This is a genomic window from Streptomyces sp. NPDC058534 (assembly GCF_042717365.1).
Taxonomy (GTDB): domain Bacteria; phylum Actinomycetota; class Actinomycetes; order Streptomycetales; family Streptomycetaceae; genus Streptomyces.
The window spans coordinates 139,254-183,387 of the sequence record NZ_JBHXNW010000006.1; the positions used below are offsets into that span (position 1 = coordinate 139,254).

The following is a 44,134-nucleotide window of genomic DNA, read 5'->3' on the forward strand; positions in this document are numbered from 1 at the left end:
AGCCCGGCGGGCGCCCCCGGGGGGGGGGGGCGGGCCCCGGGGGCGGCCCCCCCTGCTCTGCCAAAACTGCGGGGCGCGGCCCCGCGCGGGGGGGGCGCCCCGCCGCTCACACGTTCGCCGCCCGTGACCGCGCTCCGCGCCCCCTACGACCGTCCCGGCGCCCCCGCCTCGGGCAGCAGCGGCACCATGCGGTCCCAGCGGGAGATCTCGCAGCCGTCGCGCCGGTCGTACGTCACGTCGACGGGGCGTCCGGCCCAGACGCCGGTGACGTGCGCGGTGGCCCGGCCGCCGTACTGCATGGTGCAGACGCTGCCCTCCGGGACCGGGGCGAAGGTGTCCTGGCCCCAGCGGGTGTCGCGCTCGACGACGGCGCAGGCGCCCTCCGGGTCGGGGTGGTTGCCGCCGCTCGGGTTGCAGTACAGCTCGAACGTCCCGTCGGCGCCCGGGCCGGCGCCCCGGACGGTGACGGTGAGGTGATCAGCGGCCGGGACACCGGTGCCGGCACCGGTGCCGAAGGCCGCGGCCGGGTGGGCGGCGGAGAGGGAGGCGAGGGTCGCGACGGACAGGGCGGCGGCGCCGAGGAGGCGGGCGGCGGGGATACGGGTGACCTGGAACATGACCTGACCAACGCGCGGGCGCGCCGGACGTTGCGCGGCGTTCCGCCGTCCGCGCCGTAAGGGTTTTGCCCCGCGGCCCGCCCGCCTAGTACCGTGGGGCTCGATTGGTGACAGCGCGCTCAACTGTGTCATCATCGGCACGCGCCACTCGCGCTCGCCCGCGAGATGGTGATGTTGTCTGGAGGCGTCGCCTAGTCCGGTCTATGGCGCCGCACTGCTAATGCGGTTTGGGTCTTAAAGCCCATCGAGGGTTCAAATCCCTCCGCCTCCGCACCGATCACCGAAGCCCCGGCCCACCCGGCCGGGGCTTCGCTGTCGCCCAGGGTTGCGCACACCCGTCTGAAGGCCGTTTTCGCAGCTCACAAGGGGTGCGGTTAACGGATTTCACATGGCGGCGGCAGTCATGTAATGTTCTTCCTGTCGCCGCGAGCGGGCCGGAAGGGCCGGGAGCGGCGGTAAAACTGAAGAAGACAAGCACTCGTAGCTTAACGGATAGAGCATCTGACTACGGATCAGAAGGTTGCAGGTTCGAATCCTGCCGAGTGCACAGCTGTCGGAGGCCCGTCGAATTTATCGGCGGGCCTTCGGTGTTTTCCGGTCGGCGTGATCGTCTTTCGCGAGTATGTCTAGGGTGTGCGCATGTTGCGAGGACGCATCTTCTTCATATCCGACCGGCCGAGCCTCGACGGAGGCCCCCGGTGAACAAGCCGCTGAGGGCCGTGGCGATCTTCTGCGGGCTGCTGGTGCTCGGCCTGCTGATCCGGGCGAACTGGCTGCAGTACGTCCGTGCCCCGGAGCTCGCCTCCGACGACAAGAACCGACGGGTCCAGATCGAGCAGTTCGCCACCGCGCGCGGCGACATCGTCGTCGGCGGCCGGGCCATCACCGGCTCCGCCGAGGTCAAGGGCACCGACCTCAAGTTCAAGCGCACCTACACCGACGGTCCGATGTACGCGCCGGTGACCGGATACGCGTCGCAGGCCCAGGGCATGACGCTGCTGGAGAAGACCTACGACTCCATCCTCACCGGCAAGGACGACCGGCTGGCCTTCCAGCGGTTCGCCGACGTCGTCAGCGGTGAGGGACGGCGGGCCGGGTCGGTGGTCACCACCATCGACCCGAAGGCGCAGAAGGCCGCCTGGGACGGGCTGACCGACCTGAAGGGCGCCCGCGGTGCCGTGGTCGCGCTGGACCCGCAGACCGGGAAGGTGCTGGCGCTGGTCTCGGCGCCCTCCTACGATCCGTCGACGTTCGCGGGCAACACCTTCAAGGAGTCCGACCGCTTCGTGGCGCTGGACAAGCAGAAGAACAAGCCGCTGGCCAACCGCGCGCTGCGCGAGACCTACCCGCCGGGCTCGACCTTCAAGATCCTCACCGCGGCCGCCGCCCTGGAGCACGGGGCCGTCACGGACGTCGACGCCCGCACGGACGCCGCCTCCCCCTACCAGCTGCCGCAGGCCAGCAACAAGATCGGCAGTGAGGCCGGCGACGCGGTCTGCAACAAGGCCTCGATGAAGACCGCCATGCAGTACTCGTGCAACAACGTCTTCCTGGACGCCGCCTCCAAGCTGGGGCAGGACAAGATGCGCGAGACGGCGCAGAAGTTCGGGTTCAACGAGGACGTCTACTCCGAGGACTTCGGCGACCTGCTCGCCTCCAAGAGCCTCTACCCGGAGGACCTCGACGCGCCGGGCACCGCGCTCACCGGCATGGGCCAGGGCAGCTTGACCAGTACGCCGATGCAGATGGCCATGGTCACCGCCGGACTGGCCAACGACGGCAAGGTCATGCAGCCCTACATCGTCGACGAGGTCAAGGGACCGGACCTCGGCACCCTGGAGAAGACCGAGCCCGCGGTGATGAGCGAGGCCGTCTCCGCCGAGACCGCGCAGAAGGTCCAGGAGATGATGGAGTTCACCGCCAAGGAGGGCAGCGCCCGCCGCGCCCAGATCGAAGGCGTCACGGTCGGCGGCAAGACCGGTACCGCGCAGCGCGGTGTCGACGTGAACGACGAGGTGCCCTACGGCTGGTTCGTCTCCTACGGCAAGAATCAGGACGGGTCCTCCGTCGCCGTGGCCGTCTTCATCGACCCGACCGACATGGACATCTCCCGTGAGGACATCTCCGGTGGCGGTCTCGGCGCGCCGATCGCCAAGAGCGTCATGAAGGCGGTCCTGAAGCAGTGACGCCGGAGGCGGTGGTGGTTCGGGCTCCCGCGGCGTCGTACGCCTCGCGGGCCCGCTCGACCGCCGCCATCCGCCGCTCCGTCCACAGCGCCAGGTCCCTGACCTGCTCGGCGGCCTCGCGGCCGAGGCCGGTCAGGGAGTAGTCGACGCGGGGCGGGATCACCGGCTTGGCGTCCCGGTGGACCAGGCCGTCGCGCTCCAGCGTGCGCAGGGTCTGGGCCAGCATCTTCTCGCTGACCCTGCCGATCTCACGGCGCAGCTCGCTGAAGCGGTAGGGGCGCTCCAGCAGCGCGATCAGGGCCAGGGTGCCCCAGCGGCTGGTGACGTGCTCCATGACCAGGCGCTCGGGGCACATCGGCTCACTCTCTGCCATGTCCATACGGTACTTCCGCCGTTGTCAGTGGCTGCCTCTAGTCTCGACGGTGATGGCACAGGCATGGAAGTGCGCGGGGCTGCGCTGGACGGCCGAGGGTCCCGTGCTGACGTGGGTCGGGGGGCGGAGCAGTGCCCTGGACCGGGGGAGACGGGTGGCCTTCGCGGTCGCCGAAGGGGGTGTGCGGACATGCGTGGGAGCACGGGGGAACGCGTGCCCGGTGCGGGCCGGTGTGCCGGGGCGGAGCACGGGGGCGAGGTGCGAGGAGTGCGCGCGGCTGGACCGGGCGCACTCCGTGGCCGCCGACACCATCGCGGACGATCCGCGGCCGTACCGCGTCTATCTGGCCTGGTTCGGGCCCGGACTGGTCAAGGTGGGGATCACCGCGCAGGCGCGGGGCGCGGCCCGGCTGCTGGAGCAGGGCGCCGTCTGCTTCAGCTGGCTGGGCTGCGGGCCCCTGATGGCCGCGCGCCGGACCGAGGAGCTGCTGCGGGCCGCGCTGGGCGTCCCGGACCGGATTCCGTACGCCCACAAGCGGGCGGTGCGCGCCGCGCTGCCCGGGGCGCGGGCGGAGCGGTCGGCCGAGATCGCGGAGCTGCACGCGCGGGCGGTGGCGCTCGGCGGCTGGCCGGAGTCGCTGACGCCGGAGCGGTTTTGGGGTGTGGACCACGCGGGCGTCTTCGGGATCGAGGGTCCGGACCGGTGCCCGGCAGCCGTGGGAGAGGTGGCCGAGCTGGTGGCCGGCGGGGCGATCGGGGGCGAGCTGGTGGCGGCCGCCGGGCCGGATCTGCATCTGGCGACGGAGCGCGGGGTCGTCGTCCTCGACACCCGGCTGATGACGGGGTGGGAGCTGGTGTCCGCCGACGGGGAGCCCTGCGCCGTGCCGGTGCGCGAGTTCAGGGAAGCGGCCGGGGTGCAGGACGAGCTGTTCTGAGCTGTTCTGAGACCTGCTCCCTTGTCCGGGGGCGGGCCGGGCGCGATCGTGGCCCCATGAGTGATCACGAGGCCGGGCAGATCCGGCGGTTCTGGGAAGGGCTCGGGCTGCCCGGGCTGGTCGACGTGCACACGCACTTCATGCCCGAGCGCGTACTGGCCAAGGTCTGGGCCTACTTCGACGGCCTCGGCCCGCTGACCGGCGGGTTCGAGTGGCCGATCACCTACCGGCAGGAGGAGGGCGAACGCGCGGCGCTGCTGCGGGAGTTCGGCGTGCGAGCCTTCACGGCCATGCTGTATCCGCACAAGGCCGGGATGGCCGAGTGGCTGAACGGCTGGGCGGTGGACTTCGCCCGCCGCACGCCCGACTGCCTGCACACCTCCACCCTCTTCCCGGAGCCGGGCGTCGAGACGTACGTCCGCCGGGCCGTCGAGTCGGGGGCGCGGGTCTTCAAGGCGCACGTGCAGGTGGGGGCGTACGACCCGGCCGACGAACTGCTCGACGCCGCCTGGGGCGTGCTCGCCGAGGCGGGGATACCCGTCGTCATCCACTGCGGGTCCGGGCCCGCGCCCGGCAAGCACACCGGGCCCGAGCCGATAGCCCGGGTGCTGGCCCGGCACCCCCGGCTGCGGCTGGTCGTCGCGCACCTCGGGATGCCCGAGTACGAGGACTTCCTCGACCTCGCCGAGCGGTACGGCGAGGTGCGGCTGGACACCACCATGGCGTTCACCGACTTCAGCGAGCGCCTCGCGCCCTTTCCACGCCGGGCGCTGCCCAGGCTGGCGGACCTCGGCGACCGGGTCCTGCTCGGGTCGGACTTTCCCAACATCCCGTACCCGTACCTGCACCAGCTGCACGCCCTGGAGCGGCTGGACCTGGGGGACGCGTGGCTGCGGGGGGTGTGCCACGACAACGGGGCGCGGCTGTTCGGGCTGGCGGAGGGCTGAGACGCCGGGGCAGGCCGAACAGCCGGGCCGCGTGCGGTAGGGGGATCGTGCTTGGGCGGGGCTGGGTGCCTGGAGTTCGCCTGGAGACCTTCGACCGGCTGTGGACGGCGAGCGAGAGGGCCCGCCGCTGGTCGACGTACCGCAACCCCGACCCCCGGACCTGAGCACCCCCGGACCTGAGACCCCGGACCTGAGACCCCCTGTGGTTCTCAGAGAAATCACAGGTTGGGGAAAGGGCGTTCTCAGAGCGCCCCGACATCGTGTCCGGTATGACCACGACCTCGCCCCAGGGGCGCACCGAAGTGCTGAGGCCGGACGGGAGCCCCGTCCGGGTGCTTGTGGTGGACGACGAGCAGTCCATCACCGAACTGCTCTCCATGGCCCTGCGCTACGAGGGCTGGCAGATCCGCAGCGCCGGTGACGGCCACGGCGCCGTCCAGACCGCGCGGGACTTCCGGCCCGACGCCGTCGTGCTGGACATGATGCTGCCCGACATGGACGGCCTGAGCGTGCTGGGGCGGCTGCGCCGCGACCTGCCGGACGTGCCGGTGCTGTTCCTGACCGCCAAGGACGCGGTCGAGGACCGTATCGCCGGGCTGACCGCGGGCGGGGACGACTACGTCACCAAGCCGTTCAGCCTGGAGGAGGTCGTCGCCCGGCTGCGCGGCCTGATCCGGCGCTCGGGCGCCGCCAACCGGCGTTCCGAGTCCGTCCTGGTCGTCGGCGACCTCACGCTGGACGAGGACAGCCACGAGGTCACCCGGGGCGGCGACGGCATCCACCTCACCGCCACCGAGTTCGAGCTGCTGCGGTTCCTGATGCGCAATCCGCGGCGGGTGCTGAGCAAGGCGCAGATCCTGGACCGCGTGTGGTCGTACGACTTCGGCGGTCAGGCCAACGTCGTCGAGCTGTACATCTCGTACCTGCGGCGGAAGATCGACGCCGGACGCGAGCCGATGATCCACACCCGGCGCGGAGCCGGTTACCTGATCAAGCCCGCCGCCGCATGAGCCGACCGCGACGAACGCGGCCGCGGACCCTGCGGACCCGGCTCGTCGTCGCGTCGGTGGCGCTGATCGCCGTGGTCTGCGCGGTGATCGGGACGGTGACGACGGTGGCGCTGCGGTCGCACTTGTACGAACAGCTGGACAAGCAGCTGCGCGAGGTCGCCATACGGGTGTCCGGCTTCGGGCCGCCCGGCGACCCCGGGCCCGGCGGCAGCGGCCCGCAGCGGATGGACCTCGACGAGTTCGTCACCCGCGGACCGCAGCCTCGCGGCACGATCGTCGCCGAGGTCCGGGACGGTGTCGTCGTCGACGCCAAGTACGGCAAGAAGGACGACGCCAGCACCAACTTCAGCGGCACCAGCCCGGTCGCCCTCACCGAGGCGGAGCGCGCCGCGCTGGCGTCCGTTCCCCGGGACGGCGACCGGCGCACCGTCGCGATCGGCGACCTCGGCGACTACCGCGTGGAGTACAAGGACGGCTACTACGCCGCCGTCCCGACCTCCGAGGTCACCGGCACCATCAACACCCTGATCCTCGTCGAGGCCGGCGTCACCGCCGCCGGTCTCATCGCCGCCTCCCTCGCCGGGACCGTCATCGTCGGCGTCGCCACCCGCCCCCTGCGCCGGGTCGCCGCCACCGCCACCCGGGACTCCGAACTCCCCCTGCACAAGGGCGAGGTGAACCTCGACGAACGCGTCCCGGAGTCCGAGTGCGACCCGCACACCGAGGTCGGACGGGTCGGGTCCGCGCTCAACCGGATGCTCAACCACGTGCACGGGGCGCTGCACGCACGGCAGGAGAGCGAGACGCGGGTACGGCAGTTCGTCGCGGACGCCGGCCACGAGCTGCGCACCCCACTGTCCTCCATCCGCGGGTACGCCGAACTCACCCGCAGGGGACGCGAACAGGTCGGCTCCGACACCCGGCACGCGCTGGGCCGCATCGAGTCCGAGGCCGGGCGGATGACCCTGCTGGTCGAGGACCTGCTGCTGCTCGCCCGCCTCGACGCCGGGCGGCCGTTGCGGTCCGAGCGGACCGACCTCGTACCGCTGGTCGTGGACTCCGTCAGCGACGTCCGCGCGGCCGGCCTCGGCCACAACTGGCGGCTCGACCTGCCCGAGGAACCGGCACCGGTCTCGGCGGACGCCGCCCGGCTCCAGCAGGTGCTGGTCAACCTGCTGGGCAACGCCCGCAACCACACCCCGCCCGGCACCACCGTCACGGCGCGCGTGCGCGCGAGCGGCGGGTGGCTGTGCGTGGATATCGAGGACAACGGGCCGGGGGTCCCGGCTGAGTTGCTGCCGCACGTCTTCGAACGGTTCGCGCGGGGCGACTCCGCGCGCTCCCGGGCCACCGGCTCGACGGGGCTCGGGCTCGCCATCGTGCACGCGGTGACGACCGCGCACGGCGGCGGTGTGACGGTCGCGAGCGTGCCGGGGCGGACGGTCTTCACCGTGCGGCTGCCCGCGCCGCCTGACCCGGTCGGTGACCGGGCGCACTCACAGGCACGGCACAGCCTCACCACACGGGTGCGACAGGGGACTTGAGAAGAGTCGGTCCCATGCGAACCGACTCTCCTCCCGACCCTTCTCCCGGCTCCCTGCCGGCGCCTCCGGCTACGCCAACTCCTTCTACTCGGCGGCCGTGCAGGTGGGCAGCCAGTCATGGAAGGCGTTCTTCTTCGGTTCGCTCGACGCGGGCAACGCCATCACCGTCGACAAGCCCCCGGCCGCCCTGTGGCCGATGGCGCTGGCGGTGCGGATCTTCGGGCTCTCCTCCTGGTCGATCCTCGTCCCCGAGGTGCTGATGGGCGTCGCGACGGTCGCTGTCGTGTACGCGGCCGTGCGCCGCCGGTTCAGCCCCGCGGCCGGCCTGATCGCCGGTACGGTGCTGGCGCTCACGCCCGTCGCCGCCCTGATGTTCCGCTTCAACAACCCGGACGCGCTGCTGGCGCTGCTGATGTCGGTCGCCTGCTACCTCGTCGTACGGGCGCTGGAGGACGGCCGGACCAAGTGGCTGGTGTGGGCGGGCGTCGCGATCGGCTTCGCCTTCCTGGCGAAGACTCTCCAGGCCTTCCTGATCCTGCCCGCGCTCGCCCTCGTCTACGGCGTCTGCGCGCCGGTGCGGCTGCGCAGGCGGCTCGGGCAGCTCGCGCTGGCGACCCTCGCCATCGTCGTCTCCGGCGGCTGGTGGGTCGCGGTGGTGGAGCTGTGGCCGGCGTCGTCCCGCCCGTACGTCGGCGGCTCGCAGAACAACAGCTTCCTGGAGCTGACCTTCGGCTACAACGGCCTCGGCCGGCTGGGCGGCGAGGAGACCGGCAGCGTCGGCGGCGGTGGTGGCCCCGGTGGCGCGGGCGGCGGCATGTGGGGCGAGACCGGCTGGGACCGGATGTTCGACTCCGAGATCGGCGGCCAGATCTCCTGGCTGCTGCCGGCCGCCCTGATCCTGCTCGTCGCGGGCCTGGTCGCCACGCGCCGCGCGGGCCGAACGGACACCGCACGCGGGTCCTTCCTGGTCTGGGGCGGTTCGCTGCTGATGACCGCGGCCGTCTTCAGCTACATGGCCGGCATCTTCCACCAGTACTACACGGTGGCCCTCGCGCCCTACCTGGCGGCCGTGGTCGGCATGGGCGCCGCGGCGCTGTGGGAACGGCGGGAGCTGATCTGGGCCTCGCTCGCCCTCGCGGCGGCCGTCACGGCGACCGCGGCGTGGGGATACGTCCTGCTCAACCGCACGCCCGACTACCTGCCGTGGCTGAAGTGGCTGGTCCTGGCCGGCGGCCTGGTCGCCGCGCTGGGGCTGGTGTTCGCCGGGCGGCTGGGGCGCCGGACCGTCCTCGCGGTGGCCGGGCTGGGCCTCGTGGCGTCGCTGGCGGCGCCGACCGCGTACACGCTGAGCACCGTGCGGGAGGGGCACAGTGGCTCCATCGTCACGGCCGGTCCGTCCGGCGCGAGCATGGGCGGCCCGGGCGGTGGCGGCGGCCGGGGCGGTGGCGGTTTCCCCGGCGGCGGGAACGCACCCGGGCAGGGACAGGGGCAGGGCCAAGGCGGCCCCGGCGGCGGATTTCCTGGCGGCACCCCCGGCACCGGCACGACCCCCAACGGCCAGGCAGGCGAAGGCGGGCGCACGGGCGCCGGCGGCATGGGCGGCGGCGCGGGCGGTCTGCTCAACGGCGCCCAGGTCGACTCCGAGGCCAAGAAGCTCCTGGAGACGGACGCCGCCGACTACACCTGGGCGGCCGCCGCGATCGGCGCCCAGAACGCCGCGAGCTACCAGCTCAGCACCGGCGACCCGGTGATGGCGATCGGCGGCTTCAACGGCACGGACCCGTCACCGACCCTGGCCCAGTTCAAGAAGTACGTGGCGGACGGCAGGATCCACTACTTCATCGGCGGCGGCGGCATGGGCGGGGGCATGGGCGGCGACTCCGGCACCGCGTCCCAGATCACCTCCTGGGTCGAGGCCAACTTCAAGGAGGTCACGGCAGGCTCGGCCACCTTCTACGACCTCACCCGGCAGACGAGCTGACACCGTCGTGTTGTACAGCGTATGGGAGTTCCTATACGCTGTACAATATGACGACGTCCTCCCAGGAACAGAAGACCGCCCCCACGGTCCAGGGCCACCCGCAGCGCTGGCTGATCCTCGGTGTCATCAGCCTCGCCCAGCTCACGGTGGTCCTGGACAACACCGTGCTCAACGTGGCCATCCCCTCGCTCACCGACGAGCTGGGCGCGGCCACGTCCGACATCCAGTGGATGATCAACGCCTACTCGCTGGTGCAGTCCGGCCTGCTGCTCACCGCGGGCAGCGCCGCCGACCGGTACGGCCGCAGGAAGATGCTCGCGACCGGCCTCGCCCTGTTCGGCCTGGGCTCGCTGGCCGCGGGTCTCGCGGAGACCACCGGCCAGCTCATCGCGGCACGGGCCGGGATGGGCGTCGGCGGCGCCCTGCTGCTGACCACCACACTCGCCGTGGTCATGCAGATCTTCGCACCCGCCGAGCACGCGAAGGCCATCGGCATCTGGAGCGCGGTCAGCGCGCTCGGTTTCGCCTGCGGTCCGCTGATCGGCGGGTTCGTGCTGGACCACTTCTGGTGGGGGGCGATCTTCCTGATCAACCTGCCGGTCGTGGCCCTCGGCCTGATCGCGGTCGTGACCCTGGTCCCCGAGTCGAAGGACCGGCGGGGCGACCGCCCCGATCTGCTCGGCGCCGTCCTCTCCACGATCGGCATGGCCGCGCTCGTCTACGCGATCATCTCCGGCCCCGAGCACGGCTGGGCGTCCGGCAGGGTCCTGGCCACGGCCGCCGTCGCGGTGGGGGTGCTCGCCCTCTTCGCGTACTGGGAGAGCCGGATCCCGTATCCGATGCTCGACCTCCAGTTCTTCCGCGACCAGCGGTTCACGGGCGCGGTTGCCGGGCTGGTGCTGATCACCTTCGGGATGGGCGGCGCGCTGTTCCTGCTGACCCAGCACCTCCAGTTCGTGCTCGGCTACGGCCCGTTGGAGGCGGGGCTGCGGACGGCGCCGCTGGCCCTGACGGTGGTGCTGCTGAACTTCTCCGGGGTGGCGGCGAAGTGGCTGGCCAGGCTGGGTACGCCGGTGGCGGTGCTGCTGAGCATGGTGCTGATGTCGGCGGGCCTGGTGGCCATCGCCACGCTGACCGGGCAGGGCTACGCCGGCACGCTGCTGGGGCTGTTGCTGATCGGCGTGGGGTGCGCGCTCGGCAACCCGGCCATGGCACACGCCCTGATGAGCGCGATACCGCCGGCCAGGGCCGGGGTCGGCGCGGGGGTCAACGGCACGTTGGCGGAGTTCGGCAACGGGCTGGGAGTGGCCGTGCTGGGGGCGGTGCTGAACTCGCGGTTCGCGGCGCTGGTGCCCGTCGCGGCGACGTCGTTGCCGGGTGCTCTGGCCGCGGTGGAGGGAGAGGCGGAGCGGGAGCGGGTGATCGACGCGTTCTCTTCCGGTCTTGAGAGCAGTCAGTTGGTGGGGGCGGTGGCCGTGCTGCTCGGTGGGGTGGTGGCGGCGGTGTTGCTGCGGCGGGCGGAGAAGGTGGCCGCCTGAGGGGTGGGGTGGCAGGGTAGTCGTGCGGCTGCCGGCCCGTCGTGGCTGGTCGCGCCGTTCCCCGCGCCCCTTACGGGGCGTCCGGCTGACCGGCGTTCGATGAGTCGAGGAGAAGACGCGCATGGCGAAGGCAGGGCGGCAGGGCCCCCGGGCCAGTGTCTGGATGGCGGACGCGGGGCGGCGCGGCGGGCGCCGTGGCGGGCAGCCGTCGGGGCTGGACCGGGAGCGGATCACCGAGGCCACGGTCCGGCTGCTGGACGCCGAGGGGCTGGCAGGGTTCTCCATGCGCCGGCTGGCCGCCGAGCTGAACGTCACCGCGATGTCCGTCTACTGGTACGTCGACACCAAGGACGAGCTGCTCGAACTCGCCCTGGACGCGGTCTTCGGCGAGCTGCGGCACCCCGACCCCGAGGCCGGCCAGGACTGGCGCGCGCAGTTGCGCACGCTGGCCAGGGAGAACCGCACGCTGCTCGTGCGCCACCCGTGGCTGGCCCCGCTGCTCGGCACGTATCTCAACATCGGGCCCCACTCGCTGGCCTTCTCCCGGGCGGTGCAGGCCGTCATGCGCGGCAGCGGCCTGCCCGAGCACCGGCTGACCGGGGCCATGTCCGCCGTGTTCCAGTTCGTCCACGGCTACGGCACCGTCGAGGGCCGCTTCCTCGCCCGGGCGGCGGACACCGGCCGGAGCCCGGACGAGTACTTCCAGGACTCGATGGACGCGGCGACCGAGGTGCCGGACACCGCGGGCGTCATCGGGGAGGCCCAGGAGATCATGGCGGCCCGCGGCGGCGGCACCGTCGCGGAGATGCTCGACCGGGACTTCGAGTTCGCCCTTGACCTGCTGGTCGCGGGCATCGAGGCGATGGTCGAACGAGGCTGACCGCGGGTCAGCCGTCAGCCGTCAGCCGGCAGCCCCTCAGCGATCAGCCGTCGGCCCCCGGCCCTCCGGCCCCCGGCCCTCCGGCCCCGCTCCTCAGTCGTCCGTCGCCAGCCGCGCCGGGAAGCCGCCGGTCGCCACCGGCCCCCACCTCTCCGGCGTCACCCGGACGATCGACTTGCCCTGCCGGATCATGGCCTCCCGGTACTCGTCCCAGTCGGGGTGCTCGCCGGAGATGTTGCGGAAGTACTCCACGAGCGGCTCCACGGAGTCGGGCGAGTCGATGACCTCCGCCGTGCCGTCGATCTGGACCCAGGGGCCGTTCCACTCGTCGCTGAGCACGAGGAGGCTGACCCGCGGGTCACGGCGCGCGTTGCGGGTCTTGGCCCGCTCCGGGTAGGTGGAGACGACGATCCGGCCAAAGTCGTCGACCCCGCAGGTCAGCGGCGACGCCTGCGGGCTGCCGTCGCCCCGCCGGGTGAGCAGGATCGCCCGGTGCCGGGGGCGGACGAAGTCCAGCAACTCGGCGAGGGAGACACGGGTGTTCGTCGCGATGTTCGGTGCCATGCGGCCAGCCTAGGCCGCCACGCACCGGCGAGGGGGTCCGCCGTCCCGCCGGGCGGGGACTCGACCCGCGGCCGCGGGGCACGGCTCCTCGCCGGGCGGTGCCCCGTCGCGTCGGCCCCCTCCTCCGCCTTGCCCACGGCCGCACCGGCCCCTGCTCACCGCGCCCGCCGGGGCACGCCGCCTCTGCCGCCGGCCGGACCCTAGGCCCCCGTGCCACTTCCCGTGCGCACCGCCTCCGCGAGGTTGTCGTACACCGGGACGTCCCGGCGCAGGCCGGAGAGTTCCAGGACGCGGCTCGGCACGCCCTTCGGGGCGGCCACCACCCGCAGCCGGGCGTCGGCGGGCAGGCGGCGGCGTACCGCGGTGAGGAGGCGGACGCCCTGGGAGTCCATGAAGCGGGTCGCGGACAGGTCCAGGACGAGCAGACGGAAGCCGGCGGGCCGCTGGTCCACGGCGGCCATGATCAGGGGCAGCAGCCCCGAGGCGTTGCAGAAGTCGATCTCGCTGGGCATGGCGAGCACGGCGCCGTCGGGTGGATCACTCGGCTCGCGCGGCCCGCAGGGTTGGGGGAGGAAGGTCACAGCACTCACCTGACAGATGTCCGTCCGGCTTCCGGCCGGGCCGCTTCCTGACCCGCTCCCCATTCCACCACGTGGTCGGGCGGTACGGAAGGCGGCCACCCGCTCCTTCGGCCGGGCGTCACCGGCACGCAACCAAGCAGCTAAAGTGCTGTTCGTCCTGTGCTCGCAGTCGGGAATGTGCTGCGGAGCTCTCCTGCGCACGGCCGTTTGGCCGGGCATGCCGAAGAGGTTCGTGGTGACTGCGTCCGATATTCCTGATTTGCCGCGTTTTCCGGTGGGCTTCGAGCTGGCCGAGTCCCTGACGGCGGCGGCACGCCACCTGCACGGGACGGGCACCCCCGACGACACCATGACCGCCGCCGTCGAGCTGGCGGTGCGTCTGTTGCCCGACGCCGAGCACGCGGGCATCGCGGAGATCCAGCGCAGCGGCCGGCTGCGCACCCTCGCCTGGAGCGACGAGACCGTACGGTTCGCCGCCGAGCCCCGGCACGGGGGCCACACCCCGGGCCACACCCCGCACCCGGACTGGGAGCGCCTGTGGACCACGCCCGTGGTGCGGACGGACGACAGCGAGGCCGACGGCGGCGGCAACGCGCTGTCCGGCCTCGGCCTGCGCTCGGCACTGTCGCTGCGGCTGCGCGCCGACCGGCGCCGCCTGACCGTGCTGACGGCGTACGCGCGTAAACCGCAGGCCTTCGACGAGGAGGCCACCCGCATCGGACGGCTGTTCACCGCCCATGTCTCGCTCGCCCTGGACTCGGCGACCGTGCGCGAGCAGCTCACCGAGGCGATGCGCACCCGGGACCTGATCGGCCAGGCCACCGGCATCCTCATGGAGCGCCTGGACATCGACGCGGCCGGCGCCTTCGAGTCCCTGGTCAAGGCATCCCAGCGGGAGAACGTGAAGCTGCGCGACCTGGCCCGGCGCATCGTCGACGCGAACACGGGTTCGGGCGGCCGAGGCGTCAACGAGCGGTGACGGGACAGACGCAGGAGCATGACCTCGGAGATCCCCGACACCCTCGACCGGGCGATGGCACGCAGCCAGGGGCTCGACACCCTGCTGCGTGACGCCGGCGGGCAGCACCGGCCTGCCCAGCGGCCTGGACCTGCGCCAGGGGGAGACGGGCGCCGCGCTCAGCCTCTACGGCCTCGAACCGGACTCCCTCGCCCGACGGCCGGGACGCCGCCCGCGTCTTCGCCGAGCGGGCGGCAGAGGCCGTGAACGAGGCCCTGCGCATCGAACGGCAGCAGGCCTCGGCGGCCGACGTGCGCACCGCCCTGCTCTCCCGCGGCGTCATCGACCAGGCGGTCGGCATGCTCATGGCCCGGGAGCGCATCGACGCCCACCGGGCCCTGGAGCGGCTGCGCCGGGCCTCGCAGCACCGGAACGTCAAGCTCCGGGATCTCTGCGGCGAGCTGGTGGCCCGGGCGTCCGGCGCCGCGTCAGACGGCCGGCAGTGACTCCCCCTGGACCGCCTGGATGTCCAGCTCGACCCTGAGCGTCGTCCCGATGGCGGCGATACCGGCCTGGACGACCTGGTTGTAGTTCATGGCGAAGTCCTCGCGGCGCAGCTCGGTCGTCGCGCGGAACGCCGCCCGGACGCCGCCCCACGGGTCGGCGCCGGTGCCGAGGTAGGCCAGGTCCAGGTCGACCGGGCGGACGACGCCGTGCAGCCCCAGCTCGCCGTGGACCGTCCAGCGGTCGGGACCGGCCTCGGACACCCCGGTGGAGCGGTAGGTGATCTCCGGGAACCGCTCGACGTCCAGGAAGTCCGGCGAGCGCAGGTGGGTGTCGCGCATGCCGTTGCCGGTGTCGATGGAGGCGGCCCGGATCACCGCCTCCACCCGGGACTTGGCGACGTCGTCCGGGGCGATCTCGACGAGGGCGGCGAAGTCGGTGAACCGGCCCCGCACGCTGGAGATGCCGAGGTGCTGCGCGACGGCGGAGACGGCGGAGTGCGCCGGGTCGACCGTCCACGGTCCGGGCGGCGGCAGTTCGGTGCCGCCGTGCCGGGCCAGCGTCACCGTGCCTACCTCGGCCCGGCCGCTCGCGGTGACGATCGCGCTGGAGGCGGCGGGCGCGTACCCGACCGCCGTGACGATGACGGTGTACGCCCCGGGCGCGAGCGGCGTGCCGTCCCGCACGGTGCCCTCGGTGTCCGCCTCGGCGCGCAGCACCTGCGTGCCGGTCATGTCGGTCACCGTGACGACCGCGTGCGACACGGCCCATCCGTCCCGCGTTCGGATCCTCGCGGTCAGTCCCATCCCGTTTTCTCCCTGCAAAGGCTCAGAAAGTGGTCGTGAAGAAAGTCGTAAAGAAACCGGCCCGTGGTGGGCGGGCGCACCTCCGCTCAGAGCGCGCACGCCACCACGGGCCGGGGTCTCGCTACTCGCCGGGGTGGGCGAGCTCGATGTCGTGGCCGTCGGCACCCGGCCCTGCGACCGTCAGGGCCGTCGCCACCGGCGGGTAGCCGGTCGCGATGACGGTGTACTCACCGGCGTCCAGGTCGGTGAAGGCGTACGCCCCGTCCGCGCCGGTGGTGGCCGTGCCGGCCACGTTGCCCGCCGCGTCGACCAGGGTGACGCGGGCGTCGGCCAGCGGGCCGTGCGGCGCCCGGACGACGCCCTGGACCTGGGCCCCGGCCTGGAGGTCGACCTCGACCCGGGTGACCCCGGTGCCGCCGACCTCGACCGGCAGGGCGCGCGGCCGGTAGCCGGCCGCGTTGACCGCGACGGTCACCGTGCCCGGCACCAGTTCGGCGAAGGAGAACTCGCCCTGCTCCCCGGTGGCGGCGCTGGCCAGCAGGTCGCCGCGCACATCGGTCACGATCACCATGGCGTCCTTGACCGGCAGCCCGTTCTCCAGCGCCCGGACCAGGCCGGTCAGTCCGCTGGTGCCGCTGAGCAGGATGTCGTAGGCGACCGGCTCGTCGTTCACGACGATCGTGGAGGCCTGCGGCTGGAAGCCGTCGGCGGAGGCGATCAGCACGTACGATCCCGCGCTCGGCGCGTCCAGCACGTAGGAGCCGTCGGCCTGGGCGACCGACCGGCCCAGCTGCCGGCCCGCCAGCGAGATCAGCGTGACGGCGGCCTGCGGGACCGGGGCGGACTCGGCGCCGCGGACGAAGCCGCGGACCGCGATGCCACCGGCGACGGGCGCCATCGGCTCACCGGAGCCGGTCGCCGTGGCTACGGCGGCGAGCCGCTGGGTGGCCATGGGGGCGGCGACCCGGGTGTCCGAGACGGCCGACGCGGCGGAAGGCGCCGCCACGGCCGCCATCGCACCGGCCGGGACCGGCTCGTCGATGGTCCGGGCGGCCTCGGCGGGGGTCCCCGCCACCGGCGGGGCGGACCCGGCCGCGGCCTCCGCGGCCTGGGCGAGGGCGCCCGAGGTGCGCAGCGGTACCTCCTTGATGAACAGGGTCACCAGGAAGCCGAGCAGGGCGATCGGGGCGACGTACAGGAAGATGTCGGCGATGCCGTGCCCGTAGGCGCTCTCCAGCCACTCGCGGATGCCGTGGGGCAGCAGGTCCATGTCGGGGATGGCGCCGCTTCCGGCGGCCTTGGCGGCCGCCGCCTGCTCCTGCGGGCTGAGCTGCCCGATGGTGTCGGAGGCGTAGTGGCTGATCCGGGTGGACATCACGGAGCCGAGCACCGAGACGCCCACCGCGCCGCCGAGGGACCGGAAGAAGGTCACGGTGGAGGAGGCCGCGCCCAGGTCGCTCGGGGCCACCTGGTTCTGCGTGCAGAGCACCAGGTTCTGCATCATCATGCCGACGCCGAGACCCATCAGCGCCATGAAGATCGCGATGTGCCAGTACGCGGTGTCGTAGCGCATGGTGCTGAGCAGGCCCAGGCCCGCCGTGAGCAGCACGCCGCCGGCCAGCAGCCAGCGCTTCCACCTGCCGGTCTTGGTGATGACTATGCCGGAGACGGTCGACGAGATGAACAGGCCGCCGATCATCGGGATCGTCATGACGCCCGACATGGTCGGGGACTGGTCCCGGGCCAGCTGGAAGTACTGGCTGAAGTAGACGGTGCCCGCGAACATCGCGATGCCGACGAACAGCGAGGCCAGCGAGGCCAGGGCGATGGTGCGGTTGCGGAACAGCCGCAGCGGGATGATCGGCTCGCTCGCCTTGCTCTCGACGAGCAGGAAGAGCAGCGTCAGCACGACCGCGCCGCCGACCATGGCGCCGGTCTGCCAGGACATCCAGGAGTACTTGTCGTCGGCGAAGGTGACCCAGACGAGCAGCAGGGAGACGGCCGCCGTGACGAAGAAGGCGCCGGCCCAGTCGACCTTCACCTTCCGCTTGACCACGGGCAGGTGCAGCGTCTTCTGCAGCACGATCAGCGCGAGGATGGCGAAGGGCACGCCGACGTAGAGGCACCAGCGCCAGCCGAGCCAGCTGGTGTCGGTGATGACACCGCCGAGCAGCGGGCCGCCGACGGTGGCGACGGCGAAGGTCGCTCCCAGGTAGCCGGAGTAGCGTCCGCGCTCACGCGGGGCGATCATCGCGGCCATGATGATCTGCGCCAGGGCGGAGAGACCGCCGGCGCCCAGGCCCTGGATGGCCCGCGCGGTGATCAGCATCGCGGGGTTCTGCGCCAGACCGGCCACGACGGAGCCGATGACGAAGACGATCAGGGCTATCTGGACCAGGGCCTTCTTGCTGAAGAGGTCCGCGAGCTTGCCCCACAGGGGGGTCGAGGCGGTCATCGTCAGCAGCGAGGCGGTGACGACCCAGGTGTAGGCGCTCTGGCCGCCGCCGAGGTCGCCGATGATCTCGGGCAGCGCGTTGGTGACGATGGTCGAGGACAGAATGGCGCAGAACATGCCGAGCAGCAGCCCGGACAGCGCTTCCATGATCTGCCGGTGCGTCATCGGAGCGTCTCCGTTGGAGCCTCCCCCGTGCTTGGCATGAGCCCGCACACCGGCTGGTGTGGTCGTTGCCATGGACTTCCTTTGCTTACGTGGTGATCGCGGGTGTACGGGTGGACGGTTCGTCCCCGGACAGTGCGGGAGGCCGGACCGCGGGGGTCCGGCAGTCGTCGAAGCTGGCCCTGAGGCGGGCCATGAGCCGGGAGAGCTGACCGACCTCGTCGTCGGACCAGTCGCTCAGCCGGTGGGCGAGCAGCTGGGTGGTCCGCTCGGCGATGTCGTCGAGCTGGGCCTGCCCCTCGGGTGTCAGACGCAGGATGCGCGAGCGCTTGTCGGCGGGGTCGGGGGAGCGTTCGATCCAGCCCCGGTCCGCGACGTGGGCGACGTGGCGGCTGGTCACCGACATGTCCACGGCGAGCAGCTCCGCGAGCTTGCTCATGCGCATGTCCCCGTGCCGGCCGAGCAGTGTCATCACGGCGGCGGAGCCGCCGGGGTAGTCGGCCGGCAGCAGCCGGCCCATCTCCCGCTTGACGGCGCCGAAGGCGCTGAACTGACGGATCAGCTCCTCGTACTGCGCCTTCCCGGCCATGCGCGCACCTCCCGATTCGTTGCTTAGGGCAACGATAAGTTCCGTTGGTTGCTACAGGCAAACAAAAACGGTCATCGCGCCATAAAAAGTTGGCAAAGACAAGTATTACGAAAGTAAACGCGCAGGTGGCGGCCTGTGGGCCGGGGCAAGGGCGGTCGGGAGCCCCGCACTTGGGCGGCACCCGCGGATTCGCTAGTGTCTCGGCCCATGGCTAACAACCAGGGCCCCCAGGGCACCAACGACCCCGCAGGCAGCACCCAGATGTTCCGCGCGTTCGTCGACGAGGCCCCGCAGGCCCGGCAGGCGGCCCCCGCCGCCTCCTCCGGGCCCCGCATCGGCCTGATCGTCGGCATCGTCGCCGCCGTGGTCGTCATCGCGGCGGTGGCCTGGCTGGCGCTGGGCTAGTCAGGACCCGGGCCCGGCACCCCGGGCGGGCAGGCATCCCCCCGTGGCCCGGCGGGCCGGCATCCGGCGGGCTCGGTACCCCTTAGCCCGGCGGGTCGGCATCCGGGCGGTCGGCACCCCCGCGGGCCGGCATCCGGGCGGCTCGGCACCCCCGCGGCCCGGCGGCCCCCTCGGCCAGGCACCCCGGCACCCGGACGAACGACGGGGGGGGCCCCCGGCCCCCCCCCGGCCCGGGGCCGCTGTCCGGGGCCGCTTTCTGCGCTCGGACGAGACGCTCGTCTCGGTGGCCGCGCGTGCCAGCGCGGGCCCGAGTGCACATCATCGTCCAGTCCAAGCCGAAGCCCGGCGTGGCATAGCCTGCCCGGGAAGGGAGGCCCGATGTCCGAGTGGATCGACCCGCGCTATGCGGAGCTGGTAGCAGCGTGGAAGCACGCGCAGCAGCCCGAATCGCGCGACCCGCAGGAACCGCGGCCGGTGCGGGGATTCGTGACCCCGCCCAGGCCCTGACTGGTAGGTGAGATCGCGGCCCGTCTCCGTCCCCCGTCGGAGGCGGGCCGCTCAGCGGACGAGGTCGGAGAGCGGCATGTCGAGGACCCGGGCGATCCGATGCAGTGTGTGGAAGGTCGGGTTGTGGCGGCCGGATTCGATGCGCTGGAGGACGTCGCGACTGATGCCGGCGCCGAGGTAGAGCCGCTCTTGGCTGATCTTCCGGTCGTGGCGTTCGGTGCGGATGCGCTCGCCGAGGACGCGGCTGTGCTCTAGGAGCCAGGCGTCGTCGTCGGGTGGGTGCACTCGACAAACGCTCTGCGGAAGATCATCCTAAGTCAGCACGATAAATCAGGCATCTTTGATCGTTTGCCTGCAACCCCCCACGCAAGGAAACATACGTTCGAGTGACGTCGCGCTCTGCTTATTGCACCGCGCAACCGTCTACCCAACGATTACCTGACCCGCATTCAGCACGGCAGAGCACAGGTGGCAGAACATGACCCACGAGCAGCCCCACCCCACGGGGGCCCTCACCAACCTCCAGCGAGCCCGCATCGACTACGCGCGCCGCGAGCTCGACTCCGCCCGCGCTGAAGACCTCGCCCAACTCCCAGCCGACGGCCTCATCCTGATGGTCGAACGCCTACGCGGACGCCTCGGTGAAGTACTGGACATCATCGACGAGGTCGTCGAGCTGTAGCCCCCAAGAAGAAGCCGGGCCCGCCACCTCCCCCGAAGCAGCGGGCCCGACGGACCACGAACACCACCTTCATTCAGTGCCTAAGCGACACTGTCCCCCGAAGGTGGCGTCCGCGGCCGGCCCCCGGCGCCGGACTGTGGCCGCGGCGCCCGGGTGCTTGCGGAGCCGCGCGGTCACCAGCACATGACCGCGGTCTCGCCCGCACCCCACGAGGAGTACAGGCGCACCCGGACGACATAGCGGCGGCCCTTGACGAAACGGGCCCTGATGGTGGCGTTGCGGGAGGTGCCTCCGTCGTCCTGTCCGACGAGGAAGCGGGGCACGCCGTCCCGCTCCTCGAAGACGACGACGACGGCGTCGCTGTCCCCGAAGGTGCCCACGGTGTACTCGCGGGTCTCCGGCGGGTCCAGACGGAAGTCGGCCTGCTCGCCGGGTCCGAGGCCGAGCGGCACCGAACGGAACGGCACCAGCGGACCCGGCCGGCCGGTGGGCGGGTACCAGCGCAGGGCGAACTCCTTGTCGGCGGCGGACAGGATGCCGGGCGGCTCCAAGCCCGAGCGGTAGTGCTCGGGCTCCAGTATCAGTCCCGACGGGAACGGGTACTCCATGATCGACTGCGGGTCCCAGACCGGTCCGTTGGCCTCGTCGCCGTCGAGCTTGCGCAGGATGTTGTGGAAGGTCCGCTCCCGGCTCCAGTGGTTGGGCGGGCCCGCCAGCTCGGTGTAGACCGCCTCGTCGTCCCAGAGGATGCCGGCGAACGGGCTCTGGTGCTCGTGCAGCATGCCGAGCGCGTGCCCGATCTGGTGCAGGGCCGTCGCGCGCTCACCCGGCGCGGTCAGGTCCCAGCCGAAATTCATCGTGCGGTCGTTCAGACCGACCCGGAGGGCGTCCTTGCCGATCGCGGACCAGGATCCGTCACCGGGCTGGAAGCCGATGCGCAGCTCCGCCTCCGAGCGGTCCCTCACCTCGGTGAGATCGAGCCCGATGCCGAGGTCCCGCCACTCCCGGAAGCAGTCGCGCACCACGTCCCGCTGCTCCTCGGTCCCCACCCACGATTCCCGCCGTGGCCGGCCGGCCCCCCGCATCGGGACCACCGAGTCGTCGGTGTCGCCGCCGAGGAAGCAGTAGTGCAGAACGGTTCCGTCGACCCACATCCGCTGCCCGCCGACGAGCGCGGCGACACGCTCGGCGGCCAGCCCCGGCGCGAACGCGGGGAGAGGCTGCTGCGCGAGCGAGCAGTAGCGTGCGGTCATGGCCCCCAGACTGCCGTCCGGCCGGGATCCGGCGCCTGAGTCGGGGGGTACTCAAGTCACCCTGTATCAGGGATGAGTAAGCCGACTCATGTTGTCGTGACGACTTCTCTGCGGGACGCGAAGACGCTCCGGACGCCCTGGCCGTTCACCGGGCGGACGGACGAACTGGAACTGGTGCGCCGGTCCGTGGCCGCCGGCCGGAGCGGCCTCGTGGTGACGGGCCCGGCGGGCTTCGGCAAGACCAGGCTCGTGACCGAGGCCCTGCGCGGCCTGGACTGCGCCCGCGCGGCCGGCACGCCCGAGACCCGGGACATCCCCTTCGCCGCCTTCGCCCACCTGCTGCCCGAGAGCGTCACGCTGCACCGCGCGGTACACCTGCTGTCCGGCGTACGGCTGCTGCTGGTCGACGACGCGCACCTGCTCGACAGCGCCTCCGCCGCCCTGGTGCACCAGCTCGCCGTGCACGGCCGCACCCGCCTCCTGGTGGTCGCCACCGAGGGCGCCGCCGTACCGGGCGCGGTGTCCAGGCTGTGGTCCGGGGAACTGCTGCCGCGCCTCGCCCTGGAGCCGCTGCCCCGCGAGGAATCCGCCGAACTGCTCACGGCGGGGGCGGGCACCGGCCTGGAACCGCTCACCACCGACCGGCTGCACCGCCTGTGCCGGGGGGACCTGCGGCTGCTGCGCGAACTGCTGACGGCCGTGCGCGAGGGGGGCCTGCTCGTGCCGGTGCCCGGTACGGGCCGACGGGCCTGGCGGGGGCCCGTACCGATCACCGTGACGGTACGGGAGCGCACCGCGCACCTCCTCGACCGCGAGCGCGCCGAGGAGCGCGAGACGCTCGAACGCCTGGCCTTCGCCGAGCCCCTGCCCCTCGACCCGGACGCGCTCGACGTACGGATCCTGGAGCGCCTGGAGGCCGACGGCCTGGTCACGGTCGACGACGGGGGCACCGCCCGGCTCGCCCACCCCCTGCACGGCCCGGTCCTGCGCGCCGCCGCGGGCCGGCTGCGCGCCCGGCGCCTGGCCCGCACCCCCGACCAGTGCGGCCCCGCCCTGGAGTCGGAGCGGGCCGCCCTCGCGCTGCGCATCGAACAGGCCGACGTACGGGAGCTGGAGACGCCCGTGGGGGAGTGGCTGGCGGCCGAGGGAGCGCCGCTGCCCGCCGGGTACGCGGCGCTGCGCGCCCGGTTCGCCCGGCTGCGCGGCCGGCTGTGCGAGGCCGCCGCGTGGGCCCGGGAGGGACTGCGGACGAGCCTCGACGACGTCTCGTGCCTGAGCGAACTCGCCCTGGCCACCGCCCAGTCGGGCGAGACACCGACGGGGAGCCACGGCGCGACCGCCTGGGCCGCCGCCGCGCGCGGTGACCTCGACGAGGCAGTCCGGGCGGCCGGCTCCGGCGACCCGTACGACGCCGTACGGCTCGGCGTACCCGACCGGGCCGCCGGGCGGCTGACCGGCGTCTTCGCCGAGCACGCCGACGCCCTCGCGCGCGAGGACGGACCGGCGCTCGACCGGGTGGCCGAGGAGCTGGAGCGGCGCGGCTTCCTGCTGTTCGCGGCCGAGGCGCACGCCCAGGCGGTGCCCGCCCACCGCGACCCGCGCGCCGCCCGTACCGCCCGCACCCGCGCCGCCGCCCTCGCCAGGCACTGCCAGGGCGCCCGCACCCCGGCCCTGTCCGGACTGGTGCTCGGCGAACTCACCGCCCGCCAGCGGCAGATCGTCACGCTGGCCGCCGCGGGCCTGAGCAACCGGCAGATCGCGGAGCGGCTCACCCTGTCCGTCCGCACCGTTGGCAACCACCTCTACGGCGCCTACACCCGCCTCGGCGCCGGCGACCGCGGTGCCCTGCCCTGGCTGATGGAACTGCCCGAGTCCCAGCCCGCCTGAGCCGTCGGCCCGGTCTCAGGCCGCCCCGAACGCGGAGAAGGCCCAGCCCGTCGCCTGGTGCACCGCGTCGCCCGGCAGCGCGGCCCGCGCGTCGCGCAGCGCCTCCGCCAGCGACAGACCGGCGTCCAGGCCCTTGTGCAGCGTGAGCATCAGCGGCACCACCGCGGCGTCGTTGACGGGCGCGCTGCACGCCACCACGCCTGCCGTACCCAGCGGCAGCAGTGCGGTGACCAGTCCGAGCAGTTCGTCCGCGCCGACCGACGCGAACCGCGCGGTGTCGCAGCAGGACAGGATGATCCGGTACGGGCTGCGGTCGAGGCGCTCGAAGTCGTGCACGATGAGGGGCCCGTCCGCCATGCGCAGCGACGAGAACAGCGGGCTGTCCGCACGGAAGGTGCCGTGCGCGGCGATGTGCGCCAACGCGGCTCCGTCCAGCTCCCGCAACACCCGCGGCACCCGCGCCGCGTCGCCCTCCAGCACGGTGGGCCGCGGCGCGGCGCGGTCGGGAGGAGCCGACGCGCCACCCGGGACGACGCACCCGCCGACCGGGCCAGGCGTCCCGTCCGTGCGGTCGGGCGTCCCGTCCCTGCGGCCCAGCGTCCCGTCCCTGCGGTCGGACATCCCGTTCCGGCGGCCCAACGCCCCGTCCGCGCCGCCCAACGTCCCGTCCGCGCGGCCGGACACCCCCCGTGGCGGTCCGCTGTACGCGTCGGTGCTGGGCGCGCCCGGCGTCCCCGCGCCCGGCGTCCCCGCGCCCGGAGTCCCCGCGCCCGGAGTCCCCGCGCCCGGCGTCCCCGCGCCCGGAGTCCCCGCGCCCGGCGTGCCCCCGCCCGGAGTCCCCCCACCCGGCGTCCCCGCCGCCCCGTACCGCTCCGCGAGCTCCGGTACCTCCGCGCCGCCGCTCGCCAGGCCCGGGCCGCGGACCAGGACCTGGCGGCCGCCGGGCGGCGGGGCCGTGTCTCTCGCGCGCAGCCAGCTGCTCGCCGACGGCGACACGCTCAGTACCCGCTCGCGCAGCGCGGGCAGCAGGGCCCACGGCACCCGGTGCAGGCGGCCGGGCGGGACCACCACCAACGGGCCGGAGCCGAGGTGGGCCGCGGCGGGGCCGAGCAGCAGCTCCTGGAGGCGCGCGCCCGCCGCCTCCACCAGCGGCAGCCGCGCCTCCGCCCCCGGGTGGGCCAGCCGCCGCAGCCCGGCCTGCACGTGCTCCGCCTCCCGCTCCGCCTCGGCCGACAGCCCGGCCTCGAACCGCCGTACCCGTCCCTGTCCGCACAGCAGTACGTGCACGCGCCCGTCGAGCACGGCCAGTTCCACCAGCCGTACGTCGTCCCCCAGCCGCCGCAGCAGCCGCCCCACGTCGAACCGGTCGCCGTCGCCGGGCACCCCGCCCCGCATGTGCAGGGTGCGGGAACGGATCTCCCGCTCCAGGCGCCGCTGTTCGCGCTCCAGGGCGGGGACGGGCCGGCCGCCGTCCGTGCGGGCCTCCTCTGCGCGGGCGGCGATCTCCCGGAACGCCGTCATGCCGCTCAGCAGCGCGGGATCGGCCGGCGGCCGGGTCGGCGGCGCCGACAGCACCGTCGCCCGCCAGCGCTCGCTCCACACCAGCAGCCGCCGCGGGCCGCCCGAGACCAGACTGGCCTCCTGCGCGAGCGCCGCCAGTTCGGCCCCCTGCGCCGTGGCCCGGGCCCGCAGCTCCGAGGCGCCCAGCGTCATCCGGTGGTCGTCGAGCACGTCCAGGCCCCGCCGGCAGGCCTCCAGCACCCCCCGCGCCGACCCCGCCGCCCGGGCCCGCAGCGCCTGCGCCGCCCAGCCCGTCATCCGCGCCAGCGGCGGCCCGCCGTGCCGGCTGCGCGCGGCGACCGCCAGATGCCGTTCTGCGTCCGCCGTCCAGCCCAGACCGAGCGCGATCCGGCCCGCGAGCAACGACGCCTCCGGAGCGGCCGGCGCCCCGAAGGCCGCCAGCCGCTCGGCCACCGCCGCCGCGTCCGCGACCAGCCGCCCCGACGCGCGCCCCGTGGCGACCCGCGCCTCGAGCAGCACCAGCCGCGCGTGCGTCTCGTACCAGGTGCGCCGCTGCCCGGCGAACAGCCGCACCGCCAGAGCCGCGCGCGCCAGCGAGGTCCGCGGCTCGCCCGCCAGCCGGGCCGCCCGCGCGGCGACCAGCAGCAACTCGGCCCTGCGGGTGGACTGCCCGCCGATCCCGTCCAGCGCGGCCGTCGCCGCGTCCGCCTCGGCCAGCGCCTCCGGGGCGAGCCCCGCCGCCATCAGCACCTCGCAGCGCCGGATGGTGAGCATGAACGTCGGCGTGCCCAGCTTCGCGTACCGCTCCTCCGCCTCGTCCAGCAGCCGCAGCGCCGCCGGCACGTCCCCGGACCGGAACGCCGCCAGCCCCCGGCTCTCCACCGCGTCCGCCTTGTCGTGCTCCTGGCCGGTGGTGTCCCACAGCCGCTCCGCCGCCGTGAAGTCGGCGTCCGCGCGCTCCACCGAACCGAGCGCCAGGTGCACGGTCGCCCGCAGCGTCAGCGCCCGCGCCGTCCAGATCACGTCGTCCGCCTGCCGCAGCACCGGGATCGCCCGCCGCACGTCCTCCAGCGCCTCGCCGTGCCGCCCGAGCACCCACCAGACGTACGCCCGCCGGTACAGCACCCGCGCCCGCGTGTGCCCGGTCCCGCGCGCCACGCCCCGCTCGAACGCGGCCAGCCCGTCCCGCGTGCGCCCGGAATGCACCAACGCGACCCCGAGCGTGGCCAGTACGTCCGCCTCCCGCTCGGGCGAGTCCGCGCGGGAGGCCAGATCCCGGGCGCGCCGCAGATGGGCCAGGGCCAGCCGGGTGTCGCCGAAGTCCCGCTGCCAGATGCCGATCACCTGGTGGGCCACCGAGGCGTGCAGCGGCGACGGATCGGCCGCGAGCAGTTCCTCCGCCCGCGTCAGCGCTTCGTTGGGGGCGGCGAACACCATGGGCAGCAGTTGGAGAACCGAGTCGTTTCCCGCCGTCACCCCACGGATGGTAGTGCTCCGGAACCACACCCCACAGGTTCGAGTCTGTATCAATCGGCCGCCCCGGGACTCTGATTGACGAGCGCGGCCCAGACCGCAGCCAGACCGCAGCCGGACGCGGCCACGACCGCCGTCACCGCCGCCGACGTGGAGGACATGCCATGGCACCACAGCGATTCCACGAGCAGTTCGACCAGATCCAGCGCTCGATGCCCGACATCCCACTGGCGATGGGCCCGGACGACTCCGCCGAGTTCTTGTACGAGAAGGGCGTCGTCCTCGCCCGCGACGGCGACGAGGCCCGCCTCGTCGAGGACACCGTGCGCGACCACTTCACCGCGATGTCCGGGCTCACCTCGGACTCCGTTCGCCGCACGAGCCCCGAGACGAACCGCACCGGCATCACCCGCATCCGGGTCGGCGAGCCGGACGAGGGCGACCGCGGCAACGACTCCACCGTCGCCCACGCCCTGCGCTCCCTGCGGACGGTGGAGGGCCGCGCGGGCCGCCGGCTGATCAGCCGCAACCACGTCGTCTCCATCGCCGTCAACGCCTGCCCCGGCGACGAACCCGTACCGGTCCCGGTCAGCGAGCCGCCGAACCCGGCCGCCGCCGGGACGCCGTACGACGAGGGGACCGCCGTGGGCGTCCTCGTCATCGACACCGGCCTCATGAACGACTACCGCTCCTACCCGCTGCTGGCCCACACCGACGGCGACGCCCAGCTCAAGGAGTGCGACGACGACGGCGTCCTGCTGCAGTACGTCGGCCACGGCACCTTCATCGCCGGACTCGTCGCCGCCGTCGCCCCCAACACCGACGTGACCGTCCTGGGCACCCTCAACGACGCCGGCGCCATCCTGGAGTCCGAGCTGGGCGAGAAGCTCTTCGAGGCCGTCGACCGCGGCGGCTGGCCCGAGGTCCTCAGCCTCTCCGCCGGCACCTCCAACGGCCGCGTCGACGGCCTGCTCGGCGTGCACGCCTTCATGGAGGAACTGCGCGACCAGCGCACCCTGCTCGTCGCCGCCGCCGGCAACAACGCCAGCGCCACGCCCTTCTGGCCCGCCGCCTACGCCGACCTGCCCGGCTGGGAGAACTCGGTGCTGTCGGTCGGCGCGCTGCGCTCCGACGGCGAGTTCGGCGCCTGCTTCAGCAACCACGGCGGCTGGGTCAAGGTGTACGCCCCGGGCGAGCGCCTCACCAGCGCGCTGACCGGCTTCGGGACCCCGGTGCCGTACGTCTACCAGCACTCCACCTACGACGCCTGCCGGTTCGGTTTCGGCTACCCCTGCACCTGCCAGTACCCCCGGCACAACGGGGTGCTGAGCGAGCCGGGCGAGGCGCCCGCAAAGCCGGACCAGGTGATGTTCGAGGGACACGCGCAGTGGAGCGGCACCTCGTTCGCCACCCCGGTGGTCGCGGGTCTCGTCGCCGACCACATGACCGCCCACAAGGAGACCGACCCGCGCGCGGCCCGGACGCAGCTCCTCGCGGCCAACACCGAGTACGCGGAGGTGCGGGGAGCGCATGTCCCCGCGCTGCTGCCGCCCACCTGGCACCCGGTCACCGTCGACCCGTCGGCCGGCGGGTCGTGAGCATCCTGACGGCGGCCGGAAGCACTCGCTCCACGGCGTACGATGACGTGTCGTACACGAGGGGTGGGACCGTGGACCGTGCACATGTCGGGGCGCTCGTCCAGTCGGCCGCCGACGGGGACGCGGCGGCCTGGAAGTCACTGGTGGACGGGCTCGGCCCGCTGGTGTGGTCCGTCGTGCGGGCGCACGGGCTGTCCGACGCCGACGCGCACGAGGTGTACCAGACCGCCTGGTTCCGGTTCGCCCAGCACCTGGGGCGGATCCGCGAACCGGAGAAGACCGGCTCCTGGCTGGCGAGCACGGCACGCCACGAGTGCCTGAAGCTGCTGCGGGCCTCGAAGCGGTGGACGCCGACCGACGATCCGCAGCTGCTCGACCGGCCGAGCGAGGACCGTACGCCGGAGGAGTCGGTGCTCGACTCCGAGGAGGCCGCCGCGCAGACCGAGCGGGTGCGCCGGCTGTGGCAGGAGTTCGAGGAACTGGGCGAGCGGTGCCGCCAGTTGCTGCGGGTGCTGATCGCCTCGCCGCCGCCCAGCTATCAGGAGGTGTCCGCCGCGCTGGGGATCGCGGTGGGCAGCATCGGACCCACGCGCCAGCGCTGTCTGCGCCGGCTGCGGGCCCGGCTGGAGACACGGGGGACGGCATGAGCGACCGGCACGACGACTTCGACGGGCTCGACGGCTTCGACGAGCCCCGCGACGGACTTCCCGAGGGCGCGTTCGCGGACGGCGACCCGGACGACGCTCTCCTGGAGGAGGAGCTGCGGCAGGCCGCCGCGATCCTGGACCCGGTTCCGGCCGGCCTGCGCCAGGTCGCCGTCGACGCCTTCGCGCTGCACGACCTCGACGCCCGCGTCGCCGAGCTGACCTTCGACTCGCTGGTCGACGCCATCCCGGTCCGGGGGGAGACGGACCCGCCGCGGATGCTGACCTTCCGCAGCGACGGGGTGACCGTCGACGTCGAGGTCACCGCGGACGGTCTGATCGGCCAGGTGCTGCCGCCGGGCCCGGCCGGGATCGAGGTGCTGAGCGGCCCGCGGGCGCACGCCCGGCTGACCGCCGACGACATGGGCCGGTTCACCGGCGACGCCCCGCCCGCGGGCCCGTTCGCGCTGCGGCTGCGGACCGGCGGCGAGGTGGTCGTGACGGAGTGGCTGCGCGCCTGACCCGGCGGCGGCCGAACGGTACCGGCACTGCGCCTACCAGGCGCAGCGCCGCTGTCCGGCGTGAGTACTCCAGCCGGTGGGCGGGCCGGCGGTCAGACCGACACGGCGTCCACCAGTGCCGCGAGTGACTTCGCGAGGCGGGGCAGGCCGGGGCCGGCCGGGCCGCCGGGCTCGGTCATGTAGGTGTCCCGGCGGATCTCCACCATCAGCGCGCGGACCTCGTGCCGCTTCCCGTAGAAGTCCAGCGGTACGTACGTTCCGCCGAAGGGGCTGTCCAGGCCCGTCTCCCCGCACGGTTCGAACGCCGACCGGGCCGCCGCGAGCAGCCCGGGCGGGGTGTGGAAGGAGTCGGTGCCGAGGCAGACCGCCGGGCGCGGGCCCTCGCCGTGCAGCTCGTAGGGCAGCGGCTCGGTGGGGTAGGAGTGCACGTCGATGATGACGGCCCGCCCGGTGACCGCGAGCCGGTCGGCGACCGCCTCGGTCATCGCTCGCGCGTACGGCCGGAAGTACCGTTCGACCAGCGGCCCGGGGTCGGTGCCGGCGGCCCGCAGCACCTCGCGGTGCGACGTCCGCGTGTACACGGCGCCCATCCCGACGGCCGCCATCTCCTCCCGTTCGTCCGGGAACCGCTCCGGGTCGACGACCAGCCGCGACGCCCGGTTCACGAACCGCCAGGGCGCGAGGCCGGCCAGCCCGGCGGCCCGCTCGGCGATCTCGGCCGTGTGCGCGTCGGTCATGTGGTCCAGCTCCCGCTCCAGCGCGGCGTCCGTGAGCACGATGCCGGAACGGACGTCGGCGGGAATCTCGCGGGAGGAGTGCGGCACGTGCAGGATCACGGGGGAGTGCGGCGCGCCGGGCAGCAGCTCGAAGGCGGGCGGGGTGTCGGTCATGGGGCGGCTCCGGAGGTTCGGACGGCACAGACGGGCACCCCGCCTCCGAGGGACGGAGACGGGGTGCCGAGGGACGGATGAGGATCAGGCGAGGGACGCCAGCGCCTCGTTCCAGGTGGCCGACGGGCGCATGATCTCGGCGGCCTTGGCCGGGTCGGGCTGGTAGTAGCCGCCGATCTCGGCGGGCTTGCCCTGGACGGCGTTCAGCTCGTCGACGATCTTCTGCTCGGCGGCGGTGAGCGTCTCGGCGAGCGGGGCGAAGGCCTTGGCCAGGTCCGCGTCGTCGGTCTGCTTGGCCAGCTCCTGCGCCCAGTACAGGGACAGGAAGAAGTGGCTGCCGCGGTTGTCGATGCCGCCGACGCGACGGGTCGGGGACTTGTCCTCGTTGAGGAAGGTCGCCGTGGCGCGGTCGAGGGCGTCGGCGAGGACCCGGGCCTTGGTGTTGCCGGTGGCCTCGGCGTACTGCTCCAGGGACGGCACCAGGGCGAAGAACTCGCCGAGGGAGTCCCAGCGCAGGTAGTCCTCCCTGACCAGCTGCTGCACGTGCTTCGGGGCGGAGCCGCCGGCGCCGGTCTCGAAGAGGCCGCCGCCCGCCATCAGAGGGACCACCGACAGCATCTTGGCGCTGGTGCCCAGCTCCAGGATCGGGAAGAGGTCGGTCAGGTAGTCGCGCAGCACGTTGCCGGTGACCGAGATGGTGTTCTCGCCGCGGCGGATGCGCTCCACCGACAGCTTGGTCGCGTCGACCGGGGACAGGATCTTGATGTCCAGGCCCTCGGTGTCGTGCTCCGTCAGGTACTGCTCGACCTTGGCGATCAGGTTGGCGTCGTGGGCGCGGCCCTCGTCCAGCCAGAAGACGGCCGGGTCGCCGGTGGCACGGGCGCGGGTGACGGCCAGCTTGACCCAGTCACGGATCGGGGCGTCCTTGGTCTGGCAGGCGCGGAAGATGTCGCCGGCGGAGACCGTCTGCTCCAGGACGGCGTTGCCGTCGGCGTCGACCAGGCGGACCGTGCCCGTGGTGGGGATCTCGAAGGTCTTGTCGTGGCTGCCGTACTCCTCGGCCTTCTGCGCCATGAGGCCGACGTTCGGGACCGAGCCCATGGTCGACGGGTCGTAGGCGCCGTTGGCGCGGCAGTCGTCGAGGACGGCCTGGTACACGCCGGCGTAGGAGGAGTCCGGGATGACGGCGAGGGCGTCGTGCTCCTGGCCGTCCGCGCCCCACATGTGGCCGGAGGTGCGGATCATGGCCGGCATGGAGGCGTCGATGATGACGTCCGAGGGCACGTGCAGGTTGGTGATGCCCTTGTCGGAGTCGACCATGGCCAGCTCCGGGCCCTCGGCCAGCTCCGCGTCGAAGGAGGCCTTGATCTCGGCGCCCTCGGGCAGCGACTCCAGGCCCTTGTACATGCCGCCGAGGCCGTCGTTCGGGGTGAGGCCGGCCGCGGCGAGCTTGTCGGCGTACTTCGCGAAGGTCTTCGGGAAGAAGGCGCGGACCACGTGGCCGAAGATGATCGGGTCGGAGACCTTCATCATCGTGGCCTTGAGGTGCACGGAGTACAGGACGCCCTCGGACTTGGCGCGGGCGACCTGCGCGGTCAGGAACTCGCGCAGCGCGGCGACGCGCAGCACGGAGGCGTCGACGACCTCGTCCTTCTTCACGGGTACCGACTCGCGCAGCACCGTGGTGGTGCCGTCGTCGCCGACCAGCTCGATCCGCAGCGCGCCGTCCTCGGCGATCACCACGGACTTCTCGGTGGAGCGGAAGTCGTTCTCGCCCATGGTCGCGACGTTGGTCCCGGAGTCGCCGGTCCAGGCGCCCATGCGGTGCGGGTGGGTCTTGGCGTAGTTCTTCACCGAGGCCGGCGCGCGGCGGTCGGAGTTGCCCTCGCGCAGGACCGGGTTGACCGCGGAGCCCTTGACCTTGTCGTAGCGGGCGCGGATGTCGCGCTCCTCGTCGGTCTTCGGGTCGTCCGGGTAGGCCGGCAGCGCGTAGCCCTGGCCCTGCAGCTCGGCGATCGCGGCCTTGAGCTGCGGGATGGACGCCGAGATGTTCGGCAGCTTGATGATGTTGGCGGCGGGCGTCTTGGCCAGCTCACCGAGTTCCGCGAGGGCGTCCGGGATGCGCTGGTCCTCGGCCAGGTACTCCGGGAAGACGGAGATGATGCGGCCGGCCAGCGAGATGTCGCGGGTCTCGACGGCGACACCCGCCTGCGAGGCGTACCCCCGGATCACCGGCAGGAACGAATACGTCGCCAGGGCCGGGGCCTCGTCAGTGTGTGTGTAGATGATGGTCGAGTCAGTCACCGGGTGCTCCGCTCCACGTCTGCAACATTGCTCGACATCAAGATATCTCGTGCTCGGCGTCGACTCGACTGGGGTTCGACGGGAGATTCCGGACGAATCCGGCGTGCGGGGCGTCGTCGGGCTCTCCCGTCCGCTGCTGCGGGAACACCACGGCCCCCTGCTGGAGCGCGACCGTCCGGGCGGGCGACGGAATGCGGATGCCCTCCGTGCGGTAGCGCCGGTGCAGGCGCTTGATGAACTCGTGCTTGATCCGGTACTGGTCGCTGAACTCGCCGACGCCGAGGATCACCGTCATGCCGATCCGTGAGTCGCCGAACGTGTGAAAACGCACCGCGGGCTCGTGCTCGGGCACCGCGCCGGTGATCTCGGCCATCACCTCGGCGACCACCTCGATCGTCACCCGCTCCACGTGTTCCAGGTCACTGTCGTAGGAGACACCGACCTGGACCAGGATGGTCAGCTGCTGCTCGGGCCGCATGAAGTTGGTCATGTTGGACTGCGCGAGCTGGCCGTTCGGGATCACGACCAGGTTGTTGGACAGGTCGCGGACGGTGGTCTGCCGCCAGTTGATGTCCTCGACATAGCCCTCCTCGCCGCTGCTGAGCTGGATGTAGTCACCCGGCTGCACGGTCTTCGAGGCCAGGATGTGGATGCCCGCGAAGAGATTGGCCAGCGTGTCCTGGAGGGCCAGGGCGACCGCCAGGCCGCCGACGCCCATGGCGGTGAGCAGCGGCGCGATGGAGACGCCCAGCGTCTGCAGCATCACCAGGAAGCCGATGGCCAGCACCAGGATCCGGGTGATGTTGACGAAGATCGTGGCCGACCCGGCGACCCCGGAACGGGACGTCGTCACCGACCGCACCAGACCGGCGACCAGCCGGGCCGACGTCACCGTCGCCACGAAGATCAGCAGGACCGTCAGCACCTGGTTGACGTTGTGCTGCACCGCCCGCGTCAGCGGGAGCGCCGCCGCCGCACCGGCCGCACCGGCCGAGACCGCCGCCCAGGGCGCCATCGTGCGCAGCGCGGCCACGATGACGTCGTCGCCGCTCCAGCGGGTGCGCCCCGCGTGGCCGGCCAGCCAGCGCAGCAGCATCCGCAGCAGGAACGCCCCCAGCAGGCCCGACCCCAGCGCGATGCCCGCGGGCACCAGGTGGTCCATGGTCAGGTCGTCGGTCACCGGCCACCTCCACGGGGCTCGGCCGCGGCGAAGTTCCCCGCCGACGGCCGGATGTGCGCTCTCGTCACTTCGTCACCTGCTCGATTGCTCGATGGCTACTGGATTCCGGGCTGTGCGCTCGCCCCGGTCCGCAAGGCAGTTCGACCGGCGCGAGGGCTCATCCTGCCGTATCCCGAGCGGTGTTCCGTACCGCGCCGAGGGGCGGGGAGAGGCGTTTCAGACGATTCCCTCGGCGAGTTCCGCCTGCTCACGGTCGTCGCCGTACGCCGCGGTCGTCGGAGTGCCGTACGACCGACGGGCGACGAACCACCACACCGTGGCCAAAACCAGTACGACGACCAGGGCAACGGCCGCGTAGTTCATCGTGTCGACCGTCACCGGCGACGACTGGGGGAGGCAGAACAGCACGGTGACGAACGCCACCCACACCACCGCGACCCAGCCGACCGGCCTGCTCCACCGGCCCAGGTTCCACGGCCCCGGCGTGAACCGGTCGCCCGCCCGCAGTCGCAGCAGCACCGGGATGGCGTACGCCGGGGTGATGCCGATGACGTTGATCGCGGTCACCGCGCCGTACGCCGTCGCCGAGTACAGGGACGGCACGGCCAGCAGACCGGCCACCACCACCGACAGCCACACCGCGGCCACCGGGGTCTGGGTGCGGGCGGAGACCTTGCGCCACAGGGCCGAGCCGGGCAGCGCGCCGTCCCGGCTGAACGCGAACACCATGCGGCTGGCGGCGGCCACCTCGGCGTTGCCGCAGAACAACTGCGCGACGATCACCAGGAGCAGCAGCGCGCTCGCGCCGTCCGTGCCCAGGCCGTCGAGGAGGATCTGCGCGGGCGGCACCCCGGTCGCGGTGTCGCGGGTGGCGTCGTAGTCCTGGATGGCGAAGGTCAGACCCGCCAGCAGCACGAAGCCCGCCAGCCACGACACCCAGATGGCCCGCACGATGCCGCGCGCCGCCGACACCGAGGCGTTCGACGTCTCCTCGGACAGGTGGGCGGAGGCGTCGTAGCCGGAGAACGTGTACTGCGCCAGCAGCAGACCGATCGCCGCCACGTACAGCGGGTTCTCCCAGCCGGTGTCGTTGACGAACTCGGTGAAGACGAAGGACGGCGACTGGTGGTGGTCGGGGACGATCACCAGGGCGCCGACGATGAGCGCCACACCGGCCAGGTGCCACCACACGCTGATCGAGTTGAGGACACTGACCAGCCGCACGCCGAAGAGGTTGAGGGTGGCGTGCAGCATCAGGATCACGACGAAGATCAGCATCGTCTTCTCCGGCGTCGGCTCGAAGCCCCACTGGAGGTTCAGGAACGCGCCCGTGAACAGCGCGGCCCCGTAGTCGATCCCGGCGATCGCGCCGAGCAGCCCCAGCAGGTTCAGCCAGCCCGTGTACCAGCCCCAGCGGCGTCCGCCGAGCCGGTCGGCCATGTAGTACAGCGCGCCGGACGTCGGATACGCGCTGGTGACCTCGGCCAGCGCCATCCCGACGCACAGCACGAACAGGCCGACGCCCGCCCAGCCCCACAGCATCACGGCGGGGCCGCCGGTGCCCATGCCGAAGCCGTACAGGGTCATGCAGCCGGACAGGATCGAGATCACCGAGAAGCTGATCGCGAAGTTGCCGAAGCCGCCCATGCGGCGGGCCAGCACCGGCCGGTAGCCGAGTTCGCGCAGGCGCTGTTCCTCGTCGGTCGCGGCGCCGGACCCGGCGCGCGGCCCCGGGACGGGTGGTTCAGAGGGGCGGGACATACGAAACCTCCGGAACGGAAGGGTGTGGGGGGTCAGGGGCGCCGGCCACCGCCGTGGGCGGCCGAGCGGCTGCGCGTCCGGGCCTGGAGGAAGACCTCCACCGCCCGCTGGGAAGGGCCGGTCCCCGGGGCCCGGCAGGCCCAGGGCTGCGGCGTCCAGTACGGGCCGAGCGCGTCGAACACCCGGTCCGCCTCCGAGAACCGCAGGGCGCCCCACAGGGCGTGCGCCAGGTGGTTCATGTCCAGCTGGGACCGCTCGTCGTGGGGGGCGAGGGCGAACCAGGAGTGGTACGCCTGCCGCGCCTCCCGGGTGGCGTCCTCCGCCACCCAGTGCAGGTCGAGGGCGGCCTCCCGCGCGCCCGAACGCCGGTAGCGCTCCACCCGCACGTACAGCGGCAGCACATGCAGCGCGGAGCCCGGCGGCGCCGACCCCGCCGCCCACTGCGCGAACCCCGCCGCCTGCGCCAGCCGTTCGGAGCCGCCCCGCGGATACAGGAACTGGAGCATGCGGTGGTGCGCCTCGCGGTTGTACGGGTCCCGCTTGCCGGCCTGCGCGAGCAGCCCCCACGGCCCCGCCGGCAGCATCGGCTCCGGCGGCGCCATCCGGTGCTCGTCCCAGCGCTGCTCCTCGTCCAGCCGGGCCAGCGCCAGCAGGCACACCCACGGCACCGGGTCGTACGGCGCCGAACGGGCCGCCGCGTCGCAGGCGTGCCAGGCCTGGAGCCACAGTTCGCGCGTGCGGGGGTGGTCCTCGCGGTGCGCTCGCAGCGCGCGCTCCACGACGACCCGGGCGTGCATCACCGCGGCCGGCACGCTGTGCGGCTCCTCCGCGAGCCAGGCCCGCACCACGTCGGTACCGGCGGCGGACGCGGCCAGCACCTGGGTGCGCTGCGTCCACCGCGACCAGGACGTGGTCTGTTCGAGCAGGGCGCGCATCGACATCCAGCGTCCGGCCCGCAGCTCCTGGAGGGCGGAGCGCAGTCCGGTGTCGTGGCCGGCGGGGTCGTAGGCGGGCTGTGCTCCGTCCCTGGCCATCAGGCGCCCGCTGCCGGGAGTGGTACGGGCGGGACGGCAGCGTGGCGTGACAAACAGCCCTCCCCTGGGCGGCGGTGAAGCGGTCGTGCGGTCGGCGGACACTATAGAGGCGGAGGTTCCGCCTCTGTTCAGTTTCGGCACAGCCGTGCAAATCCGCTCCCACCAGGGCGAACTGACTAGCAATCAGCCGCTCTTGACGCGGTCCGCGCCCGGCGGCAGGCTGGCCCGCAGTGATCGCCGAGACCGTCGGCGGGGGAGGCGGAAAGGGACGCGATGACCGGTGCGGTGCTCGCCGTCGACCAGGGCACGTCCGGCACCAAGGCCCTGGTGATCTGCCCCGAACGCGGCGTCGTCGGCACCGGCTTCGCCGAGGTCAGCCCCCGCTACCTGCCGGGCGGCCTGGTTGAGGTGGATCCGGAGGAGCTGTACGGCTCGGTGGTCGACGCCGGCCATCAGGCCCTCGCCGAGGCGGGGCAGCCCGTCACCGCGCTGGGCCTCGCCAACCAGGGCGAGACGGTACTCGCCTGGGACCCGGACACCGGCCGCCCCCTCACCCGCGCCCTGGTCTGGCAGGACCGCCGGGCCGAGCCGATCTGCACCGAACTCTCACCCCGGGCCGAGGAGTTGCGCCACCTGACCGGCCTGCCGCTCGACCCGTACTTCGCCGCGCCGAAAATGGCCTGGATCCGACGGCACCTCACCCGCGACGGCCGGATCTCCACGTCCGACAGCTGGCTGATCCACCGGCTCACCGGCGCCCACGTCACCGACGCCGCGACCGCCTCCCGCACCCAGCTCCTCGACCTCGACCGCGCCGACTGGTCGCCCCGCGCCCTGGAGCTGTACGGCCTGTCCGACGAGCCGTTTCCGGACGTCGTCGACAACGCCGCCCCGGTCGGCACGACCAACGCCTTCGGGCCCGAACTCCCGCTCACCGGCCTCGCCGTCGACCAGCAGGCGGCCCTGCTCGCCCAGCGCGTCACCGAGCCCGGCACCGCCAAGTGCACCTACGGAACCGGCGCGTTCCTCCTCGCCCACACCGGCGACACCCCGCGACGGGGCGCCTCGGGCCTGGCCGGCTGCGTCGCCTGGCGGCTGGGCGGACGCACCGAGTACTGCCTGGACGGACAGGTGTACACGGCCGCCTCCGCCGTGCGCTGGCTCACCGGCCTCGGCGTCATCACCGGCGCCGCCGACCTCGACCCCGTCGGCGCCGGCGTGCCGGACAGCGGCGGCGTCACCTTCGTCCCGGCGCTGGCCGGCCTCGCCGCCCCCTGGTGGCGCGGCGATCTGCGCGGCTCGCTCACCGGTCTCGGCCTGGACACCACCCCCGGCCACCTGGTGCGCGCCCTGTGCGAGGGAATCGCCGCCCAGGTCGCCGAACTCGCCGACGCGGCGGCCGGCGACCTCGGCACCCCCCTGACGGTGCTGCGCGTCGACGGGGGACTCACCCGCTCGGCGCTCCTCATGCAGACCCAGGCCGACCTGCTGCAACGCCCCGTGGAGGTGTCCGCCCTGCCGGACGCCACCGCGCTCGGCGTGGGCGCACTGGCCCGCCTCGGCGCGGACCCGACCCTGACCGCCGCCGCCGCCCTGCCCGCCACCGGCCCGACCACCGTCTACGAGCCCCGCGTCACCCCCGACGAGGCCGCGTCCCGCCGCGCCTGCTTCCGCACGGCCGTCGACGCGTTGCTCGCCGGGGGTTCGGCGTGAGGGGCGCCGGCTGCTCCTGGGGGTGGGTGCCGGGGGCGGGGGTGCGCGGGGGAGGGGCCTGCGGGTTCGTCCGCGTCGCCACCGGCGGGGGTTGCGTCCCGCCGGGCCGGCTTCCGCAGGGCGGTCGGCATGCTGCTCGCCGGGGGCCTGGCGTGACGGGCGCCGACGTCTCCTGGGGGTGGGTGCTTGGGGCGGGGGTGCGCCGGGGAGGGGCCTGCGGGCTCGTGCGCGTCACCATCGACGGGGCCGCGTCCAGCCGCGCCCGCTTCCGCACGGCCGTCGGCATGCTGCTCGCCGGGGGCCCCGCGTGACGGGCTCCCGCACCGGACGGAGCCCCGCATGACGACCGTCACTGCCTCCGGCACCCTGCCCGGGGACCCGTACGACGTGGTGATCGTCGGTGCCGGAGTGGTCGGGTGCGCGATCGCCCGCCGGCTCGCGCACCACCCGGCGCTGCGCGTCGCCCTCGTCGAGGCGCGGGACGACGTCGGAGAGGGCACCTCCAAGGCCAACACCGCCATCCTGCACACCGGCTTCGACGCCGTGCCCGGCTCACTGGAGGCCCGGCTGGTGCGGACCGGCTCCCGTGAACTCGCCGCGTACGCCGCCGAGTCCGGCATCCCCGTCGAACCCGTGGGCGCGCTGCTCGTCGCCTGGGACGAGGAACAGCTCGCCGCCCTGCCCCGGCTCGCCGAGAAGGCCGCGCGCAACGAGTACCACGACACCCGCGTCCTCGCCCCCGCCGGCCTCTACGCCCGCGAACCCCACCTCGGCCCCGGCGCGCTCGGCGCCCTGCACGTGCCCGGCGAGAGCGTCGTCTGCCCCTGGACGACGACCCTGGCGTACGCCACCCAGGCGGTCCGGGCCGGCGTCGACCTGCACCTCGACGCGCCCGTCGAACACGCCGGTCACCACGACGGCGTGCACCACCTGGCCACCCCGCGCGGCACCGTGCGCGCCCGCCGGCTGGTCAACGCGGCCGGACTGCACGCCGACACCCTCGACCGGAGTCTCGGCCACGACGACTTCACCGTCACCCCGCGCCGGGGCCAGCTCATCGTCCACGACACGTTCGCCCGCGCCCTCGTCCGGCACATCCTCCTGCCCGTCCCCACCGCGCTCGGCAAGGGCGTCCTGGTCGCCCCCACCGTGCACGGCAACGTCCTGCTCGGCCCCACCGCCGAGGACCTCGACGACAAGGGCGCCACCGAGTCCACCGCCGAAGGACTGCGCGCGCTGCGCGAACAGGGCCGCCGGATCCTCCCCGCGCTGCTGGAGGAGGAGGTCACCGCCGTTTACGCCGGCCTGCGCGCCGCCACCGAGCACGACGACTACCGGATCACCGCCCACCCCGGCCAGGGCTACGTCACCGTCGGCGGCATCCGCTCCACCGGCCTCACCGCCTCCCTCGCCATCGCCGCGCACGTCACCGGCCTGCTCGCCGGCACCGGGCTCGACCTCGGCCCGGAGCACCCGCCGGAGCCGGTCCGCATGCCCGCCCTCGGCGAGACCTGCCCGCGTCCCCACGAGCGGCCGGACCTGGTCGCCGCCGACCCGGAGTACGGCGTCCTCGTCTGCCACTGCGAGCGCGTCTCCCGCGGCGAGATCCGCGACGCCCTCGCCAGTACGATCCCGCCCCGCGGCCTCGACGGACTGCGCCGCCGCACCCGCGCCCGGGCGGGCCGCTGCCAGGGCTTCTACTGCGGGGCCGCGGTCCGGGACTTGTTCGAGGAGGCACGGCGATGACTCGTGAGGTCGACGTCCTGGTGGTGGGGGCGGGCCCCGCCGGACTCGTGGCCGCGACCCAGCTCGCGATGACCGGCGCCCGCGTCGAGGTCCTGGAGCGGGAGCGGTGGGCCGGGGGAGCGCCGGTCCACTGCGCGCACCGCGGCTTCGGCACCTGGCCGCACACGCAGACCGGCCCCGCCCACGCCCGGCTGCTCGCCGACGCGGCGATTCGCGCGGGGGCGGACGTACGGACCAGCGTCACCGCCCTCGACTGGGCGGGCCCCCGCACCCTCGCCACCGTCGGACCCCGGGGCGCCGAGACCATCTCCGCCCGCGCCGTCCTCCTCGCCACCGGCGCCCGCGAACGCCCCCGCCCAGCCCGCCTCGTCCCCGGCACCCGCCCCGCCGGCGTGTACACCACCGGCGAACTCCAGCGGGCCGTCCACCGCTACGGGCAGCACATCGGCGACCGCGCGGTGATCGTCGGCGCGGAGGCCGTCTCGCACGCCGCCTCCGACACCGTACGGGCCGCCGGAGCCGAGGTCGTGGCCCTGGTCACGGACCTGCCCCGGGCCCCGGCCCGCCCCACGCTGACCCTGAACACCCGGCTGCGGCACCGCACTCCGGTCCTCACCGGCACCACGGTCACCGAACTCCTCGGCCACGGACGCCTGTCGGGCGTGCGCGTCCGCCACCGCGACGGCCGTACGGCCACGCTCCGCTGCGACACCGTCGTGTTCACCGGCGACTTCGTCCCCGAGCACGAACTCGCCCGGCGCGGCGCGCTGACCCTGGACCCCGGCACCCGCGGCCCCGCAGTCGACGGCGCCCTGCGGACCACCCGGCCCGGTGTCTTCGCGGCCGGCAGCGTCCTGCACGCCGTCGAGAGCGCCGCCACCGCGGCCCGCGACGGCGCCCACGCCGCGACGGCCGTACACCACCGGCTCACCACGGGCGCACCGGACGACCGGCCCGCCGGCGTCCCCCTCCTCGCCGGACCGCCCCTGCTCCGCGTCACCCCGAACCGCGTCACCCCCGCCGACCGCCTCCCGTACATCCTGCGCACCGCGATCCCACTGACCCGCCCCGTCCTGTACGTCACCCAGGACGGCCGCCCGCTGCACCGCGCACGCCTTCCGCTCACCACCGCCGTCCCGCACCGCCCGCTCACGCTCACGGCCCGCTGGACGCACCGGGTCGACCCCGGCGGCGGCCCGGTGCGCGTCACCGTCGCCTGACCGGCACCCGGAGCGCCCCGGCTGCCCTCAGATCGCCCTCATCCGCACCAGCGCGGCCAGCGTCAGGGCCCCCGGCAGCAGCGGCAGCCAGACGGTCAGGAGCCGGAACGCCAGCACCACCGCCGTGGCCACCGCCGCCGGACCGCCCGCCGCCACCAGCGCCACGACCAGCGCCGCCTCGACCGAGCCGATGCCGCCCGGCGTCGGCACCAGCGCCACCGCGACGGTCGCCGCCAGGTACGCCACCGCCATGTGCGCGACCGGCACCGGCAGCCCCAGCGACAGTCCCACCAGGACCAGCGCGGACGCCTGCAGGGCGGGGAACGCGAGCGCGCCGCCCCACAGCGCCACCGCCCGCGCCGGCAGACGGTGCACCGAGCGGGCCTCACCGAGCGCCGTCCGCAGGAACGAGGCCACCGCCCCGCGCAGCCGCGGCACCAGCACGAGCACCCCCGCCGCCACCACCGGCACCGCGCCCGCGACCACCAGCAGCGGCCCCACCGCGCCCTCGGGCAGCAGCGTGCCGAGCCGCAGCGCGTCGGGGAACGCGATGAACAGCGCGCCCAGCAGGGCGAGCCGGCCCACGCTCTCCGCCAGCAGGTACAGGGCGAGGGCCGCCGAGGACCGCGCCAGCGGCAGCCCGCACACCGCCATGAACCGCAGGTTGACCGCGCTCGCGCCCAGGCCCGTCGGCAGCAGGTGGTTGGCCGCGCCCGCCGCGAACTGCGTGGCCAGCAGCCGCCGTCGGGGCAGCCGTTCCACCACCGCGCCCTGCCGGGTGCAGGCGGCGGCCACCCAGGTCAGACAGGTCGCGCCGGCCGCCGCGAGCAGCCACGGCCAGCGGGCCGTGGTGAGATGACCGAAGCCCTCGGCGAGCACCGACCGGTGCCGCACCGCGACCACGGTGACCAGCAGCAGCGGAAGCACACACAGGATCCGGCGGACCGGAACCCGGCGCAGAAGTGGCTTCTCAGGAAGCCGTGGGAGTCGTGGGAGTCGTGGGAGTCGTGCCGCTGTCGTCACACCACAAGACATTCCCCCCGTCGCGCCAACTACGGGTGGCCGACGCGCGGACGACGGCTTACGGACCGCGGGCGGCGCCGCCTTGACCTCAAGGTTGCTTGATGTTCTACCGTCCTTCGCATGAGCATGGAGACCACAGCCTGGACCCAACTGCACAGCGTCATGAACGCCGAGCAGGAGCGCCGACCCCTCGCCCGCGCCACGCTGCGCCGCATCGGCGCCTTCGCCCACCCGCACCGCACCCGCATCGTGCGGTTCGTGCTGCTCGGGGTGGTGACCGCACTCCTCGCCGTCGCCACCCCCGTCCTGGCCGGACGCGTCGTGAACGCGATCGTGTCGGGCGGCGACGAGAGCAGGGTCGTACGCCTCGCCCTGCTCATCGCCCTCATCGCGGTCGCCGAGGCGGTGCTGGGCATCCTCTCCCGCAGGATCTCGGCGACGCTCGGGGAGGGGCTCATCCTCGATCTGCGCACGGCCGTGTTCGATCATGTGCAGCGCATGCCGGTCGCGTTCTTCACACGTACTCGTACGGGTGCGCTCGTCTCCCGACTCAACAACGACGTCATCGGCGCCCAGCGCGCCTTCAGCAACACCCTGTCCGGCGTCGTCAGCAACCTCGTCACACTCGTGCTCACCCTCGCCGTGATGCTCACCCTGTCCTGGCAGATCACCCTGCTCGCCCTGGCGCTGCTCCCGGTGTTCGTGCTCCCGGCCCGGCGGATGGGACGCCGTATGGCCCGCATGCAGCGCGAGGCCGCCGCCCTCAACGCCGCGATGGGCACCCGGATGACCGAGCGGTTCTCGGCACCCGGCGCCACGCTGATCAAACTCTTCGGCCGCCCGGAGGACGAGTCCGCCGAGTTCGCCGACCGGGCCCGCCGCGTCGCCGACATCGGGGTGCGCACCGCCACCGCCCAGGCGGCCTTCATCACCGCGCTCACCCTGGTCTCCGCCCTGGCCCTCGCCCTCGTCTACGGCCTCGGCGGCTTCCTCGCCCTGCGCGGCAGCATGGACCCGGGCGCCGTCGTCGCCCTGGCCCTGCTGCTCACCCGCCTCTACGCGCCGCTCACCGCGCTCGCCGGGGCCCGCGTGGAGGTCATGAGCGCCCTCGTCAGCTTCGAGCGGGTCTTCGAGGTGCTCGATCTGACCCCGCTCATCGACGAGAAGCCCGACGCCCGTCCGGTCCCCGACGGCCCGGTCGCCGTCGAGTTCGACGACGTCCGCTTCGGCTACCCGGCCGCCGACAAGGTCTCCCTCGCCTCCCTCGAAGAGGTCGCCTCCCTGGACACCCGCGGCGGCGAAGAGGTCCTCCACGGCCTCTCCTTCCGCGCCGAACCCGGGCAGACCATCGCGCTCGTCGGCTCCTCCGGCGCCGGCAAGTCGACCATCGCCGGACTGCTGCCGCGCCTGTACGACACCGACGGCGGCACCGTGCGCGTCGGCGGCGTCGACGTCCGCGACCTGAGCGCCCGGTCGCTGCGCGACACCGTCGGCATGGTCACCCAGGACGGCCACCTCTTCCACGACACGGTCCGCGCCAACCTGCTGCTGGCCCGACCCGGGGCGAGCGACACCGAACTGTGGGACGCGCTGCACCGCGCCCGTCTCGTCGACCTCGTCCGGTCCCTGCCCGACGGCCTCGACACCGTGGTCGGCGAGCGCGGCTACCGGCTCTCCGGCGGGGAACGCCAGCGCATGACCATCGCCCGGCTGCTGCTGGCCCGCCAGCGCGTCGTCATCCTCGACGAGGCCACCGCCCACCTCGACAACACCTCCGAGGCGGCCGTCCAGGAGGCCCTCACCGAAGCCCTGGCGGACCGGACCGCCCTGGTGATCGCGCACCGGCTGTCCACCGTCCGCGCGGCCGACCGGATCCTGGTGGTCGAGGCGGGCCGCATCGTGGAGAGCGGCACCCACGAGGAACTCCTGGCCGTCGGCGGCCGCTACGCCCAGCTGCACCGCACCCAGTTCGCCCGGCGGACGATGGACAAGGCCGCTTAGGCCCTGTCGTCAAACTCCCGTCTGCCCCGCGACGCCATGCACGCACTCTCGCCGCACGGGGCCCTGACCCAAGTACATCCAGTACGAGGATCAGGGCCCCGCGCGCCGAGAGCACGCACCTGACGCCGCGAGGCCCGCCCTC

At 73.5% G+C, this 44,134-nt stretch carries 36 protein-coding genes, 2 tRNA genes and 1 pseudogene; 23 read left to right on the forward strand and 16 right to left on the reverse strand.

The features are described from left to right. Positions 1–143: 143 nt before the first annotated feature. Positions 144–617, reverse strand: coding sequence for an SSI family serine proteinase inhibitor (locus tag ACFWR9_RS05440; RefSeq protein ID WP_383835847.1), 474 nt, complete (start codon positions 615–617; stop codon positions 144–146). A gap of 180 nt (positions 618–797) precedes the next feature. Between ACFWR9_RS05440 and ACFWR9_RS05445 the strand changes: the two genes are divergently transcribed. The 3 genes from ACFWR9_RS05445 to ACFWR9_RS05455 all read left to right on the forward strand — a co-directional run bounded on the left by ACFWR9_RS05445 (position 798) and on the right by ACFWR9_RS05455 (position 2,803). Further along, positions 798–888 (forward strand) — tRNA-Ser (locus tag ACFWR9_RS05445). A gap of 203 nt (positions 889–1,091) precedes the next feature. Further along, positions 1,092–1,164, forward strand: a tRNA-Arg gene (locus ACFWR9_RS05450). A 151-nt stretch (positions 1,165–1,315) separates the two neighbouring features. Beyond that, a complete protein-coding gene (locus ACFWR9_RS05455) occupies positions 1,316–2,803 on the forward strand; it encodes a peptidoglycan D,D-transpeptidase FtsI family protein (protein ID WP_383835850.1) in 1,488 nt (495 codons plus the stop codon). Here ACFWR9_RS05455 and ACFWR9_RS05460 read toward each other — a convergent pair. Continuing rightward, positions 2,778–3,182 (reverse strand): winged helix-turn-helix transcriptional regulator, encoded by a 405-nt coding sequence (locus tag ACFWR9_RS05460; protein WP_383835853.1) that lies wholly within the window; start codon positions 3,180–3,182, stop codon positions 2,778–2,780. The genes ACFWR9_RS05455 and ACFWR9_RS05460 overlap by 26 nt on opposite strands. Before the next feature lie 46 nt (positions 3,183–3,228). Here ACFWR9_RS05460 and ACFWR9_RS05465 point away from each other — a divergent pair, with 46 nt between their 5' ends. The 7 genes from ACFWR9_RS05465 to ACFWR9_RS05495 all read left to right on the forward strand — a co-directional run bounded on the left by ACFWR9_RS05465 (position 3,229) and on the right by ACFWR9_RS05495 (position 12,010). After that, positions 3,229–4,110, forward strand: a complete 882-nt coding sequence (locus ACFWR9_RS05465) for a DUF2797 domain-containing protein (protein ID WP_383835856.1) — start codon at positions 3,229–3,231, stop codon at positions 4,108–4,110. Between the two features lie 56 nt (positions 4,111–4,166). Beyond that, positions 4,167–5,057: an amidohydrolase family protein gene (locus ACFWR9_RS05470; protein ID WP_383835859.1), complete on the forward strand. Its 891-nt coding sequence runs from the start codon at positions 4,167–4,169 to the stop codon at positions 5,055–5,057. Between the two features lie 269 nt (positions 5,058–5,326). Further along, entirely contained in the window at positions 5,327–6,067 is a 741-nt protein-coding gene (locus ACFWR9_RS05475) for a response regulator transcription factor (protein WP_383835862.1), read from the forward strand. Then, the gene (locus ACFWR9_RS05480) at positions 6,064–7,611 is read left to right on the forward strand and encodes an ATP-binding protein (protein ID WP_383835865.1); all 1,548 of its coding nucleotides are present in this window, start codon (positions 6,064–6,066) and stop codon (positions 7,609–7,611) included. Before ACFWR9_RS05475 ends, ACFWR9_RS05480 begins: the two co-directional genes overlap by 4 nt. 97 nt (positions 7,612–7,708) lie before the next feature. Continuing rightward, positions 7,709–9,592, forward strand: a complete 1,884-nt coding sequence (locus ACFWR9_RS05485; protein ID WP_383835868.1) for a glycosyltransferase family 39 protein — start codon at positions 7,709–7,711, stop codon at positions 9,590–9,592. A 47-nt stretch (positions 9,593–9,639) separates the two neighbouring features. Beyond that, on the forward strand, positions 9,640–11,130 hold the full coding sequence (locus ACFWR9_RS05490) for an MFS transporter (protein ID WP_383835871.1): 1,491 nt from the start codon (positions 9,640–9,642) through the stop codon (positions 11,128–11,130). Positions 11,131–11,251: 121 nt separating this feature from the next. Then, positions 11,252–12,010 (forward strand): TetR/AcrR family transcriptional regulator, encoded by a 759-nt coding sequence (locus tag ACFWR9_RS05495; protein ID WP_383835874.1) that lies wholly within the window; start codon positions 11,252–11,254, stop codon positions 12,008–12,010. Between the two features lie 93 nt (positions 12,011–12,103). Here the strand turns inward: ACFWR9_RS05495 and ACFWR9_RS05500 are convergent, their stop codons facing one another. Together ACFWR9_RS05500 and ACFWR9_RS05505 are read right to left on the reverse strand one after the other, a co-directional pair. Further along, on the reverse strand, positions 12,104–12,574 hold the full coding sequence (locus tag ACFWR9_RS05500) for a PPOX class F420-dependent oxidoreductase (RefSeq protein ID WP_383835877.1): 471 nt from the start codon (positions 12,572–12,574) through the stop codon (positions 12,104–12,106). A 200-nt stretch (positions 12,575–12,774) separates the two neighbouring features. Then, positions 12,775–13,155, reverse strand: coding sequence for an STAS domain-containing protein (locus ACFWR9_RS05505; protein ID WP_383835880.1), 381 nt, complete (start codon positions 13,153–13,155; stop codon positions 12,775–12,777). Positions 13,156–13,372: 217 nt separating this feature from the next. Here ACFWR9_RS05505 and ACFWR9_RS05510 point away from each other — a divergent pair, with 217 nt between their 5' ends. Next, positions 13,373–14,134 (forward strand): ANTAR domain-containing protein, encoded by a 762-nt coding sequence (locus tag ACFWR9_RS05510; RefSeq protein ID WP_383835884.1) that lies wholly within the window; start codon positions 13,373–13,375, stop codon positions 14,132–14,134. Positions 14,135–14,152: 18 nt separating this feature from the next. Next, positions 14,153–14,619 (forward strand): annotated as a pseudogene (locus tag ACFWR9_RS05515) (ANTAR domain-containing protein). Here the strand turns inward: ACFWR9_RS05515 and ACFWR9_RS05520 are convergent. The 3 genes from ACFWR9_RS05520 to ACFWR9_RS05530 all read right to left on the reverse strand — a co-directional run bounded on the left by ACFWR9_RS05520 (position 14,602) and on the right by ACFWR9_RS05530 (position 18,629). Further along, complete coding sequence (locus ACFWR9_RS05520; protein ID WP_383835887.1) at positions 14,602–15,423, reverse strand: YceI family protein; 822 nt, start codon at positions 15,421–15,423, stop codon at positions 14,602–14,604. The pseudogene ACFWR9_RS05515 and the gene ACFWR9_RS05520 overlap by 18 nt on opposite strands. 121 nt (positions 15,424–15,544) lie before the next feature. Next, positions 15,545–18,115 carry an MFS transporter gene (locus ACFWR9_RS05525; RefSeq protein ID WP_383835890.1) on the reverse strand — a complete coding sequence of 857 codons (2,571 nt, stop codon included), beginning with the start codon at positions 18,113–18,115 and terminating at the stop codon, positions 15,545–15,547. A gap of 13 nt (positions 18,116–18,128) precedes the next feature. After that, positions 18,129–18,629 (reverse strand): MarR family winged helix-turn-helix transcriptional regulator, encoded by a 501-nt coding sequence (locus ACFWR9_RS05530; RefSeq protein WP_383835893.1) that lies wholly within the window; start codon positions 18,627–18,629, stop codon positions 18,129–18,131. Between the two features lie 207 nt (positions 18,630–18,836). Between ACFWR9_RS05530 and ACFWR9_RS05535 the strand changes: the two genes are divergently transcribed. Beyond that, positions 18,837–19,034 carry a hypothetical protein gene (locus ACFWR9_RS05535; RefSeq protein WP_383835896.1) on the forward strand — a complete coding sequence of 66 codons (198 nt, stop codon included), beginning with the start codon at positions 18,837–18,839 and terminating at the stop codon, positions 19,032–19,034. Between the two features lie 558 nt (positions 19,035–19,592). Here ACFWR9_RS05535 and ACFWR9_RS05540 read toward each other — a convergent pair. Continuing rightward, positions 19,593–19,826, reverse strand: coding sequence for a helix-turn-helix domain-containing protein (locus ACFWR9_RS05540; protein WP_383835899.1), 234 nt, complete (start codon positions 19,824–19,826; stop codon positions 19,593–19,595). A gap of 193 nt (positions 19,827–20,019) precedes the next feature. Here ACFWR9_RS05540 and ACFWR9_RS05545 point away from each other — a divergent pair, with 193 nt between their 5' ends. After that, complete coding sequence (locus ACFWR9_RS05545) at positions 20,020–20,223, forward strand: hypothetical protein (protein WP_383835902.1); 204 nt, start codon at positions 20,020–20,022, stop codon at positions 20,221–20,223. Positions 20,224–20,396: 173 nt separating this feature from the next. Here ACFWR9_RS05545 and ACFWR9_RS05550 read toward each other — a convergent pair whose 3' ends face one another. Further along, positions 20,397–21,476, reverse strand: coding sequence for a hypothetical protein (locus ACFWR9_RS05550; protein ID WP_383835905.1), 1,080 nt, complete (start codon positions 21,474–21,476; stop codon positions 20,397–20,399). Positions 21,477–21,548: 72 nt separating this feature from the next. Here ACFWR9_RS05550 and ACFWR9_RS05555 point away from each other — a divergent pair, with 72 nt between their 5' ends. Further along, the gene (locus ACFWR9_RS05555; protein WP_383835908.1) at positions 21,549–23,363 is read left to right on the forward strand and encodes a LuxR C-terminal-related transcriptional regulator; all 1,815 of its coding nucleotides are present in this window, start codon (positions 21,549–21,551) and stop codon (positions 23,361–23,363) included. A 15-nt stretch (positions 23,364–23,378) separates the two neighbouring features. On the opposite strand, the gene ACFWR9_RS05560 is transcribed toward ACFWR9_RS05555, so the two are convergent. Next, on the reverse strand, positions 23,379–26,321 hold the full coding sequence (locus ACFWR9_RS05560) for a CHAT domain-containing protein (RefSeq protein ID WP_383835968.1): 2,943 nt from the start codon (positions 26,319–26,321) through the stop codon (positions 23,379–23,381). A gap of 200 nt (positions 26,322–26,521) precedes the next feature. Here ACFWR9_RS05560 and ACFWR9_RS05565 point away from each other — a divergent pair, with 200 nt between their 5' ends. From ACFWR9_RS05565 to ACFWR9_RS05575, 3 genes are all read left to right on the forward strand, one after another. Beyond that, positions 26,522–27,955, forward strand: coding sequence for a S8/S53 family peptidase (locus tag ACFWR9_RS05565; protein WP_383835911.1), 1,434 nt, complete (start codon positions 26,522–26,524; stop codon positions 27,953–27,955). 71 nt (positions 27,956–28,026) lie between these two features. Beyond that, positions 28,027–28,602 (forward strand): RNA polymerase sigma factor, encoded by a 576-nt coding sequence (locus tag ACFWR9_RS05570; protein WP_383835914.1) that lies wholly within the window; start codon positions 28,027–28,029, stop codon positions 28,600–28,602. Continuing rightward, positions 28,599–29,120 carry a hypothetical protein gene (locus tag ACFWR9_RS05575; RefSeq protein WP_383835917.1) on the forward strand — a complete coding sequence of 174 codons (522 nt, stop codon included), beginning with the start codon at positions 28,599–28,601 and terminating at the stop codon, positions 29,118–29,120. Before ACFWR9_RS05570 ends, ACFWR9_RS05575 begins: the two co-directional genes overlap by 4 nt. A gap of 92 nt (positions 29,121–29,212) precedes the next feature. Here ACFWR9_RS05575 and ACFWR9_RS05580 read toward each other — a convergent pair whose 3' ends face one another. From ACFWR9_RS05580 to ACFWR9_RS05600, 5 genes are all read right to left on the reverse strand, one after another. Then, complete coding sequence (locus ACFWR9_RS05580) at positions 29,213–30,010, reverse strand: N-formylglutamate amidohydrolase (protein WP_383835920.1); 798 nt, start codon at positions 30,008–30,010, stop codon at positions 29,213–29,215. A gap of 84 nt (positions 30,011–30,094) precedes the next feature. Continuing rightward, positions 30,095–32,314 (reverse strand): NADP-dependent isocitrate dehydrogenase, encoded by a 2,220-nt coding sequence (locus ACFWR9_RS05585; RefSeq protein ID WP_383835923.1) that lies wholly within the window; start codon positions 32,312–32,314, stop codon positions 30,095–30,097. A 37-nt stretch (positions 32,315–32,351) separates the two neighbouring features. Continuing rightward, a complete protein-coding gene (locus ACFWR9_RS05590; protein ID WP_383835926.1) occupies positions 32,352–33,494 on the reverse strand; it encodes a mechanosensitive ion channel family protein in 1,143 nt (380 codons plus the stop codon). A gap of 216 nt (positions 33,495–33,710) precedes the next feature. Beyond that, positions 33,711–35,255: an amino acid permease gene (locus ACFWR9_RS05595; protein ID WP_383835929.1), complete on the reverse strand. Its 1,545-nt coding sequence runs from the start codon at positions 35,253–35,255 to the stop codon at positions 33,711–33,713. 32 nt (positions 35,256–35,287) lie between these two features. Continuing rightward, positions 35,288–36,289: a hypothetical protein gene (locus tag ACFWR9_RS05600; protein WP_383835932.1), complete on the reverse strand. Its 1,002-nt coding sequence runs from the start codon at positions 36,287–36,289 to the stop codon at positions 35,288–35,290. Positions 36,290–36,562: 273 nt separating this feature from the next. On the opposite strand from ACFWR9_RS05600, the gene ACFWR9_RS05605 reads away from it, so the two are divergent. The 4 genes from ACFWR9_RS05605 (at position 36,563) to ACFWR9_RS05620 (ending at position 40,968) form a co-directional block, all read left to right on the forward strand. After that, positions 36,563–38,002: an FGGY family carbohydrate kinase gene (locus ACFWR9_RS05605; RefSeq protein ID WP_383835935.1), complete on the forward strand. Its 1,440-nt coding sequence runs from the start codon at positions 36,563–36,565 to the stop codon at positions 38,000–38,002. Between the two features lie 152 nt (positions 38,003–38,154). After that, positions 38,155–38,313 (forward strand): hypothetical protein, encoded by a 159-nt coding sequence (locus tag ACFWR9_RS05610; RefSeq protein WP_383835937.1) that lies wholly within the window; start codon positions 38,155–38,157, stop codon positions 38,311–38,313. A 28-nt stretch (positions 38,314–38,341) separates the two neighbouring features. Then, the gene (locus ACFWR9_RS05615; RefSeq protein WP_383835941.1) at positions 38,342–39,748 is read left to right on the forward strand and encodes an FAD-dependent oxidoreductase; all 1,407 of its coding nucleotides are present in this window, start codon (positions 38,342–38,344) and stop codon (positions 39,746–39,748) included. Then, entirely contained in the window at positions 39,745–40,968 is a 1,224-nt protein-coding gene (locus ACFWR9_RS05620; protein WP_383835944.1) for an NAD(P)/FAD-dependent oxidoreductase, read from the forward strand. Before ACFWR9_RS05615 ends, ACFWR9_RS05620 begins: the two co-directional genes overlap by 4 nt. 27 nt (positions 40,969–40,995) lie before the next feature. Here ACFWR9_RS05620 and ACFWR9_RS05625 read toward each other — a convergent pair whose 3' ends face one another. Further along, on the reverse strand, positions 40,996–41,895 hold the full coding sequence (locus tag ACFWR9_RS05625) for a YbhN family protein (protein WP_383835947.1): 900 nt from the start codon (positions 41,893–41,895) through the stop codon (positions 40,996–40,998). Between the two features lie 216 nt (positions 41,896–42,111). Here ACFWR9_RS05625 and ACFWR9_RS05630 point away from each other — a divergent pair, with 216 nt between their 5' ends. Next, positions 42,112–43,992, forward strand: coding sequence for an ABC transporter ATP-binding protein (locus tag ACFWR9_RS05630; RefSeq protein ID WP_383835950.1), 1,881 nt, complete (start codon positions 42,112–42,114; stop codon positions 43,990–43,992). The last annotated feature ends 142 nt before the right edge of the window (positions 43,993–44,134 follow it).

Excerpts from the sequence above, each read along its gene's own strand:
- ACFWR9_RS05520 (WP_383835887.1), bottom strand. The coding sequence starts at position 15,423 with ATGGGACTGACCGCGAGGATCCGAACGCGGGACGGATGGGCCGTGTCG.
- ACFWR9_RS05525 (WP_383835890.1), bottom strand. The coding sequence starts at position 18,115 with ATGGCAACGACCACACCAGCCGGTGTGCGGGCTCATGCCAAGCACGGG.
- ACFWR9_RS05465 (WP_383835856.1), top strand. The coding sequence starts at position 3,229 with ATGGCACAGGCATGGAAGTGCGCGGGGCTGCGCTGGACGGCCGAGGGT.
- ACFWR9_RS05605 (WP_383835935.1), top strand. The coding sequence starts at position 36,563 with ATGACCGGTGCGGTGCTCGCCGTCGACCAGGGCACGTCCGGCACCAAG.
- ACFWR9_RS05510 (WP_383835884.1), top strand. The coding sequence starts at position 13,373 with ATGCCGAAGAGGTTCGTGGTGACTGCGTCCGATATTCCTGATTTGCCG.
- ACFWR9_RS05495 (WP_383835874.1), top strand. The coding sequence starts at position 11,252 with ATGGCGAAGGCAGGGCGGCAGGGCCCCCGGGCCAGTGTCTGGATGGCG.
- ACFWR9_RS05530 (WP_383835893.1), bottom strand. The coding sequence starts at position 18,629 with ATGGCCGGGAAGGCGCAGTACGAGGAGCTGATCCGTCAGTTCAGCGCC.
- ACFWR9_RS05535 (WP_383835896.1), top strand. The coding sequence starts at position 18,837 with ATGGCTAACAACCAGGGCCCCCAGGGCACCAACGACCCCGCAGGCAGC.
- ACFWR9_RS05630 (WP_383835950.1), top strand. The coding sequence starts at position 42,112 with ATGAGCATGGAGACCACAGCCTGGACCCAACTGCACAGCGTCATGAAC.
- ACFWR9_RS05440 (WP_383835847.1), bottom strand. The coding sequence starts at position 617 with ATGTTCCAGGTCACCCGTATCCCCGCCGCCCGCCTCCTCGGCGCCGCC.
- ACFWR9_RS05550 (WP_383835905.1), bottom strand. The coding sequence starts at position 21,476 with ATGACCGCACGCTACTGCTCGCTCGCGCAGCAGCCTCTCCCCGCGTTC.
- ACFWR9_RS05475 (WP_383835862.1), top strand. The coding sequence starts at position 5,327 with ATGACCACGACCTCGCCCCAGGGGCGCACCGAAGTGCTGAGGCCGGAC.
- ACFWR9_RS05480 (WP_383835865.1), top strand. The coding sequence starts at position 6,064 with ATGAGCCGACCGCGACGAACGCGGCCGCGGACCCTGCGGACCCGGCTC.
- ACFWR9_RS05460 (WP_383835853.1), bottom strand. The coding sequence starts at position 3,182 with ATGGACATGGCAGAGAGTGAGCCGATGTGCCCCGAGCGCCTGGTCATG.
- ACFWR9_RS05470 (WP_383835859.1), top strand. The coding sequence starts at position 4,167 with ATGAGTGATCACGAGGCCGGGCAGATCCGGCGGTTCTGGGAAGGGCTC.
- ACFWR9_RS05565 (WP_383835911.1), top strand. The coding sequence starts at position 26,522 with ATGGCACCACAGCGATTCCACGAGCAGTTCGACCAGATCCAGCGCTCG.
- ACFWR9_RS05600 (WP_383835932.1), bottom strand. The coding sequence starts at position 36,289 with ATGGCCAGGGACGGAGCACAGCCCGCCTACGACCCCGCCGGCCACGAC.
- ACFWR9_RS05620 (WP_383835944.1), top strand. The coding sequence starts at position 39,745 with ATGACTCGTGAGGTCGACGTCCTGGTGGTGGGGGCGGGCCCCGCCGGA.
- ACFWR9_RS05560 (WP_383835968.1), bottom strand. The coding sequence starts at position 26,321 with ATGGTGTTCGCCGCCCCCAACGAAGCGCTGACGCGGGCGGAGGAACTG.
- ACFWR9_RS05580 (WP_383835920.1), bottom strand. The coding sequence starts at position 30,010 with ATGACCGACACCCCGCCCGCCTTCGAGCTGCTGCCCGGCGCGCCGCAC.
- ACFWR9_RS05615 (WP_383835941.1), top strand. The coding sequence starts at position 38,342 with ATGACGACCGTCACTGCCTCCGGCACCCTGCCCGGGGACCCGTACGAC.
- ACFWR9_RS05555 (WP_383835908.1), top strand. The coding sequence starts at position 21,549 with ATGAGTAAGCCGACTCATGTTGTCGTGACGACTTCTCTGCGGGACGCG.
- ACFWR9_RS05490 (WP_383835871.1), top strand. The coding sequence starts at position 9,640 with ATGACGACGTCCTCCCAGGAACAGAAGACCGCCCCCACGGTCCAGGGC.
- ACFWR9_RS05595 (WP_383835929.1), bottom strand. The coding sequence starts at position 35,255 with ATGTCCCGCCCCTCTGAACCACCCGTCCCGGGGCCGCGCGCCGGGTCC.
- ACFWR9_RS05575 (WP_383835917.1), top strand. The coding sequence starts at position 28,599 with ATGAGCGACCGGCACGACGACTTCGACGGGCTCGACGGCTTCGACGAG.
- ACFWR9_RS05545 (WP_383835902.1), top strand. The coding sequence starts at position 20,020 with ATGACCCACGAGCAGCCCCACCCCACGGGGGCCCTCACCAACCTCCAG.
- ACFWR9_RS05500 (WP_383835877.1), bottom strand. The coding sequence starts at position 12,574 with ATGGCACCGAACATCGCGACGAACACCCGTGTCTCCCTCGCCGAGTTG.